We start from the raw sequence: 57671 nt of genomic DNA, 5'->3' as shown, positions 1-57671 counted from the left end.
TGGCATAAGACTGCTGCCTGTAGCAAATGAGTCGTCAAAATGAGCGAAAGAGAATTCCCGTGAGCTCCATAACACAAGCTCTTCAGACAAACGGCTCAGGTTCATCATTATAATCGAGCAGGCACTGATAGTTTCTATTATTAAATCTCTGCTGCTCACCGCGTCGAGCGAATTAAGAACAATTCCGTTCATACCCAGAACATTTGCGGTGAAAAAGCGGTCAATGGGTAAAGTCGAACCTGATAGGGCGGCTGCACCCAGCGGGGATTTATCAGAGCGTTTGAAGCAATCCTGCAGTCTTTCAACATCTCGTTCAAGCATTGAAATATATGCCAGCAGATGATGAGCAAACAGCACCGGTTGAGCACGCTGCATATGAGTATAACCCGGAATTATTGTTTCCTTATGCTCCTCTGCTTTTCTAAGCAATTGTTTTTGAAGATTTTTTGACAGGCGTATAAGAACCTTTATTTCCTTTTTAAGATAGAGCCGTTCATCGAGTGCGACCTGATCATTCCGGCTTCTTGCTGTGTGAAGTTTCTTTCCTGTTTCACCGATTCTATTTGTCAATTCCTCTTCGATAAATGAATGAATATCCTCCTTATGCCAATCGTATTTCAATTTGCCGGCTGCAATTTCTTTTTTGATTCTCTCAAGTGCGGACGTAATCTTTTTACCTTCTGCAGATGAAATGATTTTCTGCTTCACCAGCATTTTTGCATGAGCAACGCTACCGTCGATATCCTCGTTAAAGAGTTTCCCGTCTATTTCAATTGACGATGAAAAACGAAGAGCTCTTTCATCAAGATTTTTCTTGAATCGGCTGTTCCATGTCGGCATTTAAATCTCCGGTTATCTTTAAAAAGTAACGATCAAAGTGTAATACTGCGCGATTAAACTTTTAACCGCGTTTTATTTCCCGGTCATTTTACGACCAATTATATTCAGGCAACCGCACTTTTACTTTCGTCTTTAACCTTCTGTGTTACCCGGTTATATGTTTTTAAAGGCAATCCGTAGATTTTAATAAACCCTTCGGAAGCCTTATGGTCAAATTGGTCTTCTGCAGTGTAAGTTGCAAGAGCCGGATCGTACAGTGAGTACGGTGATGTTCTTCCCATTACTCTCAATGTTCCCTTATAGAGTTTTACTTTAACCAGTCCGGTAACCCGTTCCTGAGTTTTATCAACAAACGCTGAGAGGGCTTCGCGTAAAGGCGAGAACCAGAGACCGTTATAAATTAGGTTAGAGAATTCATGCGCAACTATTGATTTGTAATGCATAACCGATTTTTCGAGCGTAAGTCTTTCAAGCTCCCTGTGCGCAAAATGAAGTATTGATGCGGCCGGGGCTTCATAAATCTCTCTCGATTTAATTCCGACAAGTCTATTCTCAACAAGATCAATCCTGCCAATCCCATTCTTTGCGCCAACAGCATTCAAAAATTTTACGAGAGAAATCGATTCCATGGATTGACCGTTCACCGCAACAGGAATTCCTTCAACAAACTCGACGGCAATATCATCGCCGCTGTCATAAGCATTTTCGGGTGAAGTTGTTGACTGGAATGCATCTTCCGGCGGCGCAACCATCGGGTCTTCCAGTACACCGCATTCAATACTGGTCCCCCACAAATTTTCATCAATCGAATAGGGATTTTCTTTTGTGGCGGCTACCGGGATATCATGTTTCATTGCATACTCAATTTCCGCTTCACGGGATTTAAATTCCCATTCACGCAGGGGTGCAACAATTTTAAGATCCGGTGCTAGTGCGCCGACAGAGACTTCAAACCTAACCTGATCATTTCCTTTACCGGTGCACCCGTGCGAAACCATATTAGCACCTTCTTTTAACGCTACATCAACCAATGCTTTAGCAAGAAGCGGTCTTCCAATTGAAGTAGCCATCGGGTAAGCATCCTCGTACATAGCTCCGGCTTTAAGGGAAGGATAAACATAATCCTCCAAAAATTCTTTGCGTAAATCTTCAATGTATACTTTTGATGCGCCGGATTTTAATGCTTTCTCTTTTAATCCTGTCAGTTCCTTTGTCTGACCGAGGTCACCTGTAAATGTTATGATTTCAGCATCATAATTGCTTTTCAGCCAGTGAACCATAACGGATGTATCCAATCCGCCCGAGTATGCTACAACAATTTTGTTCTTGCTCATTTTAAGTTATTCCTAATGTTGTTTTTAATTCTTCAATTATTGGCTTAATTTTTTTTACCGATCGCGGAATTATGAGTATTGTATCATCTCCGGCAATAGTACCAAGGAGGTAATTGATCTTCTGGCTGTCAATAAAAACCGCAACTCCCTGCGCTCTTCCGGTGAATGTTCTTATTACAATCAGCTGCTCGTTGTTATCGATAGATATCACCTCTTCAGCAATCCGGTTTTTTATTGCTGTCTGAGTGCCGGAATCTCCGACACGGTAAACAGTTCCATCCGGGGTAGGAATTCTTACAATTCCAAGTTCGTTCAAATCTCTTGATAATGTTGCCTGAGTAACTCTTATCCCATTTTGTTTTAAAAGTTTTACAAGCTGCGTCTGATTATAAACTTCCTGATTAGTGATGATCGATTTAATAAGAGAATGACGTTTGTTAATATCTTCTAATTTTCTGCTCATATCTTTTCCCGTTTATTGTTTATTCGAACCTAATCACAAGGAGACTTCATTTCAAGTAAAACCATCTCTATTCGCTTACAATCTCGGTACCGACTCCTTCTTCAGTAAATATTTCGAGAAGGAGGGCATGTTCAATTCTGCCGTCAATAATATGGACTTTACTCACACCTTCGTTCAGAGCGTTGAGTGCCGATTCAACCTTTGGAATCATTCCGCCGTTTATTTTCCCGCCGCCGATATAATCCACTATTTGTTTTTCAGTTAGATGAGAAACGAGTTCATTGTTGATTTTTACACCTTCGGTATCACTCAGGTAGACAAGTTTGGCCGCATCAATAGCACCGGCAATTGATCCGGCTGCTATATCGGCATTTACATTATAAACCGAACCATTTACATCTACGCCCATCGGGGCAATAACTGGTAAATACCCGTCCTTCAGTAAATTTTTTATAAGCGCTTCATTCACATCAATCACTTCGCCGACAAGCCCCAAATCATCTTTCTCAAATTTTTTCACCTTTATCAAATCCCCATCAATACCGCTGACTCCTACTGCTCTACCGCCGTGAATATTTATTCTTCTTACTATATCTTTATTAATCGAACCGGCGAGAACCATCCGGACTACTTCTAGTGTCTCGTCATCTGTAAATCTTTGTCCATTTACAAATTTTGTCTGAATGTTGAGTTTGTTAGACAACGAAGTTATCTCTTTTCCTCCTCCGTGAATGACGACAATATTAATTCCGATCTTTCTAAGCAGCGTAACATCTTTAGCTATCATAGATTTCAACTTTTCATCTTCCATAACGGCGCCGCCGTATTTAACAACGAAAGTCTTCCCCTCAAATTGCTGAATGTAGGGAAGCGCTTCGATCAGAACATCTTCCTTTTTAAATGTTGCGGTAGTCACGATCTGTAGCTCCCGTTGATTTTAACATAGTCTTCGGAGAAATCGCACGTCCAGCAATTAGCAGATCCGCTTCCGGCATTAAGCCTGACCTTAAGCCGCACATTCTTCACTTTTAATGTCTGATTTGCAACTGCATTGGGAAGCGAGACAATATAGTTAGGCTGTAAAATCTGAGTATCGTTTATGAAGATTTCGAATTTTGCAGGATCGAATTCAATACCCGAATAACCGACGGCGGCAATAATTCTTCCCCAGTTAGCATCCTCACCGTGAATAGCGGTTTTTACAAGCGGTGATAATGCTATTGTTTTAGCTGCTTTTACAGCATCCTGTTCCGACTCTGCGCCTTCCACAATCACTTCGATCAATTTAGTTGCCCCTTCGCCGTCGCGAATTATATCTATTGCCAGTTTTTTAAGAATCTGAAACAGTTCTGATTCGAAAGCCTCATATGAATTGCTCTCACGGGTTATCGAAACACCAGAGGCACCGTTCGCAAGCATTAATACCATGTCGTTTGTGCTTGTATCTCCATCGACTACAATCCGGTTGAAGGTTTTATCTACTGAGTTTTTAAGCATAGTTTGCAAAAGATCTTTTTCGATTGCAGCATCGGTAGTAATGAAACCAAGCATTGTTGCCATGTTGGGATGAATCATTCCCGATCCTTTTGCAATTCCGCTAATTGTAACTTCTTTGCCCGCAATATCAAATGTTGAAGATTCCGCTTTATAGAATGTATCGGTTGTCATTATTGCTTCGGCAGCATCTTTATCGTCGCCATCAGCCAGAGAATTTTTAATAGCAGTAATTCCATTTAATATTTTTTCCATCGGCAGCAATTCACCGATTACACCGGTAGATGCAACAAGAACTTCATTCTTTTCTATCCCAAGAATCTCTGCGGTCTGTTCAGTCATCAGCTCGGCATCAATATATCCGCGTTCGCCCGTGCAAGCATTAGCGTTGCCGCTGTTGACTATTATCGCGCAGATATTTTCGCTTTCATTCAAATGTTTTTTACTGAGGAGTACCGGTGCTGCCTGAACTTTGTTAAGCGTAAATACCCCGGCTGCTGTCGCCGGATAATTCGAGACAATTAATGCCAGGTCCTTTCTCGATTTTTTTATTCCGCAATGAATCCCTGCGGATTTATAGCCTGATGGTAATTTTGTTTTCATGCCGATTGTGCTTTTAAGTATTTCTTCTTTGAACATTTCAGAATTCCTTCGGTTTGATCTATTCCAAACATTATATTCATATTTTGAACCGCCTGCCCGGCAGCTCCTTTAATTAAGTTATCGATTGTAGAGATGACTGTAATTATTCCATCATTTATGGAGAATCCGATATCACAATAATTTGTACCGGTTACATTCTTTATTTCCGGTATTCCTGGATGTACGATTCTTATAAAGGGCGACTCTGAATAATATTTTTCATAAATGTTTTTGCATAATATTTCATTAATAGTATTATTTACTTTGGCTTGTATTGTTGTATAGATTCCTCTTGTAATAGGAAGAAGATGAGGAACAAACGAGAAGTATGGACTGGACCCACTAAACATTGATAAATATCTTTTTATTTCCGGTATATGCTGGTGATTACCGACTTTGTAAGCTCTAACACTTTCATTTACCTCTGAGAAGATCATATTTTCCGAAAGTGATTTACCTGCACCGGATGTTCCGCTATACGATACTATACTTATAAAATCACTTGTAAGTAAGTTCTTTTTTAGCAAAGGAATAAGAGGAAGCAGAACGCTTGTTGGGTAGCAGCCGGGATTGGCAACAATTGCTGCCTTACTAATTTCCTGTTCATTCCATTCACTTAGCCCGTATACCGCAATATTTACAAGGTCTTGAGCGGAATGTTCGTTTTTGTAATACTTTTTGTAATCATTCAAGTTGGTTAATCTGAAATCGCCGCCAAGATCAATTACCTTTACACCGTTTTCATAAGCACTTTTTACATAAGGAATTGCCTGGCCCGAAGGAAGGGCAATAAAAAGCAGGTCCAGATCAGCAATTAGCTTTTCGTCGAATGTCACTATTTCATCTTCAATCAGTCCTTTTAGAGAAGGATGCATGTTATCTATTCTGCTACCCGCCGAGTTATAACCGAAGAGATGCGTAATTTCAGCTTCGGAGTGATTGAGCAGTATTTTTATCAGCTCTAATCCCGAATAACCCGCAGCACCGACTATACCTGCTTTTATCATTTGCACAATCTTAATTATTAGGGGCATAATTATACATAATTGTGCATATTTATGCAAATAATTAATTATAACGGTTTCGGCAATAAAAAAACCCGGCGGATGCCGGGTCTATCTGTCCATTAATATCAGGATCAAGATTAAAGTTCAGTTAAAAACCCCTATTGGCAGCGTCTCTTCCGTCATCAATATTTCTGTCGCGCCTTTCTTTATAGTCATTAAACATGTAGGAAATACCAATTCCGATACTTCTGCTGTTCCTCATTTCGTAATAACTTCTTGTATAATAATTTCCGCCAATCGATTCGTTATTACCCCGTTGTCCGTTGAGAATATCGTTAATCATTATATACACACGCAATTTTCTATCCAAGAACATTTTGTTGAAAAACAGGGAGAGGTTTTTCATTTCGCTTCTTACTGTTCTACGATTTTCAATTTTGGGCATGTAGTACAATGAAATGTACGCTTCAATATCGTACCAGAGTTTAAGACCAAGATTGGCATTAAGTATATATGTTTTATTCGTTAAGGACAAATCCTCTGAGAGGTACTGTCCCGATTGCTTGGCATACCTGTAATTAAACGATACATAAAATGAGCTTATAAAATCCGGAAGATGGATCGGCATCATGGGCGAGTTGTAATATGGTAATGTCAGATTAACGCCGTAAGCTTTTTCGCTGTTAAGATTAAGGAATGTTGAAACGATTGTTGAATCGTTCTCCGTTGCCATTGCAGAAGTAAAACTGCCGGTTGTATAGTTATAGAACAGACTAATGTATTGTGAAAGATTTATTGCATAAGAATTAAGGTATGTCGGTTTTAGTTTAGGATTACCGGCAAAGAACGAATTAGGTCCGGTGTATTGTCTGAACGGATTGATATAAAATATCTGGGGATATGTTACCCTTCTGAATGCATTAAACGAAAGCTGGAATAGATCGCTTATCTTGTAGCCCACATTCAGATTCGGGAAGAAGCTTAAAAAGTTTTCGGAGAATTCAATCTTCTGAGTTACCTGATTACCCTTTGTATTAAGGTTCTCTGTTCTCACTCCAAGTTTAAGATCAAAGTCGCCTATTTTATGTGCATAAGCAGCATAAACAGCATTGATTAATTCGTTATAACGGAATTCATTGCTGAGGTTAAGACTATCTCTCCAGCCAGAGAATTGATACATATAATCCTCAACGGAGTAATCATTGGATCTGGTTCTGTATGTCATGTTATATCCCGCTTCCAATCTATTCAAGCCAACGGGCAGAACATAATCGGCTTTTAGAATTAAGGTTTTTGCATTAACGTCCGTATTACTTTTCTGAAGCTGGGGAGTATTGATTCTGTTGCTGTATTTTAGATTCATATCCGCGTTTGTAGGATTGCCAAATAATGTCAGCATGGCATCAAATGTAAGTTCATTCCCTTTAGCAGCAAATTTTTTCTTGTAAAAACCGTAAAAGGATAGACTGTTATTAATGCCATCGTTATTACCGATTCTGTCGTAGCTGTATTGAAAAATATTGTTCTGATTATTAACAATAGAGTTTCCATCGTTGCTGGAACTGTATTTATAACCATTATAGGTAGTAAAAAACGTCATTGAATTATTCTCGTCAAAATCGTAATCGAAACCGAATTTGAAGTAGCCGGAATAGAAAGTGTTTTTACCGTCGCCTATTGTTTTCTGATAATACATATTAGGACTTGTATACACGTACCGTTCGGACTCATTAAAATTATCCATAGCAAAATAGCTTCCGTAAGCCTGGCCGAAGAAATTGAATTTATCCACTTTATAATTGAGGTAAGCGCCGCCGAAGCTGTTTTTATTTGTTGATGAACTTAAGCTTAACATACCGCTTGTACTGCTGAAGGTTTCCCTTTTTGTAATCAGGTTAAGAATATAGGTTCCGCCTTCGGCACTCTCCTTTGCGCCGGGTGCAAGCACAACTTCAACCTGATCAATCATTGTTGCAGGCAACTGCGAAAGCATTTCTCCCGGCATGTTATACTCATGTCCATCCATTTTTATTTTTATCGCCTGGCCGCGGACAGTAATTTTATTTGTAGAAGGCTCAACTTCCACCAGTCCGGAATTTTTAAGCGCGTCAGTCACAGAGCCGGAATTTCCGGGTAGACGGTCCATGTTAATTACCTGTCTGTCGGCATAAAATTCTACAACAGGTTTAATTGCTTTAACAACAACCTCCGGTAGATCGATAGTTGTACCCATTAATTTAATCAATCCGATGCGCGACGATTTCGAAACATCGACGGAATCAATTAATTGAGATTGATAACCGACCATTGAAAACCTTACCTTAACATTACTTTCTGTAATATCCTCGACGGTAAAATTTCCCTGATTATCCGATGCGGCTCCCGCTATCTGTTCACCGGTGGTGCGTGACAATACAAGAACTGAGACCCCAACGAGAGGTTCGTTTGACTTAAAATCGATAACTGTTCCTATCAGACTGAATTTTTGAGACTTTTGCTGTGCAAAAACAAGGCAGGGTAAAGATAAGAGCATTGCGAAGAACAAACTGCGGAATTTCAAATTTCCCCCCAATTTACATTTATGAAAATTTATTGATGATTCCTTTCTTTTCGTTATTATATTAAAATTCTAAATCCACCCGGATTATAATATGTGATTAATAATAAAGTTTCAATTAGAATTATAGTTGATTTGAGGAATTAATATCGGACTAAATCATTAAAACAGCCAGCTGGTTGAAATGAGAGAACAGAACGAGTTATCATCAAGATAAGACAATTTATATGTTCTTTAAATAATAATATTTCACATTATCAGGATCCCGATTTATCAGTTTCGTTTTTAATCACTTTATATAATTCATTCGCCCTTTCAGAGCTGATCAATAAATTTTTTCCGTTCTTCAGATGTATGTGAACGCCGACTTTTCCTTTCATAATATAACCCGTTGTTCTCCACCGGATTGAATAGCGTAAACCCCATCCTCCGAAATCAATTATTGGATTGAACTCCTTTATTTCAAACGAGTTGATATCACTTATAAGTACTTCTCTTTTTGTTACCGGATAAAAACGAATGAGGATTTTATTGTTGTCCACTTTTACTGTAAGTGTCATAACATAAAAAAGCCAGATAAGAAAGATCATTAAAGGAATAACAATGAAGGACATTACGATTAACCAAGCATCCGATAGCGGTTCCGATCCGACCGGTTGTTTTAATGCCAATTGACTGTAAAGTGAATAGATCTGAAATAAAATAAATCCGGCACAAACCGGTGTAAGTAAAAATAGATTCCATTTCTGGTTTAATCTTTCCTTTTCAAAGAAGAGTGGTTTTTCAGTTTTCATTTTATTCACTCCTTAATTCCCGCAAAGGTTTTATGATTTTTCAATTCTCTCAGAGCGTCGCTTGCTATCCACCTTGCGGTTTTCGAATCGATCAGTTTAATTTCCTCCGCCATCTGAATTGCCTGCTCATTAAGAAAAGTACTTCGTTTACCAATCTGCCTGAGTGCCCAGTTAACAGCTTTCTTAACAAAATTTCTTTCATCGGTTGAATATTCTTTAATAAGCGGAAGGTACTGAAGAAATTCCTCGTCATTCTTCTTCTTGTCATGAACAGCAAGGTATGCAATCAAAGAGAATGCTGTACGCCTCACAAACTCCTTATTGCTTTTAACCCACTTAGGAATCAGATCGTAAGCAAAGTCCGTTTTCCGGATCAGGTTTGAACAGGATCCGTCCACAATATCCCAGGAATTAAAATCTTTGACCCAGTTGTTCAATAAGGATCTGGTTGTGAGTTTAGGGTCGGCAATCATTGTTGCAACATGCCGTGCTTCGTGATACCCGCTTTCCCACAATTTAATTGCCAGCTTGTGATTCTTGCCAATCTTCTTTGCAAGCTTCCGCATTACCGGAACGTTCACACCGAATGCTTTATCAACATTAATCCCGAACTTTTTCATTCCTTCCCTGTTGTATTGACTTCCATTCTTTTTAAGTTCGGCAATAATTTCTTTAACATTCATAACGAGCGTCCCGGTAAAAAAATATTCAAAAAAAACTTTGGTTTACTTAGATTTGATCATAACATAATGTTTATGAAACTTCTTTTCAATCCTCATTTAACCAAACCTTGCAGCATTGAAAAGGCCACTCAGAAAACCAATTAAAATTCAATTCTTGCAGTAGAAAAAGCAGTGGGAATCAACGGGCGAACCGTTGAAACAATTTCAATTCACAAATTGAAAGAGCTGTTAAAAATAGAACAGATTAGAAATGAGTATTCAAATACTAACGGGCGCATAATATTCCGGATTCGGAATTCGATTAATCGCCGAAGCGGGGATTTATTGCGTTATTATAGATTGAGCCGAAAGAATAAGAAATACCTATCCCGATTTCATAAGAATACTGGGTCGCTATCTCCTTTCTTTGAAGAAGTATTTCGTCAAGCGAAGCTTGTCCGCGAGGCAGCGCAAGCTGGTTGTTTATTTTAGAATACCTTGCCCTTAGGTCGAACGAAAAACCTTTAAGAACTTTTAAGGAGAGAAAACCGTCGGTACTGAAAGAATAGAGCCCGAAATCGTGCAGGTAATTCGAACCGGTTAAACGGAATCCTGAATTTCCCCACGGTTCTATAACCTCAAATGAAAATCTTAATAAATGGCTAAAGAGATTCTCTTTCGTTTTCAAATAGATCGTCTCTAAAAAATATCTGTTGTGATTTAAATGGATTCTGTACTCGACCCGGAATTGCCTCTGGTTGGCTTCCGAATAAGGGAAGATGTTATATTCCAGCCCGGGGGCAATACTGAGGCCCAGCTTCATGTTGTTATATGTCGATTGATTAAAAGACGACCAGATACCCCAGGACCATTTCCCGTCAATCGCTTTAATGAACGTTGCCGAAGCATTATAACGTCTTGAAATACTCACAATTCTCTCTTCGTCATAATCATAATTGCTTTCATTGTAATTCGCGGATCCCCACAAGTAAATCTTCGAATCCTCTGTAATCCTGTTTATTGATATGGAACTTCCGAGGTTGTAATGTTTTGTTGTCTGCTGTCCGCTAAGAGAAGTATTTAAGCTTGTTCTGAAAACCCAGTGATCCCATTCATCAGAAATTGATTGAAGGTTTTGACCGTTCCCCGATCCGTTTGTAAAACTGATTTTCATCTGATCGGCGATGGGGGACTTAAAGATAAATTTTGCGAGCCCCGCTTTAAGCGCTGCAACCATTTTAATTCTTTTCTCGTCCTCAGTATCGATCTGATTTGCGACATATTTAACAGTATCACTTGTTCCTCTGAAATCGGAACGCCCGAGAAAGAGAAGTATATATTCTCTTCCGCCCGAGCCGGTTCTCTGATCGGTAAAGAGCACATAAATATCGGCCTCCGTCCTGTCTGTAACGTAATTCAGAACCGGAATCTGTTCTTTTATATAGCTCATATCGCATCGGCAATCAAGAAATATTTTGGGAGCGCCTTCCCTTACAAGTGATTGTGAGCTGATTAATACAGGAGAATTAATTAGAAGAACGAATAAAAGCGAGGTGAATAATATTTTACTTTTCATATGGAAGAGAAAGCATAATCCCGAAAATTTGAGTGCGTAAAATAGTCTTTAAATAATCTTCAATGCAACGGGAAGCCGGAAAGAAAGCAGCTTCCCGTTTTGAAAATAGGATTAAAAGTCCGGATGGCTAATTGGATATTATTATTGTTGAACCGCCCCCGCCGCCGCCAAATCTTGGATTTACAATATTATTATAGATCGAGCCGAATGAATATGAGATTCCGAAACCGCCCCAGTATGAATATCCGGTTTCAAGCTGCCTTCGCTGCAATAATACTTCTTCAAGAGAAGCACTGCCGCGCGGAAGCGAAATCTGATTCCTGATCTTTGTATATCCTCCGTATACACTGAAAGATAATCCCTTTACAATTTTCCAGGAAACCGTTCCGAAAATATCGAGTTCATACCTGCTAAAGTCGTGAAAGTAGTTTGCGCCGGTAAGCGTAAGACTTGTACTTCCCCAAGGTTCGATTATCGATAATGTTGCCGAGAGCTGCTGACTAATAAGCGATTCGTTCGTTTTAAAAAAGATAGTCTCTTCAAAATAGCGGTTGTATGTAGGTGATATTCTGTAATTTATTCTTAACTGTCTCTGATTCGATTCCGAATACGGAAAAACGTTATACTCAACCGTCGGGGCGAAATATGCGCTCAATGAAATATTGGAATATGTTGACCTGAATGCATACGAAGTAAAACCCCACGACCAGTGATTATCGATCGAGAAATAAACCGAGCCGTCAAAACTTTGATTGCGGGAAACACTTTTTATATTAACATCCTCTGTTCCGTCAAAAAAATTGAAATTGTTTTCAGTATATGAATTGGAGAGACGCAGATTTACTTTCAGATCCTCTGTTACCCTGTTTGCGCTGAACGAACCGTTCAGCCAGTTGTAGTTACTTCTTTCCTCTCCATTGATACTGCTGTTAACGCTTGCCTGGAAATACCAGAAATCCCAATCGTCTTCCGGTTTTTCTGACTGCTCTTTCGGCTTTGCGAAGGAAATTGTCATTTGATCGGCTACTTTTGTTTTACCAATATACCTTACAAGTCCGATCTTAAGGTTGTTAACCGTCTTTTCTCTTACTTTATCGTCTGTGTCGGTCTGATCCGTAGAAAATTTAACTGTATCATTAATTCCATTAAAACTGTTGTTGCCGATAAAGAAAAGTGAATATTGAGTACCGTTTGCCCCGGTGCTCTGAGTAACAAACAGAATATGAACATCGGCATCGTTACGGTCGTTGACATAATTTACAATTTGTATCTGTTCCTTAATGTAGTTTATGTCGCACAATCCGCAATCGATATAAACTTTTGGAGCTCCTTCTTTTATTAGACTTTGATCTGTCTGTGAAATGATATTAGATGTTATTAAAAGGAAAGCAATTAAAATTAACCGAAGTGTTCTGCTCCGCATATTTCCCCCTGTCCTGCCGGTTTTAGAATGTTATAGAAGAATTTATAAGTGTTAACGTTTTCCGATCAAAATTATTGTGTCAAAATTCATTTATTTCTTTATCACTTTCAATCAGCGAAACTAATTTATTTGATTTTTTTTAAAATTGAGATTTGCGCTGAATGATATGCATTATGCTGTATCATCCCCAGAATCATGGATTTATAAGTAAATCCGGTTCCGAGTGACGCATTCCGTTCGCTTCCAACTAATTCATTCAATCCGGAATCCGGAAAAACTCTGATTGAACCGATAAGCTTTTCCGACTCACGGAAATAGGAGTCTTTAATGTCATCCCAATTATTTTTTTTAAGTCCGGTTGCGTCCGGCCAGTCGCCCATTTCCGGTTCATCGGGTTCCTCCCCTGATAAACGGCGTTCAACTTCTACTGTCCAGGAGGTCATGTGAAGCAGAATTTCGGCAATCGAATGAATTGAATCGAGCGGTTTATTAAATGCGGCTGTGTGGGTTATTCCGTTTAGAATCATACTGACGGACGCACCATGCCACGGATCATCGAATACATTCCTGAATAATTCGTCTGCAAGTTCTTTAGAGCTCATAAGAGTAATAAATTAACTCCAGTTTTCTGTTGAAGCAATCTTTTCATCCGCTCCGAACAAAATTAAAATGTCATCCTCCTGAATTACATAAACAGGATTAGGTAATATATAATTTGATGATTCGGATTGGTCTTCGTACGGTGAGCTGTGTTTCCGGATCATAAGGATTTCGAGCCCGTACTTATTACGGAGAGCTATATCGGAAATTTTCCTGCCGACAAATTCCCCCGGGGCTTGTTTTTCAATTATCGAATAGCCTTCCAGCACCTTTGTTTGTTTGGTACTGCTTATTGTTTTCAATTCGCGGGCAAATCCTTCAACAACGTTATACTTAAAACTCTCCCGGTTATATGCAGCAATTACATCCTGCCTTCTAACTGTTCCGGTAACACTGTTTTTATCTTCGGGATGAACAACGGGAAATTCATCGGCATCCCTGCTTTCAAACAGTTTCATAATATAATCAAGGTCGTCTGTTTCCATTACAGGTGTAACATCTCTGGAGGCAATATCACGCGCTACCAGAACCTCGCGTATATGCTCATACTCGGTTATAATCGGCCGGATTTCAGCGTCGGTAATTTTGCCAACGATTATTCCTTCTTTATTAACCGTATAAAAAGTATTTCTGTCGCTCTCCATCAGAGAGCTTAATACTTTCGGAAGGGGTGTTTCTTCCGGCATAAGAGTTACATCTTTCTTCATAACCTGTTCAACCGTTATCGACCTCAACAATAGTACATCTTTTGTCTGGGATAGTTTATAACCCTGTTTCTCAAGATGCTTTTCATGAACCGATTTTTTCATACTGATTTGAACAATCATCGTGCTTGCTACTACCGCCAGCATCAGCGGAAGTATAAAAGAATAGTCCTTTGTCATTTCAAAAATTATAAGTATGGCAGAGATCGGAATTGAATTAATCCCCCCCAGAACAGCTCCCATTGATACAAGAACAAAAGCAGTTACATCAAACTGAAATCCGAAGAAATAATTCAACCCGGTTGCAAAAAGGAAGCCGAGCGAAGCTCCTATAAAAAGTGATGGAGCGAATACTCCGCCGAATCCGCCGGAGTTAAGGATTAACGGTACCAGAAATATCTTAAGCAGAAGAAGCATCCCGACCACTTTCCAAGAGAGAGAGTTCGAAAGAATATTGTTGATTCCCGAATATCCGATTCCAAAAATATCTTTATAAAAAAATCCGCATACACCCACTATTAATCCAACAAATGTCATAACTATCCATTGGGGATATTTTTTGAGGATCTTTTTTCTGAAAAGAGTATCAAGTGTATTCGAGTATCTTATAAATAGTATTGAGACTAGTCCGGCAATTATTCCGAGAGCCGCATATAAATAGAGATGGGAGTAATCGCCAACATCCGGACTGCTGAAAAGAAAAACAGATTTATTACCAAGAAATATTCTCGAGATTGCGCTCGAAGTAACTGAAGCAAGGATAAGGGCTGAAAAAGTTGCCGCCTGAAATTCATTAAGCAGAATAATCTCAAGAGCGAAAAAGATTCCTCCCATCGGAGTGTTAAATATTGCTGCTATTGCCGCACCGGAACCCGCCGCGGTGAAAACCCTTTTACGGGAATCGGAGAGTCTGAATGTGTGAGCCAGTTTGTTTGCTACACCGCCGCCGAGCTGTGCCGCCGGGGCTTCGGGTCCCACAGTATTACCTGAACCGATACTAATAACAGGTGCAAAAAAATGAAATATCGTTGTCCGGAGAGGAATCCGTGCGCCGCGCGATGCAACCGATTTAATTACTTCAGAGACGCCTCTTTTAGATGCAATATCGGGCGCGGATATAATCATCAGACTTTGAATAAGCATACCGATAGCGGGAAGTGCAATTACAGCGGCAGCGCCTAAAAAATATAATCCTCCTGCCGTCTGCTCAAAAAATACTTCATTAAAGAATTCTATTGAGTGGTGGAATAGGACTGTAGCAAATCCAACCACAGCACCGGTAATAATTGAGAGAAATGTAAAAGCAGTGTAATCCGTCCCTAAAAAAAGGTGATAAATACGGTTAGGCAAACCAGCGATTTTTGCCAGGACTCGTGATTTATTTTGATCCTTGAGAATTTCTGCCATTATAGACTAATAATATTATGTACGTTGAAAATTAAGTAAAAATGAATAAACAAAATAATTTCGGAGATACAACCATTTTATAAATAAGCCCGCCGCGTTTCAACGCGGCAGGCTTAAGGGGGAGGGGGGAAGAAATGATTTTTTTTCTTCAGTTTGAATAATTGACAAAATGAATGGGCCTCCGGTTTAAATATTTCTCTACAGTAAATTTTTATCAACCGGATCCGGCTAATAATTATTTTAACGGTGAGGAAAGGGCTACGTAGATTCCGTCGTGAACCCCTACAAGTTTTCCTTCCGAATAAAGGTAGGACTGCATTTTAATTTTGGACCTTCCTTCCACAGAAAGACACTTTTTAAAACTAATCCAGTCGGCTTCTGTAAGCGAATTATTTACAGCTTCAAATTCCTTAAGAGCCGGACGAAGAAACTTCATCTTTCCTTCTTTAATCACTATGGTTCCTTTGATCTTTTCATCTATCATGTTGTAATGAAGGAGTCCCCACCCTGCCAGGATACCAAGGATTGCCAGGCTTCCGCCGAAGACGGTTCCGTAATGATTATCGTTCGGTTTAAGCGGGGCAGTCAACTTTATAGATAATTTGGAAAGTTCAGATATGCTGAAATTCATAAAACCGGTTAAGGGAATATTCTGTTTTATATATTCTTCAAGCTGAAGGATTTTCTCTTTTTCAATAACGGGGTCCGGCCTGTTTTCTTTTTCGATAAACATGATCTCTCAATTTAGTTCGGGCAAATATATGTATTTCAAAAAGTGATGTCGACTATTTGTACTCGTTTTTTATAGACTCTTCATAAATCCGTATTTAATTACAGAAAAGGATTATTAATCGGTCTTAATGAATAATGAGTAGCAATACACCGGTCTGTCCAATCATCAGTAAAAGAAACTATATTTTTTTGATTGACATTATTGTCAGATCATCTTTTCTCGGATCGCCGTCGAGAAAATTGTGAAGATCACTCACCAATCTTTTTACAAATTCGGACGGGGGCAGATTCCTGTTTGCGGCAGCAAATTCTTCGAGCCTTTCCATACCGTAGAGATTATCTCCTTTCATCGCTTCGGTTAATCCGTCTGAGTAGAGAAGTATCATTTCGCCGGATTTAAGACTGAAGTTTGTCATAGTATATTCAGATTCGCAAAAAATTCCGATCGGCATACCATTTGAATCCAGTCGGGAGATCCTGTCGCTGCTGATAAACAGGGGCGGACAATGACCTGCATTACAGATTTCGGTTTTTCCATCCATATTGGCTTTAACACACAACAGCGTCGCATAGTGATAGGAAGTAGTGCTCTCGCAGAGGAGCCGGCTGGCCCTAGCCATCAGACTCGCGATTCCGATACCAAGAGGAACCAGACTCTGAAACATTGCCCTGAGATGAGTCATTAGCATCGATGCGGCAATCCCCTTCCCGGATACATCCCCCAGAATAAAATAGAGTGAATTGCTTTCAGATCCGGGATCAATCACGTCGCAGTAATCGCCGCTAACAGCTCCTGCGGCGTCGTAGTGATAATAGACCTCAAAACCTTTGAGACGGCGGTTGTTTTTAGGAAGCATTGCTTTCTGAATATGAGTTGCTACGGTGAGATCCTCCTCCAGCTCCTTCTGCTGATTACTGCTCAGGTGATCCAGGCAGACTCTTGTAAGGGGATCTACAATCAGGCGCTCCGGTTCAATTGGATCGTTGCACACAACACAAAGTCCGAAAGTACCGTTGTCAATTCTCTCCAGTGCGGAGTCGACTTCTTTAAGAAGGTTAACGAGATGCATCGGGACAATCTGACCGGAAATTGCCTTCTGAATTTTTTCCTTACGCCAGATAAGCTGCGATTTCAAGTGGTTTAATTCCTGCCCTTCCACTTTATATCCCTTTCATAAAATATTATTTCAGTATTTCAATTTAATCTCTTTATTAGCATACTTTCCGGAACCGGATTCAAACCGGACAGAAATTATCTCCTTCCCGTTTTCGCGAATAACTTCCAGTTCCCCTGTGCTTCCGCTCAATCCCTGAACTGTTACAATATAATTATCTTCTTCAACTCTTTCATTAAGAATTCTCAATCCTTCCGAAAATGATCCGGGCTTTGGAATAATGACCTTTGGTAAAACGGAAATTCCTCCTTCGTGAAGAAGTTCGAGTGTTGCCAGGTTACTTAAATTGAACGAGAAATTTATATTTCCTCCGTCAACCAGATTAATTTTCTCCGGTTCGTCATTCAGAAGCGCTGAATTAAATTTTGTTCCTGATGGGAATAATGGCCTGAATCCAACAGCTACCGGTTCAGAAGTATCAGTGCTGAATCTGTATGTTGTTTTTCCCTTCTCCTTTTTCATTGTGAAATTGAGAAAATTTTTACCGATCCTTATTCTCTCAACTTTCAAAGTATCCCAGTCGGCAGGTATTCCGGGAGCTAAATCAATTCTGTTATTAAGCGCATCGACTTTAAGACCCAGCATTCCTTCAATAGCCGGCTGGAGAACCATAGTCTGGCTCCAGCACTGATGAGAGCAGACTCCCGAGGGTTTATATTCCGAACCGTGCAGTACTTCCTCCACTGAACCGAGCTGCCAGTTTTTATAGACAAGCAGGTTGTTCATCATATGTGTATATCCCTGGAGATGATTTCCGTATTTGAATTCCGCAAGTGAAGTCCATCCGGTAAAGAGGGGCCAGACCGATCCGGTATGATAACCGCGCGGATTATAGATTGGCGAATCGTCTCTCAGTATTCTCACACCCCAATCCGATGAAAAATAATTCTCGGCAAAATCATCAATTACATTTATTGCTTTCGGTTTATCCAGCATTTCAAAATAGACAGGCACCGCAGCTAGTACTGTTTTTTCGAGATTGAAAGAACCGTCTTTTAATTTAGAGAAGCTTAAAAAATTACTTTCATCATTCCAGAATTGTTCACTTATTATTTTCTTAACCTTTTCATACTCACGATTATACATTTCAGATTCTTTATTCAACATCAAACTCCCGGCCATAACAGATGCCATCTTTAAAGCTTCCGCCCAGCATGCAGCAAGATAGACTTCTGTATGAGCTGTATAGAGCCCTCCTCCTTCCACCCATCCATGTCCTACATTTGTATTTTCAATAAGGTGATCCTTATCGGTATCTGTTGAAAAACAATAGTCGATGGCCATCTTAATATTAGGCCATGTTTCTCTTATAAAATCAACATCCCCGCTGTGAAGAAGATATCTTCCCGCAAGAATAAGATAGAGAGGCGTAGCATCCGACGCATCGTAGTGAACAGCGCCCGAAGTAGTAAGCTCGTGAAAAATCTTACCGTTAAGATCCTGATACTTATTGAAAAAGCTCAATTGAGATTTAACGCTTTCAAAATCGCCGTAATCAAGAAGTGCAAATGAGCTCCAGACCGCGTCCCTTCCAAAATACCATGCGTAACCGGGCCGGCCGTTTACCTTGTGTCCTCCGTTCCATCCTTTAGCCGTTGTTGAATAACCCGCAACAAGGGCTTTGCCGAGGCCCGGAGTGTTTACGCGGAACCTGTCGGTTCCGATTAGCGCCCATTGATAACCTTCATTAAAATCCTTATCCGGAGTTGTTATAGAGAGCGATTTTTCAAAAAACTCTTTTGGGTAAAGAGCGGCATCATCAAGAACTTTTGCCGGATCCGTAAGAGCCATGGTGAAATAATTTCTTGTTGTATCCTCGCCTTCATTAGATGCCGCAATAACAAATTGCAGATTGTCATTCATTTTGAGTTCGTATTCGGTTAATGCGCCGACAGAAAAATCTGAGGAAGCAATCCCGGTAAAGAGCGAATCCTTTTTCTCAAAATTTTCATACTGACCAATAATACTTTGAAGCGGTTTACGGACAGCGCCGGTTAAAATTATATGCTCGCCGCTCCCGTCTTTTAATATAAAGGAGTTAAGTTCTTTGTCCGTAGAATAATTTATAGAGCTGAAAACCTTTTCAGAATAGGGCCACATATATCGGATGTTGCTCCTGAATTTTATTACAAGTTTAGCGGGATAAACACCTCTGTACTCATAATTAATAATTGAAACCGGTTTGTCATGCGAAGCCGAAATTGTTTCGGTTAGATATGCTCTACGGAATTTGTAAATGCGTGTAAAAGATTCCGGGCGGACTTCAATTTCCGGTCTTTCATCATTAAGCCAGTAAACAGAATCTTTGTAGGAGAATCTGATTCCCACCTGATAATCTCTCAGAGCCATGAAAGGATGAGCCCAGACCTCATCTATTCCGCCTTTCTCTTTTCCCATTACAAGAATTCTTTCACCCGATACATTCCAGAAATTTTCTGTTGCAAAACGGTTTGTAAGAAGAAGCCCGTCCGATTTTTTAAATAAAGACGCAGGATTTAAAACAAACTTAAATTCCTCCCGTCCGCCAGCAGAAAATTCTTTTACGCTGTTGGGCTGATAGTTCCAGTAATATTTTTTCTGTTCCTGATATTTGCCCGAGAGATAATAGAGACAGTTTTGAACAAACATTTCGAGGTGCCGGCTGCTGTTATTCGGAATCGCAAAATAAGTATATGCACCTGCCGCCAGAATCTTTCCCTTTCCTTCTTCATATTCAACTACAAGCCGGGAATCCTCTTTTAAGGTAATATAGGACCAATCAACGGCAACAACTTTTCCGTTTAACGGGATCGAATCCCCGAAGAATCCGACCTGACGGATCTTCATGTCTTCAGTCGGATTAAACAGATAGGCCCCGCCATTCAATCCGGTAAAGACCGGATGATTCCTGAATGAATGAAGTCCGAGTTTCCTTCCGTAACCTCCATCCACCGCATCAACATATTTTGAAGACGGGACAACACTTTCGAATCCCATCAGATTCAGGTAATTAAGCGCATCAACGGTTAAGAATAATTTACCTCCGTCCAAAACATAATCCCGGAGTTTTGAAATTAACACCGGGTCCTTTTCTTTCTTATTAAATAGTGTTGAATCGGTACGGTGAATCCAGACAATCTGAAAATCATTTAAATATTTTTTCGATCCGGAAATCATGCCTGAACTTATTAGAGAGGTTTTAAATTCATTCCGGCTTTCCAGAAACTCAAAAGCGGATTTAAGTTCTTTATCGGAATTGATAGAATTATTCAGATCCAGAAGAGCAATTTTTGTCTGTGAAAAAAGAACCGGTGTGAAAAGTAAAAGGAATGAAAAGAGAAATTTCATGTGAATCTCCGCTGAATAGTCCGCTCTTTGCGCTGGCTTTCAGATAGACCCGGTCGTGATTACCGGGCCTTAACTCCGCAGCAAACGCAAAGAGCGCAAAGAAATTATTTACCTCCGGCAGGAGTATTGTCGTTCAAATACTTTGTCAGTAAAGTATATAAGTGAACAGTTGTCCCTTCTCCTTCATAAATTCCGTGAGAGCGGTTCGGATAAGCCATCATAGTGAAATGTTTATTGTGTTTAACCAGTTCATTTATAAGTAATTCCATATTCTGGTAATGAACATTATCGTCGCCGGTGCCGTGAACCATCAGAAGATTTCCTTTAAGCTGATGCGCAAATGTAATAGGAGCGCTCTGCTTATATCCTTCTTCATTTTCGGTTATAAGTCCCATGTACCTTTCCGAATAGATTGTATCGTAAAGTTTTTCATGGCTGACGGCCGCGACAGCTAATCCCGTCTGGAAGAGGTCCGGGTACCTGAAAAGAAGATTCAGAGTGGACACGCCGCCCCCGCTCCATCCCCAGACAGCAATTCTGAGAGGGTCGACAAACTCGTATTTCTTAATTATGGCTTTCATCGCATCGGCCTGATCCGAAGCCGACACTGTACCGTAATTTTTGTAAATAGACTTTCTAAATTCCTTTCCTTTCGGTGCGGGAGTTCCTCTGTTATCAATGCTCATAACAATATAACCCTGCTGAGCAAGCATTAGATACCACAGGTATTGAGTGCCGAAAAACTGATCCAGTACAGTCTGCGCTGCGGGTCCACCGTAAAGATAGTAGAGAACCGGATATTTTTTCGACGGATCGAAATCGGGCGGTTTTATCATCCAGCCGTCAAGCTGAACATTATTTCCTATATCAACACTGAAAAATTCAGATGGCATTCTTTTTAATGCGGTTATCTTTTCTTTATATGATTTATTCTCTACAAGCGTTCTGACTACTTTATGCGACGGAAGTTTAACCAGGTTAATTGTAGCGGGAGTATTAAAATTTGAATAGGTGTGAATGGCATAATTCGCGCCGTCCGATAACTGATATGAATTTACACCTTTAAATTCCTCCGATGTAAGGCGTTCCATTTTCCCTTTGCCGTCGAGCGAAACTCTGTATAGGTAGCGTTGAGTTGCGTTTGAAGGGGATGAACGGTAATAGATCCATCCGTTATTCTCATCAATATTCTGAATATCAATTACATCGAACTCACCCGGCGTAATATCTTTAATCTGCTTGCCGTCTTTAGATACAAGATAGATATGGCGCCATCCGTTCCTCTCGCTAATCCATGTAAATTCCTTTCCTTTGTTCAGCCAGCGCATATCGTCAACCACATCAATCCAAAATTTATCCTCCTCTTTCAATATCTGTTTTATCTCTCCGTTTTCAGCATTTCCGAGATAAACCTCCAGCCGGGTTTGCGCACGGTTAAAATACTGGAACCAGATCTCCTGTGATGAGTCGTGCCATCCCATACGCGGAATATAGTTGTTGCGCGGATCGCCGGTAACATTCATCCATACTGTCTTTCCGCCGGCAGCTTCTATTACGCCTATTTTGCATGCGGAGTTCTGCGTACCCACTTTAGGATATTGAACCGGAATAATGCGCGAATAGAGAGAGTCCGTGTTATTGATCATATAGAAAACGCCGATACCGGAAGCATCGAGCTGCCAGTAAGAGATCTTTTTGCTGTCCGGACTCCAGCGGAATCCGTCGCGGCAGTCGAATTCCTCCTCGTAGACCCAATCGAATGTACCGTTAATTGTAGTCTCGGATCCGTCGAACGTAAGCTGAGTAATTTTTCCGTCGGAAAGATTTTCTACATAGATGTTATGCTCTCTTACATAAGCAACTTTTTTATTGTCGGGCGAAAATTTTGCAAACATCAAAGTAGAAGGATTTGCATCGCCCCCAAGCTTTCTAAACTCTTCTGTTTCGAGATTAAGAACCCAGTAATCACCCTTTGTATTGTAACGCCAGACACGTACAGTGTTGGTAAAGATCATAAGGAGTTTTTTATCTGAAGACCAGATATAATCGTTTATCGGGACAGGCTTCTCATTCCCGGCCGGGATTAACAGTCTTGCCGGGACCATAACCTCCCTGTTTCCGGACAGAGTTTCGTATTTAACAATATCCCTTCCGCCCGGAGTGTCCTTGGACGCTTCAATTGTTGTATAAAATTTCCCCTGATCGATCCAGCGTGCGGGTCCGAAACGTTCGCCGAAAAATTCATAGTTCTTAAATATCCGGTCGAGATTAAGCAATGATTTATCTTCGACCTGAGCCGGAATTGAAATTGTAAGAATGAAAAAGAGAATTGATAAAAATCTGAGTGGTCTCATCGCTCCCCCAAATTATTAAGTGAAAGGTTAATCAAGGAATGTAAAGCAATCCGAATTAAATTTGTACCCCCGACAGGAGTCGAACCTGTGCGCATGGCTCCGGAGGCCACTGCTCTATCCACTGAGCTACGGGGGCATTAACATTTACCCGACCGAAAATAAGAATAATTATTTTTTAATTCCTGTTTCTACAAATCAATTTGATTCAACATTTTTTTATATATATTGACTTTCGAAAGAATTTACTAATTTATTTACGAGAATATTTCATATCAGGAGACAATCATGCAATACACAATGAAAAAGACTGTTTCGGAAATCATCACGACTCTTAAAAAACTTCCCCAACCGGGAAAGAAGACAGGTTCATTCTGGGATTTCATGAAAAGTCAGCTCGCCGATGAAGGCGAATGGGATCAAAAACACCTGAAGATAATCGAAAAAGAGATCGATACATTTCTGACCAAAGTCGATAAAAAAACTCTTACCGAAATGTGGAAAGAAACTCCCGCCGGAGATGAAAAATTCGACGAGGATAAGAAGATTGATATAAAAGAGATGAAAAGCGACCTCAGCGACGAGATCCTCGGGAGAGTTATGGATCAGATGGATGAGAATTATGTTGCAAGAGATCCGTTCTTTACTCCCGAAGAACCGGTTTATGCCGCCGGAAACGAATCCGAAAAAGAGAGCGACGACCTCGATCCCGATAAAGAACCCGATGAGATCTCCGACGAGGAAATAGACTTTGACGACGACCTGTTTGAAGAGGATGATGAAGATGAAGATTTTAAATTTTAGAAAAATTATTTTTTTTCTGGTCCTTCTCACATCATTTTCATCAGCTCAATCGGAAAGATTGAAAGGTTTACGTCTCGAGATCCCTGTCGAAATATTTGAGTACGGGTTTAACGATCTCTATTTTCCCGGTAATCCCGACCGTTTCTTTCTACTCTCTGCAATGAAAGAAGACTCAACCACCATCTGGATAAGAACACGGCTTCAGCTAACCGGTTTTGCCAATCAGACCTCCGATAACACGAACTTACAATCAAACATTTTAAATCCTCTTTACACGAAGTATGCCGAGTCGCAAAACATGCGGTTTATTAAATCGATTCTCGGCTCTGTCTCAGTGGGGGCTACCGCTTACCTTGCATATAAACATCTTAAGAAGTACGGATTCCTTAAAAAGAAATAAAAAACTGTATTAAAAATTACTGCGGGTTATGTAACTTTAATCCGTTTGAGAAAGTCTAAATCTCCGGATAAAAAAAACTTCAGGGTTAACAATGAAAAAAATCTTACTGATAATATGGCTTTTATTTATTACTCCCTCATTATTTGCACAGATCGATATTATTGATGAAGAGGACACAACAGCAGCCGAATGTTCGCATAACAGCTTCGATTTAGGAATAAAAAACAGCGGAATCAGTTTCGGTAATTCGCCGGTGTGGAATGGATTAAGAATCAATTTTTCCGATTGCGGGGTTGAACAGATCAACGGAATTAATATTACTTTCTGGAAACCGGGTCCGAACCACGGTTCGAAGATAAACGGTATTTCAATCGGCCTTGCACCGTTCGCGTATGAATTAAAAGGAATCTCGGTCGGTATTGCCGCGGTAATGGGGATCGATAAACTTCAGGGAATCAATATCGGCGGACTCGCAGCAATTTCGGAAGGGAATCTGGACGGCATCAACATCGGCGGTCTCGGTGTTGTGGCAGAAAATAATCTGCGCGGTATAAACATTGGAGGATTGGCCACCGTATCCGAAGGCAACCAGTACGGTTTTAATTTCGGAGGGCTTGCTGTTGTTGCCAAAGGGAATTTGCTGGGAATTAATATCGGCGGACTCGCAGCCGTTTCTGAAGGAAGAATGGCCGGAATTAATTTCGGCGGACTGGCTGTAGTAGGTAAAGAAAATTTAAAAGGAATTAATATGGCCGGACTCGCGGTTGTAAGCGAGGGTGAAATAATCGGTTTGAATCAGGCACTGCTTGCAATTGTAAGTGAAAGCGAAATTAAAGGAGTTACTTTGGCCGGATATAAAATTGAAGCTCCTAAATTTACCGGATTAAATGTTAGCGGATGGGTGGATGTAGAAGACTTCACAGGATTCTCGACCGCGGTTTATCACAGGATAGGAAACGAGCAGCGCGGGCTTGTAATCGGTTTATTCAATGTTGCGGAAGAATTGCACGGGGTTCAGATCGGGCTTATAAACATCGCAAAGAATAATAAGGGTATCGCAAAAATCCTTCCGTTTATAAACGCGCACTTCGATTAGAAAGAATTAATAAATCAGTTTCCCCCTTTTAAAGGGGGAAACTTCAATCATCTACGCAGCTTCAATCTCTTTTATCGATTTCTCAATAATTTTAACAGCTTCCTTAATCTGCTCTTCATTTATTACGAGCGGAGGCGCAAAGCGGATGATATGCTGATGCGTCGGTTTTGCCAGCAATCCGTTTTCCTTCATCTTCAAACAAACATCCCACGCCTCTTTACCGTTTTTCGGTTTAATTACTATCGCATTAAGTAATCCTTTTCCGCGTACGAGCTCGATCATATCGGAATTAATCTTAGTAATCTCGTCTCTAAAAACTTTACCGAGTCTTTCAGCATTCTCATCCAGTTTTTCCTCTTTAAGCACTTCGAGAGCAGCCACGGCAACTTTAGAAGCGAGCGGATTACCGCCGAATGTAGATCCGTGTTCACCCGGTTTTATTACGAGCATTATATCATCGTCGGCAAGCACAGCGCTTATAGGCATAGTACCGCCGCTCAGTGCCTTCCCTAGAATTACAATATCCGGTCTAACTTTTTCATGTTCGCAGGCAAGAAGTTTTCCTGTGCGGCACAATCCGGTTTGAACTTCATCGGCAATAAAGAGAACGTTCTTCTCTTTACACATCTTATATGCTTTTGCAAGATACCCTTCGTCGGGCACAACAACACCGGCCTCGCCCTGGATCGGTTCAACCAAAAATCCGGCAACGTTCGGATCCTGAAGAGCTTTCTCAAGTTCTGCAAGATCGTTATACGGTATTTTTATGAATCCGGGTGTGTAAGGTCCAAAACCTCGGTAGGAGTCGGGATCGTTCGACATAGAAATAACAGTAATAGTCCTGCCGTGGAAATTTCCGAGGCATACAATAATTTTTGCTTCGTTTTCGGGAATCCCTTTTTTGTCGTAAGCCCAGCGTCTGCAGAGTTTAATAGCGGTTTCGTCTGCTTCGGCGCCCGAGTTCATCGGCAGTACTTTATCGTATCCGAAATATTCCGTAATATACTTTTCGTACGGGCCAAGACAGTTGTTGTAGAATGCGCGCGATGTTAAAGTTAAAGTTTTTGCCTGTTCAATCATTGTGTTGATAATTCTGGGATGGCAGTGCCCCTGGTTAACCGCAGAATAAGCTGAAAGAAAATCGTAGTATCTTTTTCCTTCAACATCCCACAGGAAAACACCCTCCCCTTTTGCAAGAACGACCGGAAGCGGATGATAGTTGTGCGCTCCATACTTATCTTCCAGTTCAATGTAGTCTTTGGTAATCATATTTTCTCCGAATGATTTTTAAGTATCGATTTTAACAGTTATTTCCAAAATGAATTCAAAAATTCTAAAAAGGATTTTTCGAATTGTCTTAAACTAAAGGTGATTATTTTTCATGGCCAAATATATTGAACGTGGGTCGGGCTTCCAAAACAAACGGTTCGATTTTGATGGGGTGTTTTAAATTGTCTTGAAAAAAGAACTTAAACGCGGTTATTGAAAAATAAAAGAGCCCGGAGCCGATTAATTTCCGGGCTCAGATTCAATATTACTTCCTGATATACTCCATGGTGAACATTTTTACTTCCTGTCCCCCCATTTCACCGAACATATCGAAGACAGTTTTATTATCATTAATCCATTTGGAAACAGAACGGTATTTCGTCGGTTTTCCGGCCGCCGGATCGTATCCCTCGCCGGTAAACTCAAGCGAGTTGGTTTTTTCGTTGTACTTTCCTTTCATCATAATAATTCCGGTTCCCATATTATCGATCCAGACACTTAAGAATTCCTTTGTGCCGTTATCGTATGCGTCGATACCGAGGCCCTCGAATGGCATTCCACCCATCTCCCCTTTATGAACCGACTTCATATATCTTCCTTCGAATATCAATTCGAAAGATGCTTCGCCTTCGGATTTTGTTTCAGTTCCGGTTGAAGGATCTGTAAATGTTGTAACTGTCTTCCAGCTCCCCGCCATTTTTGCCATCATCTGATGCATGGGGCCGGGAGTCATATATTCAACCCAGGCTTTCATTGCTTCTGCCTGATCCTGGGCGTAGAGACCGAATGAAAGAAAAAGAAAACAGGATGCGAAAAAGAACTTTTTCATTTTTAATTCCTTTCTTAAAATATTATAAAAAAGTTGTGGGGGATTTAGAACAGAGGTTAAAATAAGAATTTTGAAAAACTAAAAAATATTTTTTTTGAATTAAGAGGACACCCGCATTTTATTTAGATTCAATATTGTTTGTCACAACACTCTTATCTTTAAAAAACAGGAACATCAGAGCGGTAATTGAACTGAACAGAAATGAACCGAGCCATAATACGTCTGCACCAAGCAGATCCAGCACTTCTGTTCCGAGCCATGGACCGATCATAAGCGCAAGACTGAAAGTCATCTGGAAATATCCCATATACTCCCCTCTTTTATTCGGGGGTGATAGAGCTGACGTGTAAGAAGTGCTCGCGGGGAAAAAAATCATCTCGCCGAAAGTCCATATAACTATAGTGAATGAAATGAAAAAGATGTTTTCCGAAATGACCATCAGTCCAAAACCTATTCCGCATAAAAGAGCGCCGAGAGCGAGAGCCCGTCTGTCATCCCACGCGGCCATAGCGTTATTAAGGGGTACTTCAATAAAAATAATTATCACCGTATTTATTGCAGACAGGATTCCAAAAATGGCGCCAGAATACTCCAGATCGCGCACTATATATAGTGGAAGTCCGCCGATATGCTGAAAGAAAACGATATTAACCGGAATGAGTGAAAACAGAAAAAGAAGAAAAACTTTATCCTTCAAAATACCCGATCCATTTACAGATACATCACCATGACTTGAAATCCCCTCTTCTGTTTTTGCAGGATTGGTTTCAGTGTATGATTCGTGCGTATCAAACCGTGCGATCATAAGGAAAATACCGGCGACAATCGACGTAACTCCGTCTACATAGAAAAGTAATTTAAAATCGATTGTGGTCAGAATTCCGCCGACAACCGGGCCAATACTCATACCGAGATTTATAGCAAGCCGGTTTAATGCAAACGAAATTTTCCTTTTGGCCGGTTCTGATTCGGTTGATATTAACGAAAGATTCGCCGGACGGAATGCTTCGCTGACAACAGACCAGATTACCGTATAGCCGAGTATTAGATAGTAATCCGTTATGAAAGGATACGCAAAGAGCATCAGACCGGTGAAGACAAGAGATAATTTCATTACCCGCAGAGCACCGAGTTTATCGGATAACTTTCCGACTATCGGCGCAGTTAAGAGTGCGCCAAATCCGTAGAACGCAAGAACCAGCCCTGCGCTGCCTGCACTCACACCGAAATCCTTAGCCATATAAATCGCAAGGAACGGAAGAACCATTGTTCCGGAGCGGTTTATCAGAGTGGCGAACGCCAGTATCCAGATGTTATGCGGAATCTCTTTAAGTCCGCGGTACGGATTCATAAATCGCAACCAGTCATTTTTGTTAATCGAATTAATCCGGATTTGAAAAACCAGGTGTTGACATCCGGCAAGTATCAATGCAAAAATAGCAAAAGCTATCTACTAAATAATCAACTAATTCATTAAGTTAATCCGTGTAAATTATTTGGAGGAGATTAAAAATGACGATATGCCGCTTAGCGATTTCCGTGGTTGTATTGATCGGTATAGCAGGCTGTTCATCCCTGGTTTTAACGCCGTCCGATTTTTCATGGCCTGTAGAAAATGTACTGAAGGTTGACGATAAAGGTTTTGTTGCCGAGGACCGGTATACATTTTCCATCAATTTGAAAAAGCTTTATTATGAAGAGTTTAAAGACTCAACTTCTTTTGCCGGTAAAGAGATAAGGATAATCCGCGATAAAACAGGTTATTACTACATGACCGGAAAAGAATATATGAATGTATATGTTTTTATTCCTGTTGAAAACGGTATGAAACTGGAGAATAAAATTTTAATCTCGGAAACGGAGAAGTTAACATCCCCAATATTTAATCAGAAATCCCCGAACATCGAGTTGATAGACGGATCCAAAAAATATCTGCTGAACCATAAAGGAATAGTGAGGTAACAGATGAAGAAGAAAATTGTATTGCTGACAATACTATCGATAATAATTTCCTCTGTTTCATTTTCACAATCGGACTACGAAAAGACACAGAATTTTAAAACGAAATACAAGCAGATGGAAGAAGCCATTAAAAACGCTTCAACTCTCGACGAATGCAACACTATCTCGGCGGATATCGCAAAGATAAAAGAGGAATTTCTACCGGATAAACCTCTTCTCGATAAAAGTCTCTACCCCGATAATTTTGAGACATCCTTCGCAAAACTTGAAAAGGCGCTTGAGATAAGGAAGGGGGATTTTACACAGATAGTCGAGCTTACAAGCGAAGTCGGAACACTGAAGACACAGGTTACAGAGCTTAGCGAAAAGAATCAGAATCTGATCGGTCAGATCCGCCAGCTTAATCTTCGTGTTGAAAAGGATGCCGCAACAATTGCCTCGCTTCAGAAACTCGTTGCACAGTTAAAGAGCAATATTCAGCAGAGAGATTTACTGGTAAGGGATATTGTGGATAGTCTTCTGGCGGAATTCGTTAACTCGCCTTCATCGCTAAATGAGGCCGAGAAACAATCGATTATTTCAAAAGTCGACAGCCGTAATCTCTTCTATAATATAGAAAGAACAATCAGCGACAACATTCAATTCATGCGTGTTACACAGCTTACTCCGGAAGATCTTGCCGAAATGAAGAATCAGTACCGCGATTTCAATAAGGTCTGGAAACAGATCGGTCCGCGGCTTGCCGATGTCTATCTCGATAAAAGAGAGAAGGCCGTTGAGATCGGGAACATAGACGGAATGTTCAACGACTGGAATCAGCGAATCAACGAAGAGATGTGGAGCCGGATAGCGAAACTCTTCCGCGAGAAACAGATCCCGATGCTCCCCTTCAGCAGCGGCGATCAATTCACCAACAGCGCTGTTTCGTTTATTGATGACGAAATAAAAAATCTCGGCGTCAAGAGCTCCGACGAAACCGAGCGGAATTTTTACACTTTTACAGACAGCGTCTACTTTCCCCAGATAGAGCCGGTATGGATCCCCATCCTTATAGAAAACAATATGATGACAGAGGCGAACAAAGATACTATTGATGCACGGATAGCTGTATGGAAAGAGAAAGTTGCGCCTGCATCAGCATTCAACTGGATTTATGTTGGCCTGATTGCTGTAATTGTATTCCTTACAATTGCCTATTTTCTCAAAGGAAGAAAAAGGAGTCTGCCTCCGCAAAACGAATAAAGAATTATAATTAAATTTTAGAATGCCGGCCTGTCCGGCATTTTTTTTATTATCTCTTCTCTGTCACAAGCACCGAATAATAGGTTGACTTTGGCCGCGTCATCCTTTAAGTTGCTCTCGGATGTTGTATTAGATAACGAAACTTCATACTGTTCCTATGAACTGGAATGAAAGAAAACAAATGCAGCTTAATTGAATTCCGACAGCAGTCCCATCAAAATCATAAAGACTTATTTCAAACCAATAAGCCCTTATTAAAATATCCTTATAGATCAGGTCAGACTATTCTTTTCATATATAATTCCAAGACATAAATATGTCTTAAGGAGGGCGCATGAAAATCAAACTTACATCAGCATTATTAATTCTTTTATTCTTCTTTCAGATCAGTCTTGTCGCGCAATCCGACAAAAGAGAGATAAAAGAGACAAAAGCTGTTTCAGAAATTGAAATGAATTTCCCTCTGCCGGGTCCTTTCCAAGCGGCAAAGGAAACAAACGCTAATTTCGCAACAACCGTTTATACTTTCGGTGATATCACAGTCTTCTCCTATTTCGACAACACATCAATAACAGTTTATGACGCAAACGGAACACAGAAAGGAACACAGACTCTGAACACAGATAAGTATCATACATTTAATTACGGAAGCGGCGTTTTCAGAATTGTAGGAAATAAAACTTATACCGTTCTGGTCGGTGACGCAATATCCTCTACAGTTAATGGTTTCTTTGCAATTGATGAAGCCGGAAGAGCTGTTTCAACAAAACTGAATACCTGGATGTCAAGACAATACAGCTCTAGTGGAGATGATTTTATTGTCTTCGCATATGAAAACGCGACAGGCTTTACTGTAAGAAATTTAACAACCGGTAATATAATTGCGGCAGGGTCATTAAATGCCGGTGAGCATTATTCTTTTAAAAACGGAGTTGGCGTTCCCTGGAATACACCTCTACAGGTAACGGGGACAAAACCGGTTTCCGCACTCTCGTATGAAGATCAGGATTATTATGTTCCATCGAGCAACGGTACTTTTGTAGGAACAACGTTCTATGGTTATTCAGCATATAACGGAGGCTGGACAAACAGTATCACTGTTACATCTTATTCAGATAACAATACAATTACAGTTAGAAATACAGGCACCGGGCAGGTAATAGGGACAGCAACACTACAAACCGGTCAGGTCTATTCATCCGGAATAACAACTCCTACATACTGGTCAGTTACATCAACCGGTCCTGTCTCCGCCGCAAATATTCCTTTCTTTGGCTGGACAGGTAGTTACAGTTATATGACAAGAGCAATTGACCAGACTGGTAGAGGATTTGGAACATTATTTTATGTCCCTACAATTGCAAGCAATATACATGTCTTTTCATTTGAAAACGGAAACAATATTACTATCACGAGATTAGGACAGTACAATCAATTCCCGTACACAAGCACAATGCCGGTTTATACAGGGACATTAAGTGAAGGTCAGCATTATAATTTTACTTCAACTTCAGGCAATTATGTTTATAAGATTGAGGGAACAAAAAATATTTCCGTTCTTCAAAGTAATGGGGGTGCTGGTGCTGATTTTATGCCCCTAGCTTATTCTCTCGATTATCCTGACCTGGCTATTTCAACAAGCGACATTGCCTACAGCAAAGCGGATTCCGACATACAGGTTGGCGACCTGATCACGGTAACAGTAACAGTTCACAATTACGGAAACGTAGCAGCGTCTAATGTACTCTGTTACGCATACGAAGGTGATCCCGATGCCGGGGGCAACGCGCCGCTTATAGGAAGCGGAACAATTTCAAGTATTCCGGTCGGTGGTACAGGAACATTTACGTTCCAGTACAGGGTTCCTACAAGTCCCGAGTACCGGTTTTTAGTAGTTAAAGTAGACCCTACAAATCAGATTACCGAATCGAACGAATCAAACAATAAGGCAACCCGCAGCATTAAACCGAACGGAGATCTTCTGCCTCCTCTCGCCGTAACTGTTACGGCACCATCGAGCTTATCACTAACCGGAGGAGTTCTTACACCAAATCCATTTACGGTTAAGTTCGATATTTTTAATACAGGAACAGTAAACGCAGCTAACTGCACCGTTACCCTCGAACTATTCAACGGACTTACACTCGCGACGGGTACTCTCGTAAGAAACCTGGGAGACATAGCGGGTAACGCGACAAAATCCGTTGAGTATTCTATTAATGCAAATCCGGCCACATCCGGATTTAATCTCTACAGGGCAACCATAAGAGCCACCAGTCTGACGGATAAGGTGGTAAGCAGGAGCGTAAATATTCCGGACGGAACTCCGCCGGCAGCGCCGACAAATTTAGCAGGCCAGGTTACAGGCAACGGAGCCGGATCGTTCACATGGAATGCAAACGGCGAGTCTGATCTCGCAGGTTACTATCTATATTACGGAACTGACGGAACAAACTGGAACGGCACAGGAGCCGCTCAGGGTAATTCGCCGATACTGGTTATCGGTCAGACAAACTTAAATATCAGCGGTCTACCGTCAGGACTCCATTATTTCATGCTGAAAGCTTTTGATACATCAAATAATCTCAGCGGGGGAAGTAATATTGTACAATTAACATTTTCCGGTCAGACTACTGTCCAGCAGATCTTTTACGGAAACACTCCATATACAGTAACCGTATCAACGGATCAGGGCGGATGGGGTTTTGTTGCCGGGACAAACAGTTACGGAGATCTCGGTAAATATCAGCGTTTCGATATTTCTCAAAACGCTAAATTGACCGGCACTTATATCTACTTTGCAGGCAAAACAATCACGGGAAGTGCCGAGAACTTTAATGTAGTTGTAAAACAGCGCGACGCCGCAACGGGAGCTCCCGGATCAACACTTTACACTCAATCCTACAGTACTAATATAATTGACATTACGACACCCGGCACATCGCGAAATTATTTCCCGATAACTCCGAATCAGAATTTCACATCCCCGTTCTTTATCGGAATTGAATGGGCTTCCGGAATCGACGACCGTTTCGGAATAATTATGGATGCCAGTACCGAAGGTGAAGGCGCAAAACGTGCCTGGGAGAAATGGGATACCGGTGCTTACCACGCGATGGCTGACGCATGGAATACAATGGATAGAGATTTATGGATTGCGGCAGAGGTTGAAGTTGCAAGCGGAATTGAAGAAGGTATCGACGCAATCCCGACCGGATTTGCTCTCAATCAGAACTATCCAAACCCTTTCAATCCGACAACTGTGATCAGCTATCAGATACCGTCTTCCGCGTTTGTAAGGTTGAGGGTTTATGATATTCTCGGTAACGAAGTTGCCGCACTGGTAGACAAAGAGCAGCAGGCGGGTTTTTACAGCGTAACTTTCAACGCTAAGAATCTAACAAGCGGAATCTATTTCTACAGACTGGAAGCCGGATCATTCAGCGAAGCAAAGAAACTGATACTCGTAAAATGATTTAAAACATAGGATGTTTTTCTCAATGCACCCCGGCTGCAACCGGGGTGTTTTTATTCACCGGGACAATTTATGTTTTTGACATACGTTTTTACAGTTCAATTGACTTTATTTTCATCATGCTTTAATTTGATGTTCGTAAAATGAATTTTAAAAAACTCCCGGATTTGATCGGTGAATTCCTCCGGCATACTGTAATCCAGAATATTTTAAGCAGACCATACAGCGCAAATAAATTCAGTTATAAAGGAGGTTTAATGAAATTAAAAATTTTTATTTCGTTTTTATTTCTTTATATAGTTTTCCCTGCCGCTGATATCCCCGCTCAATCATCAGAAGGATATACTCTAATATGGAACGCTGATCACGGATATCACATGTTCGATGTCTGCTTCAGTCCCGACGGTAAGAAAATTCTTGCAATCGAAGGAACCGTATCGGCTAATTCTGTAAAACTTTTTGACGCTCTTTCGGGTCAGCTTATCTGGTCCAAGAACGCCGCTGCAGAATTCGGAAGGTTCAGCCCCGATATGTCGAAAGTTTATATTGGAGGGGCCAGCACCCTTGCTTTGAACATATCGGACGGAAGCCAGATCTGGATAAACAACCAGCCGGCCGATTGCCTGGATCTTAACAATCAGGGAACTCATATTGTTGTTGGAAAAGAAACCGACAGGGTTAACGGAAAAGTTGTGATGATAAGGACATCAGACGGTTCTAAAGTCTGGGAGGGAACTACAAAAGGTCCGGTAAACAGTATTAAATTCAGTTACGACGGCAGCAAGGTTATTTCCGGCGGAGGAGACCTCTCCGACAGAGAAGCAATCCTGTGGAGTAGTATCAACGGAACCAAAATCTGGACTCATTTAAGCGGACCGATAATCTATACCGTAAATTTCAGTCCCGACGGAAACAGTATAATAGTGGGGACCGACTGGCAGGTAATTACAATGCTCAACGCGGCTTCGGGCTCCGTCGGGTGGACTCATACTTTAATCGAACGGTTTCTGGATTCCGGATTCACGCCCGACAGCAAAAAGGTTTTTCTCTCATCCAACAACAGTTATATAAGAGTATTCGATGTTACAACAGGAGCGCTGCAGTGGGACAAAGTAATCAACGGTTCAAATTCTCACAATGTTATTAGATCCTCTCCGGACGGGACAAGACTGGCAACAGGCTCCAGCGATAAGTACCTGAATGTTTTTGATATGGCTGATGGAACAACACTATTCAGAGGTCTGCACAACTCTCAGGTTAACAGACTTAATTATAGTTATGATGGGACACGAATAGTCACCGGCACATTTTACGGCGGGAAGGTCAGCGTATGGCAGAAAGACGGAACTGTACACGTAAATGAATTTCCCAGTACACTTCCGGATACTTATCAGCTATTTCAAAATTATCCTAATCCTTTCAATCCGGCTACGGTGATCAGCTATCAGATACCGTCCTACGCGTTTGTAAGGTTGAGGGTTTATGATATTCTCGGTAACGAAGTTGCCGCACTGGTAGACAAAGAGCAGCACGCGGGTTTTTACAGCGTAACTTTCAACGCTAAGAATCTAACAAGCGGAATTTATTTCTACAGGCTGGAAGCCGGATCATTCAGCGAAGCAAAGAAATTAATACTCGTAAAATAATTTTGATTTAATCACTTAATAATAAGCCCCGGAAATACCGGGGCTTTTTTATACACCGTTTTAATTAGCCATTTTCAATTCAACTCGATAATTTTACCTGTAACTTTTCCAATAACTATGGAATGAAAAAATGAAACTCGCCGGACTCATCAGATTAAGTCTTTTTGCAACGATTGCCGCCTTGATAATTATTGATTACTCAAGCGCAACAGGTCAGACACAACCTGCTTCAAAACCGAAAACAAATATTGAAGATGCTCTTAAGTATCCACGCACCGCTTTTTCTATGCCGGGTCTCTATCCGGGCAAAGTGGTGCAGGTTGATCACGCAGCCTGCACGGCCGACGGTAAAATTATTTATCAGGCGGCATATGATATGGTTGCCAAGGGGATGCTCTCCTTAACAGGCCAAAATAATTTGAAAAGCGCATGGCTTAAATTTATTTCCCCGAAAGACAGAATCGGTCTAAAAGTTAATCCTGTTGCCGGACCTCAACTTTCAACAAGCGTTGAAGTAACGCAGGCAGTCGTAAAACAGCTCGAAGATGCCGGGGTGCCAAGAAGCAACATTATTATTTGGGACCGGCGCGAAGAGCAGCTCTTCGAAGCCGGATTCAATAACGAAAATTTTCCGGGGATTAAAATTATAGGAACGGAGCGACCGGAAAACGGCTCGATGTACGATGAGAACGGAAAACTCCACAGCCTGAAAATGATTGATACCACGTGGTACTACTGGGCTGATTATGAAGAGAAATATGATTCCGCTACAATTCCATACATGGTAAACGAAGGGAAATTTTCCTACTTTACAAAAATCGTAACTGAAATGGTGGATAAGATAATTAACATTCCGATTCTTAAGAACGCAGGCTCTTCCGTTACTCTCTGTCTTAAAAATTTAGCTTACGGAGCAGTAACAAACACAGGCCGCCTCCATAAATATCTCTGGGCTGAAACGTGCGCTGAAGTAAATGCTTTTCCTCCTCTCCGGGATAAAGTGGTTCTGAATATTGCCGATGGAATTAAAGGCTGTTTCAACGGAGGGCCCGGCGCCAATCCGCAATTCTTCTGCGAATATAAAACCGTCCTTATCGGAACTGATCCGGTTGCTGTTGACCGCGTTGGATACGATATAGTTATTAAAGAAAGGATTAAAAGGGGCGTTCAGAAAGAGGATAATCCCCGGGGAAGAATTTTTATGGAGCTTTCCCAGAATCTGAATCTCGGTATTGCGGATCTTGAAAAAATCTCATGGTCCAAAATGGAATTGAAATAATACGCTATCTGTTCAACTTTTTAATATAATCGATGACCGGTGAGGATCAACTTCACCGGCATTCTTTAAAAACGGAAGTATTGGATATGAAAAAACTTATTGCCGCTTGCATAATTCTTACTGTAAACATAGCAGCTTTATCGACTGATAATTTCCCGAAACTGAACGGTTCGGAAATCCCGGGTGCAAAAATTACAAGGGAGCAGATATTTGACGGAAGCGGACTCTGGGGATATATTAACGGCGGGGCAGATATTTTCCTTGAGTACGGATTTGAAAATTTACTTCTGCAGGAAATTGAAATTGCCAATCAGAGATTTAAAGTTGAATTCTACCGGATGAATAGTCCCGAATCGGCTTTCGGAATCTATTCTGCATCGCATTACAGGTGCGGCCGCCGATCCGCTAAATTAAAATTCAACTGTATGACAGATTACCAGATTCAGTTTGCAAAGGGGAATTATTATGTATCAATAATTAATATGAAAGGAACCGCGGAAGAGCAAAAAATTTCCGGAGATATTTTCGATATCATTATTTCAAAAATTGACGCGCCCGAATTTGTTGTTCCGCAATTTTTTGCAAAGTCTAATCTTCTCCCGGTCATGGAAACATTAAAACATTTTAAAGGGATACTCGGAATTCAGAACGGTGTTCCCGAGTGGTACGATTACTTTGAGAAATATGACGGATACGGAATTTATCTTTTACCGGTAGAAGCAGGCGCGGTTATTGTGAATACCGCGCTGGTAAAATTTAAAAAAGAGAATGATGCGGATAATTTTATAAAAGGATTAAAGGGAACTGTTGAAACTGCCGGCGGATATAAGAAAATATCGGACGGAAATATTTCCAGAATAGTAAAACGTATTAACGGAACCGAAGTGATCTTTATGGAAGGAAGTCTCGATATAAAGGAAATGGAAAAACTTGCCGTTAAAATTCTTCAAGATTAAGAACCAATACTGAAGACACCCATTTTTTTAAAATATCCGACGTAGAACTTTTTTCCTTTCTGCAGATCGACATATTCGGATTTTATTTCGGTAAATCCCTTCTGCCCGGCAATATCAATAAATCTGTCTACTTCGACCAGCTTAAGCAGTTTACTGAGTTGCTTTAGTGATTCATAAGGCGTATCCGATACAGGAGCCGAATGCTCGCTCGGGAGCTGAAGCACAACACTCATAATACCGCCCCAATTCAGCCAACCGTAAATGTCCGCCACAAGTTTATCAACATCCACATACTCGAAAACAAGCGCCGCATGAACCAGATCAAAAGAACCCTTCCTGAAAACAAGTGAGTTGAGGTCGGCACACAACAGATTAAGATTCGGAAGATCCTCAGCGAACCACGCACGGCACTCGGAAAGAAACCTGTAATTAATATCGACCCCAAGAATCAGATCGAGTTCTCTGCCGATAAGATGTTCAAAACCGTTTCCGGTGGTTGAGCCCGGAATACAGACCGAACGGGGATTGAAATGATCAACAACTCTCCGGAATATCTCGTTAAGAACCGGAAGCTGCTGAACATCGGGCGAAGACATATGAGCTTCATAATCGGACGACGGTATTTGGAGCCAGGGATTCATAAATGCAAATTAACCGGATTTAATTATTAATATAGAGTCCTAGTGAAAACCATCCGCACCAGTGCCGGTAGGAGAAAGGCGCGGTTAATCCCATTCCCGAGTCGCGGAACGGTAGAACTTTTTCTGTAAATGTATCCGAATATTTGAACAGAACTCCTTCGATCTCTTTTCCTTTAAGATTAGTAACAATTTTATTTATGGTCATCAGTCCGAAAACAACCGGATATCTTCCGCACCATAAAGGAAGTTCCTGATTTGAGGTGACGGCGGGCCAGAGCTCTTTTGTAAGGTTAATTATTTTATCGTTATCAATAATTCCGTCCAGATTCTCATTGATAATTCTAATGTCGTTAACGGTTCCCTTTTTGTGCGCGGCCGCATCCATTCCGTATGGTGAATTGCCAAAATCCTCACCGTAATGATTTGCGTCGTTTGAGATCAGAAATAAAATATCCTTCCCGATTTCAAGCCGGTTTTCCTTAATATATTTAAGAATTATAGCGGATAATTTTTCACTTATTATCTTCATCCTGTCAAAAGGGATCTGTGGAATCATAACCGGTGTAATTTTAACGTGGGGATTGAAGTATTGCAGAAAAGGAATTAGAGCCTCGATCGAATGTTCTATCTGATGAGCTTTGTTACTTGTCATCACAAATTCTTTATCGAGTTCCGATTTAATCGCATCTCTTAAAGATGATACTTTAACGTTGCCGTAAGGCCCGGTCCATTCGTCGTATTCGTCAAGAATCAGAACATCGGATGGATCGTTCAACTCTTTCCGGACGGTTCCGTGTGTTACTCCGAATACAACTACTTCTTTTGTTCTTATCCGGCTGAATAGAGGATAATATACTTTGCCGGCGTAGAGATAATCATCATGCACCGAGATTCCGCCGATCAGATTTTTATCTGAACCGTTTTCAATTTTCAATTCACCTGATAGATAATTCATAAATGAATTCATCTCTTCCGCGCTCCAGCAGAATCCCACATCATCCCTGACCGGCCGGACCGACTGCGAATAGAGAAAGCCGGGTAAATTAAAAAACAAAACAAATATTATGACGAGCAGTTTAATTCTCATAGCGTTTTAACATCCTGTAATTGTCAGACACCGATCCTTGAATAGATAGCGTAGAAAATATAACGGCCGATTAACTCCTGTATCAACAGGATTCCGAAATAGAAAGCATAGTATTTTTTCCGTATCAAAACATTACCATCCATTCTATTCTTCTTCAGAATTAAAAGAAGCCAGACGATGGCGGCAATGATGAATAGTATCCGGAATAGCAGAAGAAAAATGTTATCATTAATAAGTAAATTGAAACTATCGTTAGAAGCACCGCTTGAAAGATAAACCGGCTGATAAATAATAATTATTAACTGAATTGAAAGCAGTATGAGAATAAATTTCGAAATCTTACTGAAAGTGTCCGCGAGATTTCCGGATTGAAACTCTTTAAGGCGCGAGAAATATTTTTCCTTATTCATAACAATATTAATTGCATGAAGTATAGCACCGCTTCCCAGAATCAATGATGTCATTACAAACGAGAGCGGTGTAAAGAAGTTGTTCCACACCGGTACGGTCTCGAGCATATAGATGAGAGACATTGAAGCAATTGTAATATATCCGAGCAGGACAGTTATAAGCGCAAGGATAAAAATTATTTTTCCCCCGGTTCCTTTTTTCATAAAGTAGATAAGAAAGATAGTGCCGCTGAATAAGAAGAGAATTAAAGAAAGTATTTCTCTGCTGAGCCAGGATGATTCCAGATTATTGAGAGCATTGAATGCGTTTAGAGGCGATCCGAGATGAAATGCCGCAATAATTACAGAAAGGAGGAGAATAAATCCGGTAACATTTAATATTGGTCGGCCTGCTACCGAGAAGACTCCTTCGTCTAGTTTCATGAATTTAACTTCGCGAAGAATACCCAGAAACATGAAAGCGCCCGCAGACATCTGAATCATTAATGTAAATAATATGAGGGGCCATTCTACCAGATGCATGCTATACCTCCTCCTTATTATTCACCTTCAGATTACTCTCCTTTATCCTGATTGAATCCTTATGCGGTTTAATTACAATAGCCGGTCTGGTTAAATTCTTATCGGGCAGAGGATGAATCTCGCTTATCTCTCCGTATTTTTTCCGGAGGTCATTCATCTCTCCGAATTCAAGAACTCTCATCGGGCAGGCATCTACGCAGGACGGGTTTCTACCATCGCCAATATAATCGTAACAGAGAGTACACTTGGACATAACGCCTTTATCATGATCGTACTGCGGGGATCCGTAGGGACACGCCCATTCACAATATCTGCATCCGATACATTTTTTTTCATCTATCAGTACGATTCCGTCTTTGCGTTTAAAGATTGCTTTAGCCGGACAGACTTTTGCGCAGACAGGATCTTCGCAATGATTGCATGCCATCGAGATATTGTAAGCAAGAATGTTATGTTTCCAGGAATTTCCTTCCTGAATCCAGCTACCGCCGCTCACTTCGTAAACTCTGCGCCATAATACTCCTGCAGCTGAATCATGTTTATCATTGCATGCGGCCTGGCAAGCTTTGCAGCCGGAACATCTGCTTGTATCGATATAGAATCCATACTGTCTGCCCATAATTATTTATGCTTTCTCCACCTGAACCATAATTGTATGTTGCGCATTTCCAAAAGCAAGGGGCGTCCATTTTTCGGAAGTCAGAACGTTTATGCATCCCCTCCTGTCAATTCCGTTTTCATCGGGAGTCCACCATCCGCCCTGGGGAATATCAATTACTCCCGGAAGTATCCTGTCGGTTACACGGCATTTAATAATTATTGTTCCTCTATCGTTGAAAACTTTTACTTCGTCGCCGTCTTCAATGCTACGGTCGGCGGCATCGATCGGATTGATAAAGACTCTCTGCGGAAAAGCCCCGTCGGTCCATTCATTATTATCGTGAGTCGAGTGAACGCGCGGCATATAATGATGGCCGAGTGCCTGTAGCGGATAACTTCCGGCCTCTTGGCCGAACGGACTTTCCCATTCCTGAATATATTTTGGAACAGGCGGAATTGTGCCGTGGGAATTCATTTCGAATAGTGTCCTGGAAAAGATTTCAATCTTTCCTGAAGGAGTTTTAAGAGGATTTTTTACTGGATCCTGCCGGAAATCCCTGAAAGCAATTTTGGGATCGGTAATCGGAAGTGAATAAACTCCAGTGTTGCTCTTTTCAAATTCTTTGAGAGAGGGAACGTTTGGGAAACGGGTTTTGCGGTATTCTTCAAGCGACCATTCAATCCACCCTTTTTCATCCCTGCCTTGGGTGTAGAGGTCTTTAACACCGAACCTTTCGGCAATTTCTGAACAGATCCTGTAATCGCTCTTAGTCTCGAAAGGAGGATCAACAATTTTCGGCATTAGAATCACTTCGTCGCCGTATTTCCATCCGTCTTCCAGTCCCCATACTTCAAATTGAGAACAAACCGGTAGAACTATATCGGCAAACTTTGCCGTAGGCGTCATAAACTGTTCATGTACTACAATGAACTCTACCAATTTTTCATCTTCTAAAATTTTCGCGGTTCTGTTTACGTTGGCATGCTGATTAATAAGAGCGTTAGTTGCAACCGCATAGATCAGTTTAATATCGTTATCAAGTTTTTCGGCGCCAACCACACCTTCCGCGGCTGTCATTTCCTTTCCGCGGAGTACTGCTTCGGTCCAGAGGAATGTAGGAATTCTTGTTTTAACCGGATTGGTGCCGGTTGGAAAGACATTCCAGAACGGACCGCCGTCATCTGCCTGAAGAGCGATACCGCTTGCACAGCCACCCGGTATTCCGATATTTCCGGTCAACGCAGCCAGTACGCACCCGGCTATTACTGAAGTTTCACCGAAAGCCCGCCTCTGCATTCCGTAGCCCTGATAGAGCATCCCGGGTCTTGCGGTTGCATATTCCCGCGCAATACGTATTATTGTTTCTTTGGGTACAGTTGTAATCTCTTCGGCCCACTCAGGAGTTTTGGGTATTCCGTCGCGGGTGCCTAATATATAATCTTTATAACTCTCTTCCCTTTCGAGTCCTTCGGGCATTTGAGAAGAATCAAAGCCGACGCAGTATTTATCCACAAAATTTTTATCATAGAGATTTTCCGTAATCATCACATAGGCCATTGCGCTCATCATTGCGACATCGGTGCCGGGCCGGATCGGGATCCACTCATCAGCCAGAGCAACGGTACTCATAGACATTCTCGGATCAATGCAGATAATTTTAGCGCCGTTCTCTTTAGCTTTTTTTAGAAAGAATTCACTGTTAGTACCATCGCGCATTTCGCACGGATTCCAGCTCCACATAATAATGTATTTGGAGTTGACCCAGTCCTGCCTTTGATTACCGGTAACGCTTGTTCCGAATACATAAGGAGTTGCTTTAGAAATAGCTGCCCAGCTGTAGCTGTTATAAAATCCGAGTGAACCGCCGATCAGGTTGAATAAACGAACAGCGGTTTGCCTTCCGTTTACCTGATTATAACTTCCCGTACCGTAAGGGACATAAATAGAGCTGTTGCCGTAGGTGTTTCTGATTCTATTAATCCCGTTTACAATTTTATCGTAGGCCTCGTCCCATGTAATCCTCTCAAATTTTCCTTCGCTTCTTCTGCCTACTCGTTTTAAAGGATATTTCAAGCGGTCGGGATGATACTGGCGCTTTCTATAAGCTCTGCCTCTAATGCAGGCACGGAGCTGGGGGTCTTCAATTGAATCGCTGGGACGGTCGTCTGTTTCAATGCGGATTATTTTTTCATCTTTAACATAGACTTTAAGGAGGCATCGTCCGCCGCAGTTATGAGCCGGGCAGCCTGTGCGGACTATTCTGTCGGCAAAAACAAAGGGGCGTGTCTTGGATTCGAACGAGGTAACAACACCGGAGATTCCGCCGGCTGTAAGCGCGGTTGCGCCGAGAGCCGAGGACCATTTTAAGAATTCACGTCTCGATAAACCGAACGGATTACTACTGCTTTCTTCCCTTTCTTTCATCTGATTTGAAAATACCGGTATTAAATTCCTATGCAACTTAGCTGATTGAAATTAAAGATGAAAGCTACTGATACTGATTTCTATTATTACTGATGATAAAATAAAACCGGCTCCATCATGGAGCCGGATTATTCACTATTATAATTTTATTTCAAATTGATCTACCGGGTAATAACCTCTCTTAACAATTCCGGCTCCTTTAAATAATGCCCACGCCGGCATTGTCTGATGCGCTTTGGTCATCTGATATAACTGCTGCGCGCTGTTCCCGATGAAGATGTAGATTGTCTTCGCGGGATTATACGGATTGGGATAAGTTAAATAGAGCCCATCGTCATTATTATTGTAAAGCTGACCGTTCCATTTAAAGAAATATTTTCCGCACTCCAAACCTAATTTCTTGAAAATATCGGCGGCAAAGGAATTTTCCGAAGGCCCTCCGAGAATTATCAGATCGTTCACTGCCAGATCATCACGAGAGATTTCACTATCCTTAATAAGGGGCTGAAAAACTTCGGTGAATCTATCTGCAACCATCTTCTGATAGCGAAGACCGATAGTATGATTGGCTTCTATCTGCTGAGAAGTTCCGTAGATTATCCGGACGTTTGCGTAATCATCGAAGAAATTCTGGGATGTATAATAATTACTCCGCTGAACCGGAACATCATTTCCATAATTGAAAAGTATTGCGGAAGGTTTTTCCCTCACCAGAAAGTCGAAACTCTGGTCAGCATCTGCAACCTCTATCAGTTTAAGAATTCTCTCTTTACCGTTTTCAATGGCAATAGTCGTAAAAAAGCGGTACGGTTTATTATCCTGTTTAACATTCACTTTTACTTTCCAGAGATCGTCAACCTGCCATGTTTCCGCAGAGAGAGTCAGCGCCGGCAGATCCTCTCTTTCAAGCCACTGCATAACAAAATCATTCAGCTTTTTCCCGGTTGATTTTTCGGCAATCCTAATAATCTGCTCGTTGGAAATATTTTTTTCTTTGAACTCGTTATGAATACTGTTCATCAAACCGGAAAACGTATCATTGCCGAGTAATAATCTTAACTGATGAAGAAGATAGGTTCCTTTTATCCTCGGTATCTGGTAATTATTATATCTATCATAAACGGTCAAAGCATTTAACGGGGCTAGGTTTCCTTCTTTATTAATATTATAGAGGAGTCGGTAATTAAGTTCTGTCAGTTCATCCTTAGAATAATTAAACGCCGGTTGCGGAGACGAAGGCATTTGTCTTAAATAATTATAATATGATGATGTTGCGCTGACAAACCAGTTCTCCTTACTACCGGCTGGATACACTGTTCCTTTCCATAATCCTTCTTTACTGAAAGAATAAACATCTTTAACATCGCTGAACTGATTCGATAAATTCTTAACGGTCGGTTGTTCCGGCATTTTATCTTTCAATTCTTTCAGGCGGTTGGCTACATAAACCGGATTTGCAACTGTATAACCCAATGTAAACCGGGGTACAGAGTTCGGCAGATCGGGCATCCGTCCGTTTTCACCTACGAACTGCTCGCGCAGAGTTACTTTTCCGTTATGAGCAAAGAACATCAGGTTCTCGGCCATTTCGGAAGTGGTTACTTTTCCGTCGCAAGCGTGAGGCCTGTTGATAGGCGAGGAATTCCAGAGATCGAATGCCGCATGCTGGTCAATCTCCCCTTTCTTTTCCTGATAGAAATTCCAGAACGCAATATCACGGTTGGCGGGACGCCATATAATATCCGCGGGCGATTCATCGGAATTCTGTATATACTCTTTCCTAACCTCAAGATCTTTGTTGTTGTTGTTGCTCCAGTAAAAATCCTTCGCATCGCCGTACCAGTCCTGCTTCGAACTTCTCCACAATTTCCATTTGTATGTACCTAAAAGCAGGATTCCGATTTCATTTCTCTTAACATCGCCAATAAGCCAATCGTTGGTATACATTCCGTTGTTCTTTTCAGTCATAATTTTTACAACATCGTCGATGCTGTTAGCGTACTGCGCCGCTTTACGTATCCTGTTCGATTGCGGTATTCCATCGGGATTAAAAGGAGTCTGCTGTACGGTTGTCTCTCCGAGCATAATTCCGGCGCTGTTCATATAAAAATCTGCACCCGAATGAATTCCGCCGGGATAAGTCTGATAGACGAGCCGGTTCCCTTCCGAGGGCTGAACATCTGCTATAACATTCCAGTGATAACCTGTATAACCGCCCCACATAAAGATCTGACCGTAAACAATTCTTCCGTCTTTTGTAGCGGAGTTGTTCGCAAGAAAAGCAGAACATTTATGAAGCCGTTCCTGGATGGAAAGTTCTTCCTCGTTTGATAAAAAACTCTTTCCGGTAAGAGGATTGGGAGTAACGCGCAGAGCGCTCTGCATATAATCGAGATCGATTGATGAATTGATTGCCACTATATCGAGAAGATCTACCGGACGGTCAAAGACTTTAGCGCCGTTCTTTGCTGCGCCGTCGGCAATTCCTTTCATCTCCGTCAGATATTCATCATCGTACTTGCGAAGGAGCATAGCGTCCACCTGAAATTTCGTACGGTTCCATCCGCCCTGAGGATCTGAGCTATTATAATTAACCGCGAGTTTTTCGATAAACAATTTTATTTCATCGGCGAGAAGATATCCGTACTGATAACCTCTCTGGTAAGGTTTTCCTTCGATATGGACAAAGATCCATCCTTTATCCTCGTACCTGAACGCAGGGCCATACCACTTAACGGTTTCCAGAGGGATATACTCCGAGATATCCGTTACTTCAGTTAATTCAATATCATCGAACCAGACATTACCTTTTGCTTTTCCGTTGTAACCGAAATTGAGCCGGACGTTATCTTTTGCTTTCGTCGCAACAAACATTACTTCAATTTTCTGCCAGTCTCTTGTCGATCCGGCGGAAGGAGAATTGTTTGTAAATGGGAAAGACTCCATAGTTAAACACGCAGCAACAGGAGTCGGATACTGATCGATAGGATCTGTGTAAGCGTTCTCTGTTTTAATCCATCCGCTCAGTTTATATACATGTCCAACTTTTAGATTTATCTCTTCCGAAAGAATTGTGCTCTGATTCCATTGATCATGACTCATCTGAAGGCTCTGTGAACCCGAATAAAAAACTTTATTGTTCAGATTAACTATTGAGCCGGCAATTACCGACCAGTTTTCCGCATTCCCCGAACCGCCTGATTTTTCGAAACCGGGATTTTTCAGAGGGATAAGATTTTTCTGCGCCGGCATTATTCCGCAGGTAATAAAAAAGAATGCTAACAACAAAAAGATAATTTGTTTTCTCATTTGGCATCCGAAATATTATTATAAGTTGGGGGTAAAAATAGGGATAATGATATATGATTTGAAAGTGAAAACGGCAATCAAATACTGTTTGATTGCCCGGTTTTCAGATTAATAGAAAATTTATAAACAGAGGTCAGAAATAAACTTTTTTCTGAGCGAGAGGGCTCTGGCTCAGCAGATCAACAACAAAAGTTTCCAGGATTGCCAGATAGGATTCCTTATTCGGGAGGGAAAGAAGTTTCTGTTTAGCCTGCAGTTTTCCGAAAGCCGCAACCCTTCCTTTAAGATTATCCCAGAGAAGATATTCAATGCCGGCAACCATAACAAAGAAGGATTCGGAGCCGCGGCCCATCGTCACTCCTTTTTCGTCGCCGCTCTTATTAAAGTAAGCATCTTCAACAAAGAAAAGATAATTAGGAATGTTCTCCTCGTATGAGAATCCCCTTACATCCGGAATATAAACTAATTGAGTTGAATCGAACTCGTTTCCGGGGGATTTGTATTCGAATTTTAGAGGCGATTTAATTGATTCCTTATTTGCTTTTACAATTTTTGCAAAAGTATTCTCTGATAACAATACTGGGATATAATTATCAATTAATTCAATCTCTTTTGATGTGAGCATCTGCTTGGATGCGTTTTTTCTGTTGATAAATTCAGCAAGCTGGTCATTTTCCAGCAGAGATGAGATAAACGGCATTATAAGGATCTGAACACCGGACTGGTTCAAATTTTTATATTCGGGAGCTACATATGTGAATCTGTCCGAAACAGAACACGAGTTGTTTACGAAGACTATTAGGACAAGAAGAGCAAAAAGCGATATTTTTTTCATATAAACCACGCTGGTTTTCCTTTAAGCAATACCCGCACAAAAAATAATTTTGTTATAATTCAATTTCAACACATAAATATAGACGATAAATAATTAGGAAAGTTTCCTATAAACTCTATTTTTGTATTAAATTTTCACCGGAGATTTAATGAATCCTTTACTATCAAGAACAGCGCTTGGATTGTGGCGGGCGAAAATCTGGAATTATTCCAGATCCGGTTTGGAGAAACTGATTTCCGGCTCAATCGATCTCGGGATTAATACCTTCGATCATGCCGACATATACGGCGATTACGAATGCGAAGGATTGTTCGGAGAAGTTCTAAAATCGAATCCATCCCTCCGCAAAAAGATGGCAATTGTTACCAAGTGCGGTATTAAACTTACATCATCAAAATATCCGGAGCGGAAAATTAAGTATTACGATACGGGTAAAGACCACATTATAAAATCTGTTGAAAACTCACTCATGAATCTGGGGACAGATTTCATTGATCTGCTTCTTATTCACCGTCCGGATCCTTTAATGAATGCCGACGAAGCAACCTGGGCTTTTACCGAGTTAAAAGCTTCAGGTAAAGTATTACATTTCGGAGTATCGAATTTTCTGCCTCATCAGTTTGATCTACTTCAATCTCGGCTTCCGTTTCCTCTGACTACAAATCAGATAGAAGTTTCAGTATTAAATCACGAGCATTTTGATAACGGCAACATCGATTTTCTTCAGCAGAAGAAAGTGGTTCCGATGGTCTGGTCTCCTTTTGCAGGAGGAAGAATTTTCTACGAGGAGAGTGAAAGTGCGTTAAGAACACGAGCCGTTCTGAACGAGCTTGCATACAATTACGGAACAAACGGAATTGAACCGATTGCCGCCGCATGGCTCTTTGTTCACCCGGTTAACTTTGTTCTAATTTTAGGAAGCGGCAGGATTGAAAGAATTAAAAACGCTATCGAAGGAGTTAACATTAAACTGTCGCGGGAGGAATGGTTCCGGGTCTGGACAGCAGCAAGAGGGCGGGACATTCCATAATTCAAATCATCATTTAAAATAAAAAACCCCGGCATTACCGGGGTTTTCTGTTTTTCCGATATCAATTAAAATTCAGTATTAAGCCGGCCAAGAACATTCATCAATTCAAATTGTTTTGTGAAATAGCTGTACTGAGCCTGAATATCATTATTCTGCGCCTGAAGATAATCCCTGTACGACTGCTGCATTTCAATAAATGTAGCTGAGCCGAGTTCATAATTCTCTCGTTTCATATTCCAGTTCAAGCGCGCGGATATTAGGCTTTTATTTGTTACTTCTACCTGAGTCTTCGCGGTTTCCAGATCCAGCAATGTATTTTTAACCTGTGCCCGGATTTCTTTTTCAAGAGCATTCAGATCCTCGGTTGCATTTTTTATCTGAACTTCTGCAGATTGAATTGCAAACTCGGTATTCCATCCGGAAAAAATAGAAAAGTTTAATGAAAGCCCCATACTGAAAATTCTCCGGTTAAAAAGATCCCCCGGTCGTATGGCGCTTGTAGAATACCGGTAGTTTCCGCTCACCGTTGGAAATAATCCGGAGCGGGAAATAGTGAGCTGATACTGCGCGCTTTCAAGTTTAAGTTTCTGACTCTGAAAATCTTTTCTACTTTTTAACGCGGCTTCAAATAACTTTGTCTGATCATCACGAGAATCGAAATAATTAAAATTAACTGACTGCGGAGCTTCAAACGTATATTCACCCGTTATATCGAGCGTGAGATATTTGAGAAGATTTATTTTTGCTTTTTCATAGTTGTTCTTCGCCTGGAGGAACGCGAGTTCCGAATTTGCCGTTTGTACGTCCTGGGCATATACATCCGAGACGGTAATCATATTTAGATCGAGCATCTCCCTGATTTTATCGGTCAGATTTTTATTATAAGTATAATTCTCCTCCTGGAACTTGAGAAGTCGCTCGTAACTTATAATCGAGAAATATAAGCTGGCGGTCTGAAGTATAATATCCTGTTTCAATTTGTCTAGGTCGAAAAGTGCAGAATTAAGATTTGTCTCTTTCTGTTTGATATTGGCGTAATTCGACAAGCCATTGAAGAGAGTGACATTTCCGCTAGCCGAGAGTGAATAACTCCTGGAATCGATTTGCGATGCCGGAATAATCTGTTCCCTGCCGAAGAAATCGAGCTGAGTACCCCCGTCGTCATTGGTTCTCGACCATCCCCATGAACCGCCAATTCCGAGAGACGGCAGTAGATCCCCGTAAGCATTTTTTACACTCGCTTCGGTGGTAAGGAGAGTGTTCTGTGATTTTACGAGATTTGTGTTGCTGTTAAGCGCGATTGAAATCGCCTCGTTCAGAGTTAATTTTTTCTGTCCGAAAGAAGTTGTAAACAGAAGAAAGGTTGTAATAAAAAGAAGATAGTATTTGTAATTTTTCATTCTAGATCTCTAATATTTTCTGTAATAACCGGACCGGCATAAGCCGATCCATTTGAATTCTTATTCATATCTTAATGCATCAATCGGATTAAGTCTGGATGCTTTTCTTGCGGGATAGAATCCGAAAAAGATACCGATTGCGCCGGCAAATCCGAAAGCCAGAAGAATAATTTCGGGTTGAATGTTAGCCACCTGGCTCGTATAATTATTCAATATATAAGCAACGCCGAAGGAGAGGGCCACTCCCAGAATCCCCCCTGCAAGACTTAATACAATAGCTTCGGTAAGAAATTGAATCAGGATATCCGATGCGCGAGCACCGATCGAAAGTCTTATACCGATTTCCCTGGTTCGTTCTGTTACGGAAACAAGCATAATATTCATAATGCCGATACCGCCGACAATAAGCGAAACACCTGCTACAGATCCGAGAAGGATAGTAAGAATTTTCGAGGTTTCAGTTGCGGCTGTTGCTAAGTCCGCCTGGTCCTGAATAGTAAAATCATCGTCTTCACCCTGGGTTAATTTATGAGCGTCTCTCATAATTCTTCTCAGTTCCTCTTTGGCTTTCGGAATCTGTTCCGGTGTGAGAGCGCTTACCTGAATGGAGCTTATAAATCTTCCGCCCGATAATCTCTCGTGAACTGTTCTTGAAGGAGCGAGTATAATATCGTCGTTGCTTGTACCAACCGAAGTCTGTCCCTTCTCAGTAAGTACACCAATAATTCTGAACGGAACATTACGGATTCTAACCTGTTGACCAATCGGGTCATCATCGGGGAAAAGATTATTCGCGACTTCTGAGCCGAGTACACAGACTTTAGATCTTGCAAGAACGTCACGCTCGGTAAAGAACTCGCCCGACTTAAGTTTCCATGATCTGATTTCGAGGTAATCCGGCGATACGCCCTGGACCTGAGTAAACCAGTTTCCCACTCCGCCGATTATCTGTCCGCCGGATCTTACAATCGGAGTTACTCCACTTATAAGTGATGCTTCGTCTTTGATCCGGTCAACATCATCGAAGGTGAAGCGGTTAAATGTTCCCATGCCGCGGTTAACTCCGCCGCTAAGTGAAGCACCGGGTGTAATTACGATCAGGTTTGAGCCGAGAGAAGCTATCTGATCTTCAACCTGCTTCTGTGCGCCGTCTCCAATAGCAACCATCACCACAACTGCGGCAACACCGATAATGATACCAAGAGCAGTAAGAAGACTTCTCATTCTCGATTTCATTATACTTCTTATAGCAACCTTTAAAATATTTTTCACCTGCATAATTAATCCTCCTCAACCTGAATAACAGAATCTTCCTTCATCTTTTTCAATTCCTCTTTTGCAAAGAGCCGGTTTTTAATCGCGACATCCTGAATAATTTTTCCATCCCTGAGCTCAATTATTCTTTTAGCAAACAGCGCGAAATCCCTCTCGTGTGTTACAAGAACGATAGTAATCCCTTCATCATTAAGCTCCTGAAACACCGAGAAAACTTCTATTGAAGTCCGGCTATCAAGGTTTCCCGTTGGTTCATCTGCGAGTATTAGAGAGGGCTCATTTACAAGAGCGCGTGCAATAGCAACCCTCTGCTGCTGTCCGCCGGAAAGCTGACTCGGTACATGGTGCATTCTGTCGCCCAGCCCAACTCTTTCGAGTGCTTTAACGGCTTTTTCAACAGGATCTTTAAAGCGATGAGACCTGTCGTATAAAAGAGGCAGTTCAACATTTTCAAGAGCCGTAGTTCTTGAAAGAAGATTGAAACCCTGGAAGACGAAACCGATCTTATGATTTCTGATTGCAGCGTATTCGTTTGGAGAGAATTTGCTCGTATTATTTCCATCAATATAGTATTCACCTGAAGTCGGCTGATCAAGACAGCCGAGGAGATTCATCAAGGTAGATTTACCGGAGCCCGACGCACCCATAATAGCAACGAACTCCCCTTCTTTTATTTCAATATCAACCTTACGCAGCGCATGAACTTCAACCTCGCCAATTGTATATGTTTTGGATAAGCCGGAAGTCCTGATAATATTTCTAGTCAAGATAACCTCCTTAGAATCCTCTACCAAAACCCGGAGTCCTGTTCTGCTGTGTCGGATTTAATGGATTAGAATTGCTTGTCTTTGTATCTGCTTCAACAACTCCGGTTATAAGCTGCATTCCTTCCGTAATATTTCTGCTTCGTACCATTTCGGTGTTTTTCCCGTCAGTAATACCGAGTGACATCATACCCATAGCAAGCTTTCCATCTTCATCGAGATACCAGACTCTTCCGAAGTTTCTGTTTCTGCTTCCCTGCTGTCCGCTTCTCTGGAAGTTCATTCCGGATGCGGCACCCTGTCCGCCCATCTGACCCATTCCCATACCCATTCCTCTGTTCTTCAGACTATCGGGCATATTCTTTAATCTTTCTTCCATTCTCTTAGTATATTCTTCCATCATTTCGTCGGGCGGTGTAAAGCGGAGCGCAACATTAGGAACGATAAGCACATCCTCCTTTTCGGCTACATAGAAATCGACAGTAGCTGTCATTCCCGGAAGCAGTAACTTTTCTTTATTATCAGCGGTTACAACAACAGTATAATTGACAACGTTCGAGATTGTTTGAGGGCTTAATCTGATCTGAGATACTTCCCCTTCGAATTTTTTATCCTGAAACGCCTGAACAGTAAAAGAAACCTTCTGGCCCACTTTAATCTGGCCTATATCACCTTCATCAACATTTGCCAGAATCCTCATCGACGAAAGATCCTCCACCATTGTAAAAAGTGTTGGAGCGGAAAGGCTTGCGGCAACCGTCTGACCCTGTTCAACGTTCCGGTTGATTATTTTGCCGGAGATCGGAGCGGTTATGAAAGCATATTCAAGATTGGTCCTGGCTTTTTCGATAGCGAACTCGGCGGACTTAAGAGAAGCCAGAGCGGATTCGATCGCCGTTTTGGATGCAATAAAATCGAGTTCGGAAATAAATTTCTTATCGAATAGTTTTTTATTCCGTTCGTGTTTTGCAAGTGCTTCGTTGTATTGAGCTTTGGTTCGCTCAAGAATTGCAAGCTGATCTCTCACCTGGGCGGCAAGAAGTGTGGTATCAATAAGAGCAAGAAGCTCTCCTTTTCTTACCTCGTCGTTAAAATCTACAAACAAATTTGCAATTCTTCCGGAGACCTGTGTTCCGACTTCTACTGTAGAGAGCGCTTCGAGCGTGCCTGTACTTGTAATAGCATTTGTTATTTTACCTTTTTTAACCTCTACAAACGAAAATTTGCTTTCCTCCGATTCCCCTTTGCTGAGAAGAAGAAAAGCCGTAACAATAACGGCGATACCGATTATGCCGTAAATAAAATATTTCTTTTTCATTACATTGCCTTAATAGAATTAATTTATCAATTTGACCGCTAACGATTAATTTCCCGTCGGACGCATCTGCTGTCGTCTTGCCTGCATCTCTTCCTGGTATTTTTTGTATTCGGCCTTCTGTTTATCGTTTAAAACCTTTTCTACTTTTTTGTTTGATTCATCGCGGAGTTTCATCATTTTATCTCTCATTGCTTCGCGGTCTCCGCCGCCGCTGCTGAATATTGCCTGCATCTCTTCGGATTGTTTAACTAGAATATCTTCAATCTGCTTGGTCTGCTTATCATTCAGATTTAATCTTTCTTTAAGTTCTTTAACTCTTTCTTTCGGATCCATTCTCGGCTGTCCGATTACAACTGATAAGGATACAAAGAAAAGAAGTGCAAGCATAAAATATTTGCGTGACATGTCTGCTCCTGATGTTTTATTAAATTAATTCTTAATTAACGAGTGGTAAAATTAATAGTCGTCTTTCAATAAAACTACACTTTTTACCGCAAACTATTAATAAAGACAAATAAAGAGACAGGAAGGTTTAATGAATATTTGAAAATATTCTAATATTAATTGCAAAAAATACGGCCGGGAAACTGTACAGAGCGGCACGCTGTTCCGATTATCAAATTAGAGGATCAATTTATTAATGCATTCTTTAATTAGTATTATTGAAACTTATTAAGTCAATAAATTTAATCAGAAATCATTTTTACATATACGTTTGACTTTAACAATCGGATATAAATCGTTATGTTTGTCTCATTATTTTTGAATTATCTGGGATAATTATGGGAATAATCAAATTAAAAAAAGGATTGGACCTGCCGATCAAGGGAAAACCCGTTCAGGAGATATCCAATTCTAATAATGTAAAACGTGTTGCTCTCCTGGGTAACGACTATCCGGGTATGAAGCCGACAATGCTTGTAAAAGAAGGAGACACCGTTAAACTCGGAGATCCACTCTTCACCGACAAGAAAAATCCTAAAATTAAATTCACATCTCCGGGAAGCGGAAAAGTTGTTGAGATTAACCGTGGAGATATGAGAATTTTCCTTTCTCTTGTTATAGAGCTGAATGGTAATGAGGAAATTAAATTCCCTGTAACAAATCAGGGCGACCTGAAAAATCTTACACGCGAGGATGTTGTTCATCGCTTAATCGAATCGGGCGAATGGACATCTATAAGAGTCCGTCCTTTCAGCAAAATAGCGGATCCCGATTCAACTCCCCACGCAATTTTTGTTACGGCTATGGATACTAATCCTCTGGCTCCTTCGGTTGAAAAAATAGTCACTTTGAACGAAGGATATTTCAGGAACGGACTGGAAGTAATCTCCAGGCTTACCGAAGGCAAAGTATTCGTTTGTAAGTCGCCGGGAGCCAAAATACCGGTAATCGATTCACCACAGATTTCCGTAGAAGAGTTTCAGGGTCCGCATCCTGCCGGAAATGCCGGAACACATATTCATTTTCTTTCACCGGTCGGCAGAAAACGTTTTGTGTGGTATCTGAATGCACAGGACGTGATTGCAATAGGACATTTATTTGTAACCGGCAGAATCATGACGGATAGAGTAGTATCGTTCGCAGGCTCCTCGGTAAAAAATCCGAGATTGATTAAAACACGCCGCGGCGCATCGATTTCAGATCTGATCAATAACGAATTGAACGATTCCAACTTCAGAGCTATTTCGGGTTCGGTTCTTTCGGGCCGCGCCGCAGTAGACTCCGAAGCATATATCGGAAGATTTCACCAGCAGATTTCGGTAATCCCGAATCCAGTTAAGCGCAATTTCCTCGGCTGGCTGAATCCTTTCATAAATAATTACACAATGAAGAATGTTGTCTTTTCTAAACTTTCACCCTCAAAGGAATATGAGTTCACAACCGAACTTTACGGCGGTAAAAGAGCAATTGTTCCAAGCGGCAGCTTCGAAGAAGTTATGCCCATGGATATTCTTCCTACCTATCTTCTCAGAGCTCTTGCCGTAAAAGATGTTGAAGAGGCAGAACAGCTTGGCGCCCTTGAGCTTGACGAAGAGGATCTGGCTCTTTGTACTTTTGCCTGCCCTTCTAAATTAGACTATGGACCCATTCTAAGGGAAAATTTAACAATTATTGAAAAGGAAGGTTAATCCGTGAAGCTTTTAAGACAATATCTGGAAAAACAGGAAAAACATTTCCATTCAGGTGGAAAGCTGGAGAGATTCTACCCGATCTATGAAATGGTAGATGCTTTCCTTTATACTACTGCCGCTCCTACAAAAACAGCGTCGCATGTAAGAGATCTGATTGATCTTAAGAGAATGATGATGACCGTTGTTATTGCCCTTATACCGGCAGTTCTTATGGCTTGTTATAATACAGGTTTACAGGCAAATCTAGGATTACAGGAACTTGGCCTTGCAGGTTCATCCCACTGGCAGGCACAGGTTATTCAGTGGATTGGAATCGGTTTCGATCCTTCAAACATTTTAGGCAATTTTATTTTCGGCGCACTCTATTTTCTACCGGTTTATATAGTTACAATAGCTGTCGGCGGAATTTGGGAGGTAATCTTTGCTGTTGTCCGGAAACATGAAATTAACGAAGGATTTCTTGTTACATCTCTTTTATTCCCACTTATACTTCCTCCAAACATTCCTTACTGGCAGGTTGCTGCGGGAGTTACATTCGGTGTTGTGATTGCTAAAGAGGTCTTCGGAGGTGTAGGAATGAATATTCTCAATCCGGCTCTTGCAGGCCGCGCATTCCTTTTCTTTGCATATCCGGCTGAGATTTCTGGCGATAAAGTCTGGGTTGCGGTAGACGGATTAAGCCGCGCAACAGCATTGGCTCAATTTGCAGATCCCGCAATGACACCAAGCTATTCCTGGACCGACTCGTTCTTAGGATTCATTCCCGGTTCAATGGGAGAAACTTCGGCACTTGCATGTCTTATTGGTGCCGTTATTCTGATAGTAAGTAAAGTCGGCTCCTGGAAAATAATGTTCTCAATTGTGGCTGGCGCAACTCTAACAACATTAGGATTGAATGCGATTGGAAGCACCTCAAATCCGATGTTCGAACTGCCGATTTACTGGCATCTCGTAATTGGAGGATTCGCTTTCGGTACTGTATTTATGGCAACCGATCCGGTTAGTGCAGCTATGACAGAACAGGGTAAATACATCTACGGTTTCCTGATCGGATTTTTGACAATCATGGTAAGGGTTATTAATCCGGCATTCCCGGAAGGTATGATGCTTGCAATATTATTTATGAATGTTATGGCTCCAATAATAGATAGATACTTTATTAATCAAAACATTAAAAGGAGGCTAGCGAGAAATGTCGTCTGACAGCACTAAAAAAACGATTCAGGTGGCGCTGGGAGTATGTCTCGTTTGTTCTATACTGGTTTCATCCGCCGCAGTCTCCCTTGGCACCAGACAGGCTGAAAATAAACAGCTCGATAAAATTAAAAATATACTAAATGCCGGCGGAATAGATTATCAGAACAAGAATCCGAAAGAACTTTACGACAGGCTGATCAAAGCTGTTACCGTTGAGCTTGAATCTGGAAATATTATCGATCCGGCATCGAAATCGGAACTTCTTAAACCGGAAAATTTCGATATAAAAAAATTAAGCAATATGAGCGAGCTCAGTACAAGCATTCCGTCCGGAGAAGATATTGCCGGCATAAAACGGAAACCGACGCATATGATTGTCTACGAGGTTGTTGATGATAACGGTGAAATCGAAAAATATATTTTCCCGGTTCATGGAAAAGGACTCTGGTCCACTCTATACGGATTCATTTCATTTGATAAGGAATTGAAAAAAGTTGAAGGGATTACATTCTACGAACACGGCGAAACACCGGGATTAGGCGGCGAGGTAGATAACCCTCTCTGGAAAAATACCTGGAAAGACAAAAAAGCTTTCGATGAAAACGGTAACTACATAATTGATGTCCTCAAGGGAAAAGTTGATAAAAGCAATCCTGCGTCGGAACACCAGATAGACG

45 protein-coding genes and 1 tRNA gene (2 of these 46 cut by a window edge) are annotated in these 57671 nt (G+C 41.1%); 13 read left to right on the top strand and 33 right to left on the bottom strand.

Annotated elements, in window-relative coordinates; translation table 11 throughout:
- The 18 genes from argH to PLZ15_06210 form a co-directional block, all read right to left on the bottom strand.
- Positions 1 to 840, bottom strand: the 5' portion of a protein-coding gene (gene argH, locus PLZ15_06295; protein ID HOI29357.1) for an argininosuccinate lyase. Its footprint begins 534 nt before the window's first position; the window shows 840 of its 1374 coding nt (coding positions 1–840); its start codon is at positions 838 to 840; the stop codon falls past the left edge of the window.
- 104 nt (positions 841 to 944) lie between these two features.
- Positions 945 to 2174 carry an argininosuccinate synthase gene (locus tag PLZ15_06290; protein ID HOI29356.1) on the bottom strand — a complete coding sequence of 410 codons (1230 nt, stop codon included), beginning with the start codon at positions 2172 to 2174 and terminating at the stop codon, positions 945 to 947.
- A 1-nt stretch (position 2175) separates the two neighbouring features.
- A complete protein-coding gene (gene argR, locus PLZ15_06285) occupies positions 2176 to 2637 on the bottom strand; it encodes an arginine repressor (GenBank protein ID HOI29355.1) in 462 nt (153 codons plus the stop codon).
- Between the two features lie 67 nt (positions 2638 to 2704).
- Positions 2705 to 3553, bottom strand: coding sequence for an acetylglutamate kinase (gene argB, locus PLZ15_06280; GenBank protein HOI29354.1), 849 nt, complete (start codon positions 3551 to 3553; stop codon positions 2705 to 2707).
- On the bottom strand, positions 3550 to 4770 hold the full coding sequence (gene argJ, locus PLZ15_06275; GenBank protein HOI29353.1) for a bifunctional glutamate N-acetyltransferase/amino-acid acetyltransferase ArgJ: 1221 nt from the start codon (positions 4768 to 4770) through the stop codon (positions 3550 to 3552). Before argJ ends, argB begins: the two co-directional genes overlap by 4 nt.
- Complete coding sequence (gene argC / locus PLZ15_06270; GenBank protein HOI29352.1) at positions 4731 to 5780, bottom strand: N-acetyl-gamma-glutamyl-phosphate reductase; 1050 nt, start codon at positions 5778 to 5780, stop codon at positions 4731 to 4733. The genes argJ and argC overlap by 40 nt, the downstream gene beginning before the upstream one ends.
- Positions 5781 to 5928: 148 nt before the next feature.
- Positions 5929 to 8340: an outer membrane beta-barrel family protein gene (locus PLZ15_06265; protein ID HOI29351.1), complete on the bottom strand. Its 2412-nt coding sequence runs from the start codon at positions 8338 to 8340 to the stop codon at positions 5929 to 5931.
- Between the two features lie 254 nt (positions 8341 to 8594).
- On the bottom strand, positions 8595 to 9131 hold the full coding sequence (locus tag PLZ15_06260) for a hypothetical protein (protein HOI29350.1): 537 nt from the start codon (positions 9129 to 9131) through the stop codon (positions 8595 to 8597).
- A gap of 5 nt (positions 9132 to 9136) precedes the next feature.
- Positions 9137 to 9814: a DNA alkylation repair protein gene (locus PLZ15_06255; protein ID HOI29349.1), complete on the bottom strand. Its 678-nt coding sequence runs from the start codon at positions 9812 to 9814 to the stop codon at positions 9137 to 9139.
- A 301-nt stretch (positions 9815 to 10115) separates the two neighbouring features.
- Complete coding sequence (locus tag PLZ15_06250) at positions 10116 to 11369, bottom strand: hypothetical protein (GenBank protein HOI29348.1); 1254 nt, start codon at positions 11367 to 11369, stop codon at positions 10116 to 10118.
- A 127-nt stretch (positions 11370 to 11496) separates the two neighbouring features.
- Positions 11497 to 12792 (bottom strand): hypothetical protein, encoded by a 1296-nt coding sequence (locus PLZ15_06245; protein ID HOI29347.1) that lies wholly within the window; start codon positions 12790 to 12792, stop codon positions 11497 to 11499.
- Positions 12793 to 12917: 125 nt separating this feature from the next.
- Positions 12918 to 13394 (bottom strand): hypothetical protein, encoded by a 477-nt coding sequence (locus PLZ15_06240; GenBank protein HOI29346.1) that lies wholly within the window; start codon positions 13392 to 13394, stop codon positions 12918 to 12920.
- 12 nt (positions 13395 to 13406) lie between these two features.
- Positions 13407 to 15503: a chloride channel protein gene (locus PLZ15_06235; GenBank protein ID HOI29345.1), complete on the bottom strand. Its 2097-nt coding sequence runs from the start codon at positions 15501 to 15503 to the stop codon at positions 13407 to 13409.
- A 235-nt stretch (positions 15504 to 15738) separates the two neighbouring features.
- Positions 15739 to 16236, bottom strand: coding sequence for a YiiD C-terminal domain-containing protein (locus PLZ15_06230; GenBank protein HOI29344.1), 498 nt, complete (start codon positions 16234 to 16236; stop codon positions 15739 to 15741).
- Positions 16237 to 16414: 178 nt separating this feature from the next.
- On the bottom strand, positions 16415 to 17395 hold the full coding sequence (locus tag PLZ15_06225) for a SpoIIE family protein phosphatase (protein ID HOI29343.1): 981 nt from the start codon (positions 17393 to 17395) through the stop codon (positions 16415 to 16417).
- Positions 17396 to 17422: 27 nt separating this feature from the next.
- Positions 17423 to 20737: an amylo-alpha-1,6-glucosidase gene (locus tag PLZ15_06220; GenBank protein ID HOI29342.1), complete on the bottom strand. Its 3315-nt coding sequence runs from the start codon at positions 20735 to 20737 to the stop codon at positions 17423 to 17425.
- Between the two features lie 104 nt (positions 20738 to 20841).
- A complete protein-coding gene (locus PLZ15_06215) occupies positions 20842 to 23091 on the bottom strand; it encodes a S9 family peptidase (protein HOI29341.1) in 2250 nt (749 codons plus the stop codon).
- Between the two features lie 64 nt (positions 23092 to 23155).
- A tRNA-Arg gene (locus tag PLZ15_06210) sits at positions 23156 to 23227 on the bottom strand.
- A 149-nt stretch (positions 23228 to 23376) separates the two neighbouring features.
- Here PLZ15_06210 and PLZ15_06205 point away from each other — a divergent pair.
- From PLZ15_06205 to PLZ15_06195, 3 genes are all read left to right on the top strand, one after another.
- Positions 23377 to 23892 carry a hypothetical protein gene (locus tag PLZ15_06205; protein ID HOI29340.1) on the top strand — a complete coding sequence of 172 codons (516 nt, stop codon included), beginning with the start codon at positions 23377 to 23379 and terminating at the stop codon, positions 23890 to 23892.
- A complete protein-coding gene (locus PLZ15_06200; GenBank protein HOI29339.1) occupies positions 23873 to 24292 on the top strand; it encodes a hypothetical protein in 420 nt (139 codons plus the stop codon). Before PLZ15_06205 ends, PLZ15_06200 begins: the two co-directional genes overlap by 20 nt.
- A gap of 91 nt (positions 24293 to 24383) precedes the next feature.
- A complete protein-coding gene (locus tag PLZ15_06195) occupies positions 24384 to 25388 on the top strand; it encodes a hypothetical protein (protein HOI29338.1) in 1005 nt (334 codons plus the stop codon).
- 51 nt (positions 25389 to 25439) lie between these two features.
- On the opposite strand, the gene rocD is transcribed toward PLZ15_06195, so the two are convergent.
- The 3 genes from rocD to PLZ15_06180 all read right to left on the bottom strand — a co-directional run bounded on the left by rocD (position 25440) and on the right by PLZ15_06180 (position 28837).
- Positions 25440 to 26657, bottom strand: a complete 1218-nt coding sequence (gene rocD, locus PLZ15_06190) for an ornithine--oxo-acid transaminase (protein ID HOI29337.1) — start codon at positions 26655 to 26657, stop codon at positions 25440 to 25442.
- 265 nt (positions 26658 to 26922) lie between these two features.
- The gene (locus PLZ15_06185; protein ID HOI29336.1) at positions 26923 to 27486 is read right to left on the bottom strand and encodes a DUF1579 domain-containing protein; all 564 of its coding nucleotides are present in this window, start codon (positions 27484 to 27486) and stop codon (positions 26923 to 26925) included.
- A gap of 118 nt (positions 27487 to 27604) precedes the next feature.
- Positions 27605 to 28837, bottom strand: a complete 1233-nt coding sequence (locus PLZ15_06180; protein HOI29335.1) for an MFS transporter — start codon at positions 28835 to 28837, stop codon at positions 27605 to 27607.
- Positions 28838 to 28998: 161 nt separating this feature from the next.
- Between PLZ15_06180 and PLZ15_06175 the strand changes: the two genes are divergently transcribed.
- From PLZ15_06175 to PLZ15_06150, 6 genes are all read left to right on the top strand, one after another.
- Entirely contained in the window at positions 28999 to 29448 is a 450-nt protein-coding gene (locus tag PLZ15_06175; protein HOI29334.1) for a hypothetical protein, read from the top strand.
- A 3-nt stretch (positions 29449 to 29451) separates the two neighbouring features.
- Positions 29452 to 30690 (top strand): hypothetical protein, encoded by a 1239-nt coding sequence (locus PLZ15_06170; GenBank protein HOI29333.1) that lies wholly within the window; start codon positions 29452 to 29454, stop codon positions 30688 to 30690.
- 334 nt (positions 30691 to 31024) lie between these two features.
- Positions 31025 to 34165, top strand: coding sequence for a CARDB domain-containing protein (locus PLZ15_06165; protein ID HOI29332.1), 3141 nt, complete (start codon positions 31025 to 31027; stop codon positions 34163 to 34165).
- Between the two features lie 257 nt (positions 34166 to 34422).
- Positions 34423 to 35811 (top strand): PQQ-binding-like beta-propeller repeat protein, encoded by a 1389-nt coding sequence (locus tag PLZ15_06160; GenBank protein HOI29331.1) that lies wholly within the window; start codon positions 34423 to 34425, stop codon positions 35809 to 35811.
- 130 nt (positions 35812 to 35941) lie between these two features.
- A complete protein-coding gene (locus PLZ15_06155) occupies positions 35942 to 37090 on the top strand; it encodes a DUF362 domain-containing protein (GenBank protein ID HOI29330.1) in 1149 nt (382 codons plus the stop codon).
- 86 nt (positions 37091 to 37176) lie between these two features.
- Positions 37177 to 38046, top strand: coding sequence for a hypothetical protein (locus PLZ15_06150; protein HOI29329.1), 870 nt, complete (start codon positions 37177 to 37179; stop codon positions 38044 to 38046).
- Here the strand turns inward: PLZ15_06150 and PLZ15_06145 are convergent.
- From PLZ15_06145 to PLZ15_06115, 7 genes are all read right to left on the bottom strand, one after another.
- On the bottom strand, positions 38043 to 38687 hold the full coding sequence (locus PLZ15_06145; protein ID HOI29328.1) for a class I SAM-dependent methyltransferase: 645 nt from the start codon (positions 38685 to 38687) through the stop codon (positions 38043 to 38045). The genes PLZ15_06150 and PLZ15_06145 overlap by 4 nt on opposite strands.
- 19 nt (positions 38688 to 38706) lie before the next feature.
- Positions 38707 to 39774 (bottom strand): AmmeMemoRadiSam system protein B, encoded by a 1068-nt coding sequence (gene amrB, locus PLZ15_06140; GenBank protein HOI29327.1) that lies wholly within the window; start codon positions 39772 to 39774, stop codon positions 38707 to 38709.
- 23 nt (positions 39775 to 39797) lie between these two features.
- Positions 39798 to 40706 carry a dimethyl sulfoxide reductase anchor subunit gene (locus PLZ15_06135; GenBank protein HOI29326.1) on the bottom strand — a complete coding sequence of 303 codons (909 nt, stop codon included), beginning with the start codon at positions 40704 to 40706 and terminating at the stop codon, positions 39798 to 39800.
- A gap of 1 nt (position 40707) precedes the next feature.
- A complete protein-coding gene (gene dmsB / locus PLZ15_06130) occupies positions 40708 to 41325 on the bottom strand; it encodes a dimethylsulfoxide reductase subunit B (protein ID HOI29325.1) in 618 nt (205 codons plus the stop codon).
- Between the two features lie 6 nt (positions 41326 to 41331).
- On the bottom strand, positions 41332 to 43731 hold the full coding sequence (locus PLZ15_06125) for a molybdopterin-dependent oxidoreductase (protein ID HOI29324.1): 2400 nt from the start codon (positions 43729 to 43731) through the stop codon (positions 41332 to 41334).
- Positions 43732 to 43869: 138 nt separating this feature from the next.
- A complete protein-coding gene (locus PLZ15_06120; protein ID HOI29323.1) occupies positions 43870 to 47040 on the bottom strand; it encodes a C45 family autoproteolytic acyltransferase/hydrolase in 3171 nt (1056 codons plus the stop codon).
- 133 nt (positions 47041 to 47173) lie between these two features.
- Positions 47174 to 47875, bottom strand: coding sequence for a hypothetical protein (locus PLZ15_06115; GenBank protein ID HOI29322.1), 702 nt, complete (start codon positions 47873 to 47875; stop codon positions 47174 to 47176).
- A gap of 148 nt (positions 47876 to 48023) precedes the next feature.
- Between PLZ15_06115 and PLZ15_06110 the strand changes: the two genes are divergently transcribed.
- Complete coding sequence (locus PLZ15_06110) at positions 48024 to 48905, top strand: aldo/keto reductase (GenBank protein ID HOI29321.1); 882 nt, start codon at positions 48024 to 48026, stop codon at positions 48903 to 48905.
- Between the two features lie 65 nt (positions 48906 to 48970).
- On the opposite strand, the gene PLZ15_06105 is transcribed toward PLZ15_06110, so the two are convergent.
- From PLZ15_06105 to PLZ15_06085, 5 genes are read right to left on the bottom strand one after another with little or no spacing between them, the layout of a single operon-like run.
- On the bottom strand, positions 48971 to 50305 hold the full coding sequence (locus PLZ15_06105; GenBank protein ID HOI29320.1) for a TolC family protein: 1335 nt from the start codon (positions 50303 to 50305) through the stop codon (positions 48971 to 48973).
- A 60-nt stretch (positions 50306 to 50365) separates the two neighbouring features.
- Complete coding sequence (locus PLZ15_06100) at positions 50366 to 51583, bottom strand: ABC transporter permease (protein ID HOI29319.1); 1218 nt, start codon at positions 51581 to 51583, stop codon at positions 50366 to 50368.
- A gap of 2 nt (positions 51584 to 51585) precedes the next feature.
- Positions 51586 to 52347 (bottom strand): ABC transporter ATP-binding protein, encoded by a 762-nt coding sequence (locus PLZ15_06095; GenBank protein HOI29318.1) that lies wholly within the window; start codon positions 52345 to 52347, stop codon positions 51586 to 51588.
- 10 nt (positions 52348 to 52357) lie between these two features.
- Positions 52358 to 53662: an efflux RND transporter periplasmic adaptor subunit gene (locus tag PLZ15_06090; protein ID HOI29317.1), complete on the bottom strand. Its 1305-nt coding sequence runs from the start codon at positions 53660 to 53662 to the stop codon at positions 52358 to 52360.
- Between the two features lie 45 nt (positions 53663 to 53707).
- A complete protein-coding gene (locus PLZ15_06085; protein HOI29316.1) occupies positions 53708 to 54067 on the bottom strand; it encodes a hypothetical protein in 360 nt (119 codons plus the stop codon).
- A 377-nt stretch (positions 54068 to 54444) separates the two neighbouring features.
- Between PLZ15_06085 and PLZ15_06080 the strand changes: the two genes are divergently transcribed.
- The 3 genes in view from PLZ15_06080 to PLZ15_06070 are tightly spaced (at most 3 nt apart) and all read left to right on the top strand, a layout consistent with a single transcriptional unit that may run on beyond the window.
- On the top strand, positions 54445 to 55794 hold the full coding sequence (locus tag PLZ15_06080) for a Na(+)-translocating NADH-quinone reductase subunit A (GenBank protein ID HOI29315.1): 1350 nt from the start codon (positions 54445 to 54447) through the stop codon (positions 55792 to 55794).
- A 3-nt stretch (positions 55795 to 55797) separates the two neighbouring features.
- Complete coding sequence (locus PLZ15_06075; protein ID HOI29314.1) at positions 55798 to 57000, top strand: NADH:ubiquinone reductase (Na(+)-transporting) subunit B; 1203 nt, start codon at positions 55798 to 55800, stop codon at positions 56998 to 57000.
- On the top strand, positions 56990 to 57671 hold the 5' portion of the coding sequence (locus PLZ15_06070; GenBank protein ID HOI29313.1) for a Na(+)-translocating NADH-quinone reductase subunit C. The gene runs 125 nt beyond the window's last position; only the first 682 of its 807 coding nucleotides appear in the window; the start codon lies at positions 56990 to 56992; its stop codon lies beyond the right edge, outside the window. Before PLZ15_06075 ends, PLZ15_06070 begins: the two co-directional genes overlap by 11 nt.

The organism is Melioribacteraceae bacterium (genome assembly GCA_035362835.1).
Classification (GTDB): Bacteria; Bacteroidota; Ignavibacteria; order Ignavibacteriales; family Melioribacteraceae; genus DSXH01.
This window is presented reverse-complemented; position numbering and strand designations above follow the sequence as displayed.

Excerpts from the sequence above, each read along its gene's own strand:
- PLZ15_06085 (HOI29316.1), bottom strand. The coding sequence starts at position 54,067 with ATGTCACGCAAATATTTTATGCTTGCACTTCTTTTCTTTGTATCCTTA.
- argJ (HOI29353.1), bottom strand. The coding sequence starts at position 4,770 with ATGTTCAAAGAAGAAATACTTAAAAGCACAATCGGCATGAAAACAAAA.
- PLZ15_06090 (HOI29317.1), bottom strand. The coding sequence starts at position 53,662 with ATGAAAAAGAAATATTTTATTTACGGCATAATCGGTATCGCCGTTATT.
- PLZ15_06155 (HOI29330.1), top strand. The coding sequence starts at position 35,942 with ATGAAACTCGCCGGACTCATCAGATTAAGTCTTTTTGCAACGATTGCC.
- PLZ15_06170 (HOI29333.1), top strand. The coding sequence starts at position 29,452 with ATGAAGAAGAAAATTGTATTGCTGACAATACTATCGATAATAATTTCC.
- PLZ15_06115 (HOI29322.1), bottom strand. The coding sequence starts at position 47,875 with ATGAAAAAAATATCGCTTTTTGCTCTTCTTGTCCTAATAGTCTTCGTA.
- PLZ15_06290 (HOI29356.1), bottom strand. The coding sequence starts at position 2,174 with ATGAGCAAGAACAAAATTGTTGTAGCATACTCGGGCGGATTGGATACA.
- PLZ15_06220 (HOI29342.1), bottom strand. The coding sequence starts at position 20,737 with ATGAAATTTCTCTTTTCATTCCTTTTACTTTTCACACCGGTTCTTTTT.
- PLZ15_06165 (HOI29332.1), top strand. The coding sequence starts at position 31,025 with ATGAAAATCAAACTTACATCAGCATTATTAATTCTTTTATTCTTCTTT.
- PLZ15_06145 (HOI29328.1), bottom strand. The coding sequence starts at position 38,687 with ATGAATCCCTGGCTCCAAATACCGTCGTCCGATTATGAAGCTCATATG.
- PLZ15_06120 (HOI29323.1), bottom strand. The coding sequence starts at position 47,040 with ATGAGAAAACAAATTATCTTTTTGTTGTTAGCATTCTTTTTTATTACC.
- PLZ15_06240 (HOI29346.1), bottom strand. The coding sequence starts at position 13,394 with ATGAGCTCTAAAGAACTTGCAGACGAATTATTCAGGAATGTATTCGAT.
- PLZ15_06245 (HOI29347.1), bottom strand. The coding sequence starts at position 12,792 with ATGCGGAGCAGAACACTTCGGTTAATTTTAATTGCTTTCCTTTTAATA.
- argR (HOI29355.1), bottom strand. The coding sequence starts at position 2,637 with ATGAGCAGAAAATTAGAAGATATTAACAAACGTCATTCTCTTATTAAA.
- PLZ15_06105 (HOI29320.1), bottom strand. The coding sequence starts at position 50,305 with ATGAAAAATTACAAATACTATCTTCTTTTTATTACAACCTTTCTTCTG.
- amrB (HOI29327.1), bottom strand. The coding sequence starts at position 39,774 with ATGAGAATTAAACTGCTCGTCATAATATTTGTTTTGTTTTTTAATTTA.
- PLZ15_06125 (HOI29324.1), bottom strand. The coding sequence starts at position 43,731 with ATGAAAGAAAGGGAAGAAAGCAGTAGTAATCCGTTCGGTTTATCGAGA.
- rocD (HOI29337.1), bottom strand. The coding sequence starts at position 26,657 with ATGATTACCAAAGACTACATTGAACTGGAAGATAAGTATGGAGCGCAC.
- PLZ15_06230 (HOI29344.1), bottom strand. The coding sequence starts at position 16,236 with ATGTTTATCGAAAAAGAAAACAGGCCGGACCCCGTTATTGAAAAAGAG.
- PLZ15_06180 (HOI29335.1), bottom strand. The coding sequence starts at position 28,837 with ATGAATCCGTACCGCGGACTTAAAGAGATTCCGCATAACATCTGGATA.
- PLZ15_06185 (HOI29336.1), bottom strand. The coding sequence starts at position 27,486 with ATGAAAAAGTTCTTTTTCGCATCCTGTTTTCTTTTTCTTTCATTCGGT.
- dmsB (HOI29325.1), bottom strand. The coding sequence starts at position 41,325 with ATGGGCAGACAGTATGGATTCTATATCGATACAAGCAGATGTTCCGGC.
- PLZ15_06175 (HOI29334.1), top strand. The coding sequence starts at position 28,999 with ATGACGATATGCCGCTTAGCGATTTCCGTGGTTGTATTGATCGGTATA.
- PLZ15_06260 (HOI29350.1), bottom strand. The coding sequence starts at position 9,131 with ATGAAAACTGAAAAACCACTCTTCTTTGAAAAGGAAAGATTAAACCAG.
- PLZ15_06135 (HOI29326.1), bottom strand. The coding sequence starts at position 40,706 with ATGCATCTGGTAGAATGGCCCCTCATATTATTTACATTAATGATTCAG.
- PLZ15_06160 (HOI29331.1), top strand. The coding sequence starts at position 34,423 with ATGAAATTAAAAATTTTTATTTCGTTTTTATTTCTTTATATAGTTTTC.
- PLZ15_06150 (HOI29329.1), top strand. The coding sequence starts at position 37,177 with ATGAAAAAACTTATTGCCGCTTGCATAATTCTTACTGTAAACATAGCA.
- PLZ15_06195 (HOI29338.1), top strand. The coding sequence starts at position 24,384 with ATGAAAAAAATCTTACTGATAATATGGCTTTTATTTATTACTCCCTCA.
- PLZ15_06255 (HOI29349.1), bottom strand. The coding sequence starts at position 9,814 with ATGAATGTTAAAGAAATTATTGCCGAACTTAAAAAGAATGGAAGTCAA.
- argC (HOI29352.1), bottom strand. The coding sequence starts at position 5,780 with ATGATAAAAGCAGGTATAGTCGGTGCTGCGGGTTATTCGGGATTAGAG.
- PLZ15_06215 (HOI29341.1), bottom strand. The coding sequence starts at position 23,091 with ATGAGACCACTCAGATTTTTATCAATTCTCTTTTTCATTCTTACAATT.
- PLZ15_06100 (HOI29319.1), bottom strand. The coding sequence starts at position 51,583 with ATGCAGGTGAAAAATATTTTAAAGGTTGCTATAAGAAGTATAATGAAA.
- PLZ15_06250 (HOI29348.1), bottom strand. The coding sequence starts at position 11,369 with ATGAAAAGTAAAATATTATTCACCTCGCTTTTATTCGTTCTTCTAATT.
- PLZ15_06080 (HOI29315.1), top strand. The coding sequence starts at position 54,445 with ATGGGAATAATCAAATTAAAAAAAGGATTGGACCTGCCGATCAAGGGA.
- PLZ15_06235 (HOI29345.1), bottom strand. The coding sequence starts at position 15,503 with ATGGCAGAAATTCTCAAGGATCAAAATAAATCACGAGTCCTGGCAAAA.
- PLZ15_06110 (HOI29321.1), top strand. The coding sequence starts at position 48,024 with ATGAATCCTTTACTATCAAGAACAGCGCTTGGATTGTGGCGGGCGAAA.
- PLZ15_06200 (HOI29339.1), top strand. The coding sequence starts at position 23,873 with ATGAAGATTTTAAATTTTAGAAAAATTATTTTTTTTCTGGTCCTTCTC.
- PLZ15_06205 (HOI29340.1), top strand. The coding sequence starts at position 23,377 with ATGCAATACACAATGAAAAAGACTGTTTCGGAAATCATCACGACTCTT.